57 protein-coding genes and 2 tRNA genes (1 of these 59 only partly in view) are annotated in these 54,891 nt (G+C 61.6%); 30 read left to right on the forward strand and 29 right to left on the reverse strand.

The annotated features are described in order from the left end of the window. The first annotated feature begins 431 nt into the window (after nt 1-431). The 8 genes from DOD19_RS04100 (at nt 432) to pcp (ending at nt 8,016) form a co-directional block, all read left to right on the forward strand. Nucleotides 432-1,646 (forward strand): multidrug effflux MFS transporter, encoded by a 1,215-nt coding sequence (locus tag DOD19_RS04100; RefSeq protein ID WP_204360027.1) that lies wholly within the window; start codon nt 432-434, stop codon nt 1,644-1,646. Between the two features lie 278 nt (nt 1,647-1,924). Next, a complete protein-coding gene (gene pxpB / locus DOD19_RS04105) occupies nt 1,925-2,572 on the forward strand; it encodes a 5-oxoprolinase subunit PxpB (protein ID WP_112184128.1) in 648 nt (215 codons plus the stop codon). Next, nucleotides 2,569-3,618, forward strand: a complete 1,050-nt coding sequence (locus DOD19_RS04110; RefSeq protein ID WP_112184130.1) for a biotin-dependent carboxyltransferase family protein — start codon at nt 2,569-2,571, stop codon at nt 3,616-3,618. The genes pxpB and DOD19_RS04110 overlap by 4 nt, the downstream gene beginning before the upstream one ends. A 19-nt stretch (nt 3,619-3,637) precedes the next feature. Next, entirely contained in the window at nt 3,638-4,381 is a 744-nt protein-coding gene (gene pxpA, locus DOD19_RS04115; RefSeq protein WP_024975214.1) for a 5-oxoprolinase subunit PxpA, read from the forward strand. Nucleotides 4,382-4,438: 57 nt separating this feature from the next. Continuing rightward, nucleotides 4,439-5,164, forward strand: coding sequence for a DUF969 domain-containing protein (locus DOD19_RS04120; protein ID WP_024975215.1), 726 nt, complete (start codon nt 4,439-4,441; stop codon nt 5,162-5,164). Between the two features lie 3 nt (nt 5,165-5,167). Then, entirely contained in the window at nt 5,168-6,124 is a 957-nt protein-coding gene (locus DOD19_RS04125) for a DUF979 domain-containing protein (protein WP_024975216.1), read from the forward strand. Between the two features lie 140 nt (nt 6,125-6,264). Then, entirely contained in the window at nt 6,265-7,290 is a 1,026-nt protein-coding gene (locus DOD19_RS04130) for a TRAP transporter substrate-binding protein (protein ID WP_112184132.1), read from the forward strand. Nucleotides 7,291-7,368: 78 nt separating this feature from the next. Then, complete coding sequence (pcp, locus tag DOD19_RS04135; protein WP_112184134.1) at nt 7,369-8,016, forward strand: pyroglutamyl-peptidase I; 648 nt, start codon at nt 7,369-7,371, stop codon at nt 8,014-8,016. A gap of 26 nt (nt 8,017-8,042) precedes the next feature. On the opposite strand, the gene DOD19_RS04140 is transcribed toward pcp, so the two are convergent. The 4 genes from DOD19_RS04140 to DOD19_RS04160 form a co-directional block, all read right to left on the reverse strand. Beyond that, the gene (locus DOD19_RS04140; RefSeq protein WP_239497957.1) at nt 8,043-8,780 is read right to left on the reverse strand and encodes a ribonuclease E; all 738 of its coding nucleotides are present in this window, start codon (nt 8,778-8,780) and stop codon (nt 8,043-8,045) included. Between the two features lie 190 nt (nt 8,781-8,970). Further along, nucleotides 8,971-9,603, reverse strand: a complete 633-nt coding sequence (locus DOD19_RS04145; protein WP_024975220.1) for a DUF2968 domain-containing protein — start codon at nt 9,601-9,603, stop codon at nt 8,971-8,973. Nucleotides 9,604-9,638: 35 nt separating this feature from the next. Continuing rightward, nucleotides 9,639-10,046, reverse strand: coding sequence for a hypothetical protein (locus DOD19_RS04150; RefSeq protein ID WP_024975221.1), 408 nt, complete (start codon nt 10,044-10,046; stop codon nt 9,639-9,641). Between the two features lie 362 nt (nt 10,047-10,408). Further along, nucleotides 10,409-11,212, reverse strand: a complete 804-nt coding sequence (locus DOD19_RS04160) for a PAS domain S-box protein (RefSeq protein ID WP_239497958.1) — start codon at nt 11,210-11,212, stop codon at nt 10,409-10,411. A 190-nt stretch (nt 11,213-11,402) separates the two neighbouring features. Here DOD19_RS04160 and DOD19_RS27475 point away from each other — a divergent pair, with 190 nt between their 5' ends. Together DOD19_RS27475 and DOD19_RS04165 are read left to right on the forward strand one after the other, a co-directional pair. Further along, nucleotides 11,403-11,807 (forward strand): hypothetical protein, encoded by a 405-nt coding sequence (locus DOD19_RS27475; RefSeq protein ID WP_162634338.1) that lies wholly within the window; start codon nt 11,403-11,405, stop codon nt 11,805-11,807. Nucleotides 11,808-11,832: 25 nt separating this feature from the next. Then, a complete protein-coding gene (locus tag DOD19_RS04165) occupies nt 11,833-12,150 on the forward strand; it encodes a hypothetical protein (RefSeq protein ID WP_112184138.1) in 318 nt (105 codons plus the stop codon). A 232-nt stretch (nt 12,151-12,382) separates the two neighbouring features. Here the strand turns inward: DOD19_RS04165 and DOD19_RS04170 are convergent, their stop codons facing one another. Further along, nucleotides 12,383-13,717 carry an acyltransferase gene (locus DOD19_RS04170; protein WP_112184140.1) on the reverse strand — a complete coding sequence of 445 codons (1,335 nt, stop codon included), beginning with the start codon at nt 13,715-13,717 and terminating at the stop codon, nt 12,383-12,385. Between the two features lie 896 nt (nt 13,718-14,613). On the opposite strand from DOD19_RS04170, the gene DOD19_RS04175 reads away from it, so the two are divergent. Then, nucleotides 14,614-15,591 (forward strand): hypothetical protein, encoded by a 978-nt coding sequence (locus DOD19_RS04175; RefSeq protein WP_162634340.1) that lies wholly within the window; start codon nt 14,614-14,616, stop codon nt 15,589-15,591. 117 nt (nt 15,592-15,708) lie between these two features. Then, complete coding sequence (locus tag DOD19_RS04180; protein WP_112184143.1) at nt 15,709-17,031, forward strand: hypothetical protein; 1,323 nt, start codon at nt 15,709-15,711, stop codon at nt 17,029-17,031. A gap of 246 nt (nt 17,032-17,277) precedes the next feature. On the opposite strand, the gene DOD19_RS04185 is transcribed toward DOD19_RS04180, so the two are convergent. The 3 genes from DOD19_RS04185 to DOD19_RS04195 are packed head-to-tail and all read right to left on the reverse strand — an operon-like array spanning nt 17,278 to nt 18,664. Then, on the reverse strand, nt 17,278-17,982 hold the full coding sequence (locus DOD19_RS04185) for an SOS response-associated peptidase family protein (RefSeq protein WP_112184145.1): 705 nt from the start codon (nt 17,980-17,982) through the stop codon (nt 17,278-17,280). A gap of 49 nt (nt 17,983-18,031) precedes the next feature. After that, nucleotides 18,032-18,319 carry a hypothetical protein gene (locus tag DOD19_RS04190; protein WP_112184147.1) on the reverse strand — a complete coding sequence of 96 codons (288 nt, stop codon included), beginning with the start codon at nt 18,317-18,319 and terminating at the stop codon, nt 18,032-18,034. Nucleotides 18,320-18,343: 24 nt separating this feature from the next. After that, on the reverse strand, nt 18,344-18,664 hold the full coding sequence (locus DOD19_RS04195; protein ID WP_112184149.1) for a hypothetical protein: 321 nt from the start codon (nt 18,662-18,664) through the stop codon (nt 18,344-18,346). Nucleotides 18,665-18,922: 258 nt separating this feature from the next. Here DOD19_RS04195 and DOD19_RS04200 point away from each other — a divergent pair, with 258 nt between their 5' ends. The 4 genes from DOD19_RS04200 (at nt 18,923) to DOD19_RS04220 (ending at nt 22,192) form a co-directional block, all read left to right on the forward strand. Then, a complete protein-coding gene (locus DOD19_RS04200) occupies nt 18,923-19,297 on the forward strand; it encodes a PHA-granule associated protein 4 (protein ID WP_112184339.1) in 375 nt (124 codons plus the stop codon). 282 nt (nt 19,298-19,579) lie between these two features. Next, nucleotides 19,580-20,668: a DUF262 domain-containing protein gene (locus tag DOD19_RS04205; protein ID WP_112184151.1), complete on the forward strand. Its 1,089-nt coding sequence runs from the start codon at nt 19,580-19,582 to the stop codon at nt 20,666-20,668. A gap of 5 nt (nt 20,669-20,673) precedes the next feature. Next, entirely contained in the window at nt 20,674-21,183 is a 510-nt protein-coding gene (locus tag DOD19_RS27835; protein ID WP_239497960.1) for a hypothetical protein, read from the forward strand. Between the two features lie 100 nt (nt 21,184-21,283). After that, nucleotides 21,284-22,192: a hypothetical protein gene (locus DOD19_RS04220; RefSeq protein ID WP_112184155.1), complete on the forward strand. Its 909-nt coding sequence runs from the start codon at nt 21,284-21,286 to the stop codon at nt 22,190-22,192. A 27-nt stretch (nt 22,193-22,219) separates the two neighbouring features. Here the strand turns inward: DOD19_RS04220 and DOD19_RS27480 are convergent, their stop codons facing one another. The 3 genes from DOD19_RS27480 to DOD19_RS04235 form a co-directional block, all read right to left on the reverse strand. Continuing rightward, a complete protein-coding gene (locus DOD19_RS27480) occupies nt 22,220-22,639 on the reverse strand; it encodes a hypothetical protein (RefSeq protein WP_162634341.1) in 420 nt (139 codons plus the stop codon). A 133-nt stretch (nt 22,640-22,772) separates the two neighbouring features. Next, nucleotides 22,773-23,183 (reverse strand): hypothetical protein, encoded by a 411-nt coding sequence (locus tag DOD19_RS04230; RefSeq protein WP_162634342.1) that lies wholly within the window; start codon nt 23,181-23,183, stop codon nt 22,773-22,775. A gap of 139 nt (nt 23,184-23,322) precedes the next feature. Further along, nucleotides 23,323-24,521 (reverse strand): IS3 family transposase gene (locus DOD19_RS04235; RefSeq protein ID WP_204360034.1). Its coding sequence is split into 2 segments (ribosomal slippage): nt 23,323-24,206 and nt 24,206-24,521, totalling 1,200 coding nucleotides; the frame shifts between segments, so codons are not numbered across the junction. A gap of 337 nt (nt 24,522-24,858) precedes the next feature. Here DOD19_RS04235 and mauJ point away from each other — a divergent pair. Next, the gene (mauJ, locus tag DOD19_RS04240) at nt 24,859-26,193 is read left to right on the forward strand and encodes a methylamine utilization protein MauJ (RefSeq protein WP_162634343.1); all 1,335 of its coding nucleotides are present in this window, start codon (nt 24,859-24,861) and stop codon (nt 26,191-26,193) included. A 164-nt stretch (nt 26,194-26,357) separates the two neighbouring features. On the opposite strand, the gene DOD19_RS04245 is transcribed toward mauJ, so the two are convergent. Next, nucleotides 26,358-27,260 carry a hypothetical protein gene (locus DOD19_RS04245; RefSeq protein WP_204360028.1) on the reverse strand — a complete coding sequence of 301 codons (903 nt, stop codon included), beginning with the start codon at nt 27,258-27,260 and terminating at the stop codon, nt 26,358-26,360. On the opposite strand from DOD19_RS04245, the gene DOD19_RS04250 reads away from it, so the two are divergent. Then, the gene (locus tag DOD19_RS04250) at nt 27,240-28,190 is read left to right on the forward strand and encodes a DUF4238 domain-containing protein (protein ID WP_112184167.1); all 951 of its coding nucleotides are present in this window, start codon (nt 27,240-27,242) and stop codon (nt 28,188-28,190) included. The two genes, DOD19_RS04245 and DOD19_RS04250, sit on opposite strands and share 21 nt — an antisense overlap. A 244-nt stretch (nt 28,191-28,434) precedes the next feature. Here DOD19_RS04250 and DOD19_RS04255 read toward each other — a convergent pair whose 3' ends face one another. From DOD19_RS04255 to DOD19_RS04280, 6 genes are all read right to left on the reverse strand, one after another. Then, complete coding sequence (locus DOD19_RS04255; protein WP_112184169.1) at nt 28,435-30,540, reverse strand: TonB-dependent receptor; 2,106 nt, start codon at nt 30,538-30,540, stop codon at nt 28,435-28,437. A gap of 96 nt (nt 30,541-30,636) precedes the next feature. Continuing rightward, nucleotides 30,637-31,080 carry a nickel-responsive transcriptional regulator NikR gene (gene nikR, locus DOD19_RS04260; RefSeq protein ID WP_112184171.1) on the reverse strand — a complete coding sequence of 148 codons (444 nt, stop codon included), beginning with the start codon at nt 31,078-31,080 and terminating at the stop codon, nt 30,637-30,639. Nucleotides 31,081-31,374: 294 nt separating this feature from the next. Further along, entirely contained in the window at nt 31,375-31,935 is a 561-nt protein-coding gene (locus tag DOD19_RS04265; protein ID WP_112184173.1) for a TlpA disulfide reductase family protein, read from the reverse strand. Then, nucleotides 31,925-32,968, reverse strand: a complete 1,044-nt coding sequence (locus DOD19_RS04270; protein ID WP_112184175.1) for a transporter — start codon at nt 32,966-32,968, stop codon at nt 31,925-31,927. Before DOD19_RS04270 ends, DOD19_RS04265 begins: the two co-directional genes overlap by 11 nt. 88 nt (nt 32,969-33,056) lie before the next feature. After that, the gene (locus DOD19_RS04275) at nt 33,057-33,434 is read right to left on the reverse strand and encodes a DUF2946 domain-containing protein (protein WP_112184177.1); all 378 of its coding nucleotides are present in this window, start codon (nt 33,432-33,434) and stop codon (nt 33,057-33,059) included. 259 nt (nt 33,435-33,693) lie between these two features. Further along, nucleotides 33,694-34,485, reverse strand: a complete 792-nt coding sequence (locus tag DOD19_RS04280; protein ID WP_112184179.1) for a replication-relaxation family protein — start codon at nt 34,483-34,485, stop codon at nt 33,694-33,696. Between the two features lie 1,040 nt (nt 34,486-35,525). Between DOD19_RS04280 and DOD19_RS04285 the strand changes: the two genes are divergently transcribed. Then, nucleotides 35,526-36,212 carry a YozE family protein gene (locus DOD19_RS04285; protein ID WP_112184181.1) on the forward strand — a complete coding sequence of 229 codons (687 nt, stop codon included), beginning with the start codon at nt 35,526-35,528 and terminating at the stop codon, nt 36,210-36,212. Between the two features lie 93 nt (nt 36,213-36,305). Here the strand turns inward: DOD19_RS04285 and DOD19_RS04290 are convergent, their stop codons facing one another. The 7 genes from DOD19_RS04290 to DOD19_RS04320 all read right to left on the reverse strand — a co-directional run bounded on the left by DOD19_RS04290 (nt 36,306) and on the right by DOD19_RS04320 (nt 43,126). Continuing rightward, the gene (locus DOD19_RS04290; RefSeq protein ID WP_112184183.1) at nt 36,306-38,099 is read right to left on the reverse strand and encodes a hypothetical protein; all 1,794 of its coding nucleotides are present in this window, start codon (nt 38,097-38,099) and stop codon (nt 36,306-36,308) included. 112 nt (nt 38,100-38,211) lie between these two features. Beyond that, nucleotides 38,212-38,301 (reverse strand) — tRNA-Ser (locus DOD19_RS04295). A 74-nt stretch (nt 38,302-38,375) separates the two neighbouring features. After that, entirely contained in the window at nt 38,376-39,644 is a 1,269-nt protein-coding gene (hemW, locus tag DOD19_RS04300) for a radical SAM family heme chaperone HemW (RefSeq protein ID WP_112184185.1), read from the reverse strand. Between the two features lie 7 nt (nt 39,645-39,651). Beyond that, nucleotides 39,652-40,257, reverse strand: a complete 606-nt coding sequence (gene rdgB / locus DOD19_RS04305) for an RdgB/HAM1 family non-canonical purine NTP pyrophosphatase (RefSeq protein WP_112184343.1) — start codon at nt 40,255-40,257, stop codon at nt 39,652-39,654. A gap of 11 nt (nt 40,258-40,268) precedes the next feature. After that, the gene (gene rph / locus DOD19_RS04310) at nt 40,269-40,985 is read right to left on the reverse strand and encodes a ribonuclease PH (protein ID WP_112184187.1); all 717 of its coding nucleotides are present in this window, start codon (nt 40,983-40,985) and stop codon (nt 40,269-40,271) included. Nucleotides 40,986-41,079: 94 nt separating this feature from the next. Continuing rightward, the gene (locus DOD19_RS04315; RefSeq protein WP_024975227.1) at nt 41,080-41,994 is read right to left on the reverse strand and encodes a PP2C family serine/threonine-protein phosphatase; all 915 of its coding nucleotides are present in this window, start codon (nt 41,992-41,994) and stop codon (nt 41,080-41,082) included. Between the two features lie 106 nt (nt 41,995-42,100). Beyond that, complete coding sequence (locus tag DOD19_RS04320) at nt 42,101-43,126, reverse strand: serine/threonine-protein kinase (protein WP_112184189.1); 1,026 nt, start codon at nt 43,124-43,126, stop codon at nt 42,101-42,103. A 151-nt stretch (nt 43,127-43,277) separates the two neighbouring features. Between DOD19_RS04320 and DOD19_RS04325 the strand changes: the two genes are divergently transcribed. The 3 genes from DOD19_RS04325 (at nt 43,278) to rpoZ (ending at nt 45,241) form a co-directional block, all read left to right on the forward strand. Further along, the gene (locus DOD19_RS04325; RefSeq protein ID WP_024975229.1) at nt 43,278-44,213 is read left to right on the forward strand and encodes a YicC/YloC family endoribonuclease; all 936 of its coding nucleotides are present in this window, start codon (nt 43,278-43,280) and stop codon (nt 44,211-44,213) included. A 22-nt stretch (nt 44,214-44,235) separates the two neighbouring features. Continuing rightward, nucleotides 44,236-44,901 (forward strand): guanylate kinase, encoded by a 666-nt coding sequence (gene gmk, locus DOD19_RS04330; protein WP_112184191.1) that lies wholly within the window; start codon nt 44,236-44,238, stop codon nt 44,899-44,901. A gap of 136 nt (nt 44,902-45,037) precedes the next feature. After that, nucleotides 45,038-45,241 carry a DNA-directed RNA polymerase subunit omega gene (gene rpoZ / locus DOD19_RS04335; RefSeq protein ID WP_004630929.1) on the forward strand — a complete coding sequence of 68 codons (204 nt, stop codon included), beginning with the start codon at nt 45,038-45,040 and terminating at the stop codon, nt 45,239-45,241. Between the two features lie 47 nt (nt 45,242-45,288). Here the strand turns inward: rpoZ and DOD19_RS04340 are convergent, their stop codons facing one another. Next, nucleotides 45,289-45,504 (reverse strand): hypothetical protein, encoded by a 216-nt coding sequence (locus tag DOD19_RS04340; protein WP_204360029.1) that lies wholly within the window; start codon nt 45,502-45,504, stop codon nt 45,289-45,291. Here DOD19_RS04340 and DOD19_RS04345 point away from each other — a divergent pair. After that, a complete protein-coding gene (locus DOD19_RS04345) occupies nt 45,503-47,923 on the forward strand; it encodes a bifunctional (p)ppGpp synthetase/guanosine-3',5'-bis(diphosphate) 3'-pyrophosphohydrolase (protein WP_024975232.1) in 2,421 nt (806 codons plus the stop codon). The two genes, DOD19_RS04340 and DOD19_RS04345, sit on opposite strands and share 2 nt — an antisense overlap. A 174-nt stretch (nt 47,924-48,097) precedes the next feature. On the opposite strand, the gene DOD19_RS04350 is transcribed toward DOD19_RS04345, so the two are convergent. Further along, nucleotides 48,098-48,174: transfer RNA gene (locus tag DOD19_RS04350), tRNA-Arg, on the reverse strand. A 115-nt stretch (nt 48,175-48,289) separates the two neighbouring features. Between DOD19_RS04350 and greB the strand changes: the two genes are divergently transcribed. Then, on the forward strand, nt 48,290-48,853 hold the full coding sequence (gene greB, locus DOD19_RS04355) for a transcription elongation factor GreB (protein WP_024975233.1): 564 nt from the start codon (nt 48,290-48,292) through the stop codon (nt 48,851-48,853). Nucleotides 48,854-48,862: 9 nt separating this feature from the next. On the opposite strand, the gene DOD19_RS04360 is transcribed toward greB, so the two are convergent. Beyond that, nucleotides 48,863-49,696 (reverse strand): DMT family transporter, encoded by an 834-nt coding sequence (locus tag DOD19_RS04360; protein WP_112184347.1) that lies wholly within the window; start codon nt 49,694-49,696, stop codon nt 48,863-48,865. Between the two features lie 148 nt (nt 49,697-49,844). Here DOD19_RS04360 and gcvA point away from each other — a divergent pair, with 148 nt between their 5' ends. From gcvA to DOD19_RS04375, 3 genes are all read left to right on the forward strand, one after another. After that, nucleotides 49,845-50,780: a transcriptional regulator GcvA gene (gene gcvA / locus DOD19_RS04365; protein WP_112184193.1), complete on the forward strand. Its 936-nt coding sequence runs from the start codon at nt 49,845-49,847 to the stop codon at nt 50,778-50,780. A 74-nt stretch (nt 50,781-50,854) separates the two neighbouring features. Then, on the forward strand, nt 50,855-51,265 hold the full coding sequence (locus DOD19_RS04370; RefSeq protein ID WP_024975236.1) for a YXWGXW repeat-containing protein: 411 nt from the start codon (nt 50,855-50,857) through the stop codon (nt 51,263-51,265). Nucleotides 51,266-51,371: 106 nt separating this feature from the next. Further along, nucleotides 51,372-51,677, forward strand: coding sequence for a hypothetical protein (locus DOD19_RS04375; protein ID WP_112184195.1), 306 nt, complete (start codon nt 51,372-51,374; stop codon nt 51,675-51,677). 6 nt (nt 51,678-51,683) lie between these two features. On the opposite strand, the gene DOD19_RS04380 is transcribed toward DOD19_RS04375, so the two are convergent. Next, on the reverse strand, nt 51,684-52,718 hold the full coding sequence (locus DOD19_RS04380; protein ID WP_112184197.1) for a PHB depolymerase family esterase: 1,035 nt from the start codon (nt 52,716-52,718) through the stop codon (nt 51,684-51,686). A 303-nt stretch (nt 52,719-53,021) separates the two neighbouring features. Between DOD19_RS04380 and lysM the strand changes: the two genes are divergently transcribed. The 3 genes from lysM to DOD19_RS04395 all read left to right on the forward strand — a co-directional run. After that, nucleotides 53,022-53,507, forward strand: a complete 486-nt coding sequence (gene lysM, locus DOD19_RS04385) for a peptidoglycan-binding protein LysM (protein WP_009241111.1) — start codon at nt 53,022-53,024, stop codon at nt 53,505-53,507. Nucleotides 53,508-53,813: 306 nt separating this feature from the next. Further along, nucleotides 53,814-54,824, forward strand: coding sequence for a thiamine pyrophosphate-dependent dehydrogenase E1 component subunit alpha (locus tag DOD19_RS04390; protein WP_112184199.1), 1,011 nt, complete (start codon nt 53,814-53,816; stop codon nt 54,822-54,824). Nucleotides 54,825-54,856: 32 nt separating this feature from the next. Continuing rightward, nucleotides 54,857-54,891: the start of an alpha-ketoacid dehydrogenase subunit beta gene (locus tag DOD19_RS04395; RefSeq protein WP_024975240.1), read on the forward strand. 1,039 nt of this gene lie beyond the right edge of the window; only the first 35 of its 1,074 coding nucleotides appear in the window; the start codon lies at nt 54,857-54,859; its stop codon lies off the right edge, out of view.

Raw genomic sequence — 54,891 nt, forward strand, 5'->3', positions numbered from 1 at the left:
TCCGTGCCGCTCACCGTGCAGGGTACGCAGCGGAGGCGGTCTCATTTTGGGTGTTGACGACACTTCACAGCAGGCAACGCCGATGCAGGTTCGCGCCGACGCATCGCAGCAATCATCATGGTTGTGTGATGCTTGCCATCAACAACAAATTATATCGTCCGGCACCGCACCGGACGGCGATTTCGGCCAGCTCGCGACTGCCTCGTACGAGGGGTGGCGGAGTGCAAATCCCGTGCCGGGTCCATCGGGGCCATTTGGAGGTTGCAGCTTGTCATGCCGACGTATGCAGGTTGCACGCTCAGCCCTCGGGTGGGGCGCGCAGGCCGCCTTGCACCTGGCCGGTGCGCGCCCGTGGTTCGCCACTTTGCGCTAAAGTTCTTGGTTTGCTCCGGCGCGGGCTGCACGTCTGCGCCGCGTCTCGTTCTCCCTTCATGACTGCTCCCGCTCCTGCACGATCCCGCATGCCCGGCCCGATTCCCGGCTGGCTCCTGTTGCTTGGCGCGCTCACGGCCATCGGCCCCCTGTCGGTCGACATGTACCTGCCGAGCCTGCCGACCATCGCGCGCGATCTGAATACGTCGTCGGCTGCGGCGGGGCTCACGCTGACCGTCTTCCTGATCAGCCTGGCGATCGGCCAGCTCATCTATGGCCCGGCTAGCGATCGGTTTGGCCGAAAGCCGCCGCTCTATATCGGTCTGGCGATGTACGTGGCGGCATCCATCGGTTGCGCGTTTGCCAAAGACGCCACGATGCTGGCCGTGCTGCGCGGCGTGCAGGGATTTGGCGGCTGCGCGGGCATGGTTATCGCACGCGCTGCCGTGCGTGATCGCATGGACCCGGGCGGCGCCGCGCAGGCGTATTCCACGCTGATGCTGGTGATGGGGGTGGCGCCGATCCTCGCACCGATGATTGGCGGCGCGGTGCTGCAATTCGCAACGTGGCGGGTCATCTTTGCTTTGCTGACGGCATTTGGCGTGCTGTCGCTGGTGGCCGTGCACTACCTGATGCGCGAGTCGCTGGCGCCCGAGCAGGCGCGCAAGCTGGCGGTCAGCCACGTGCTGCGCGACTACTGGGAACTCCTGCACGATCACCATTACGCCGCCTATATGTGGTGCGGCGCGGTGTTCCTGTCGGGCATGTTTGCGTACATCACCGTGTCGTCGTTCGTGCTGATCGACGGTTATGGGCTGACGCCCTCTCACTACGCGTGGGTGTTCGGCAGCAACGCGGCGGGGATGATCGCGGCCTCGCGCGTGAATGTGCGGCTGGTGCGTAAATATTCGCCGGCGCGCGTGCTGCGGCGGGCGCTGTGGGTGCCGGCCGTTACCAGCGTGCTGGCTGCTGCGGCCGCCGCTGCGGGTTTTACGCCGCTGCCGCTCGTGCTGGCGGCGCTGTTCTGCTACATCGCGTCGATCGGCTGCATCTCGCCCAACACCGGCGCCCTTGCAATGGCGGGGCAGGGCGCGCGTGCGGGTACGGGCTCGGCGCTCATGGGCGCCATGCAATTCGGCCTCGGCATGGTGACCGGTACGGTGGTTGCCGCCATCGGCCAGACCGCGCTGCCGCTGCTGGGCATGATGGCCGTGTGCGCCATCGCCGCCCTTGTTCTGGGCCTGCGCATCACGCGCGAAGAGCCCGGCGCCTGATCCTCGCGCTTCCGGCTATTCCTCTACGCCTCTTGTTCTAGAGGCGTCTTCCTCTTTTCATATGACTCGGGCATAACATGCCTGTCACGCTGACCGTGTCCGGCACCTATGATGAGTGCAGCCGGACCGCGTTCCGCCGCGACTTGGCCCTGAGCGACTAAGGGTTACTTCTTATACAGAATTTATCGACAATTTATTAACGTATCGCTTTCGTTTTCAATCGCGCATCGTTTTGCCGGGATCTTCCCGCCAACGGCGCACACGGGACGGGGGTTAAGTTGCAGTGCACGATTCACCGGCTGGGCGAACTGGCGTTGTTGTGCGAAGTGCCGCCACCGGCCACCCTGACTTGTCAGCAGCGCATCTGGGCGATGGCTTCGCGCGCGTCCAACTGGGCGGGCGTGGTCGACGTGGTGCCCGGCATGAACAACCTCACGCTCGTGTTTGGCCCGTTGGCTGATGCGCAACGATTGACCACTCAACTGCGCGAGGCCTGGGAAGAAAGCCAGGCGCTGGTGGCCGACGGCAAACTCGTCGATATCGAAGTCGCCTATGGCGGTGACGAAGGTCCCGATCTGCGCGAAGTGGCCAAGCACACCGGCCTGAGCACGGCCGAAGTCGTGCGTCGTCACACCGCGCCCGAATACATCGTCTATTTCCTGGGTTTCCAGCCGGGCTTTGCCTACATGGGCGGGCTCGACAAGTCGCTCGCCACGCCACGCCGCGCCGAGCCACGCATGGCCGTGCCGGCCGGCTCGGTGGGCATCGGCGGCGAGCAGACCGGCATCTACCCGGCCGCATCCCCCGGTGGCTGGCAATTGCTTGGTCGCACAGACGCGGCGCTCTTCATGCCGCAGCGCAATCCCCCCACGCTGCTCTCGCCTGGAGACCGCATCCGATTTGTTGCCTCGAAGGTGCGCGCATGAGTTCGAAACCCCAACCCATGATCGAGATCGTGCGGGCCGGCGTGCTGGCTTCCGTGCAAGACCTGGGCCGCACCGGCTATCGCCGCTTTGGCGTGTGCACATCCGGCGCGCTCGATCCGCTGTCGCTGTATGTGGGCAACCGCCTCGTCGGGAACCGCAGTGATGCGGCGGGCATCGAGTTCACGCTGGGCAACGCCACGCTGCGCTTCCACGCCAACGGCTTGATCGCGCTGACGGGCGCCGATTGCCGCGCCACGCTCGACGGCGCGCCGGTGCATGCATGGCGCGCCATCCCCGTGCAGCGTGGTCAGACGCTGACCTTGCGTGTGGCGCAGGGCGGTGTGCGAGCGTATCTCTGTGTGGCCGGCGGCATCGATGTGCCCGAGATGATGGGCTCGCGCAGCACCGATCTGAAAGCCGGCTTCGGCGGCCTCGAAGGGCGCCCGCTGAAGGACGGCGACAGGCTGCCGGTGTTGCCTGCAGACACGACGTACGCCCCCGACATCAGCGGCGATACCGTTGCCGTGAAGGCCGCACGCTGGACGTTCGACCGCGCGCAGAAGGACACACCCGTCATGCGCGTGCTGCCGGGTCCCGAATACGACGATTTCGTTGCCGACGCACAAGCCGCGTTCTGGGAATCGGACTGGACGCTCACGCCTAACAGCAACCGCATGGGCTTTCGCCTGCAAGGGCCGGAACTCAAGCGCAAGAAGCAGCGCAGCAGCGATCTGCTCTCGCATGGCGTGGTGCCGGGCGTGATCCAGGTGCCGCCGTCGGGCCAGCCCATTGTGCTGATGGCCGATGCGCAGACCACGGGCGGCTATCCGAAGATCGGCTCCGTCATCCTGGCCGACCAATGGCGCCTGGCGCAGATTCCGCTTGGCACGCGCGTGCGCTTTGAGCGCGTGACGCTGGAAGAGGCTGAAGCCGCCCGCGCCGACGTGGCACGGTATCTGCAGCAAATCGAAACCGCGCTGGATTGGCAGCGCCAGGGCATTTTGTCGAGCGCGCACCGCACCGCCAAGACGCGACTGAACGCCTGATGCACCGGAAGACAACACCATGACTGCAATTGATCTGAACGCCGACCTTGGCGAAGGCTGCGATACCGACGAGGCGCTCCTCACGCTGGTGAGTTCCGCCAACATCGCCTGCGGCTGGCACGCCGGCGACGTCAACACGATGCGCCAGACCGTCGGCTGGGCGCTGCGCCAGGGCGTGTCGATCGGCGCGCATCCGAGCTTTCCTGATCGCGAAAACTTCGGCCGCACCGAGATGCACCTCCCGCCCGATGAAATCTACGCGGGCGTGCTGTTCCAGATTGGCGGGCTCTCTGCCATCGTGCGTGCGCAGGGCGGCAAGCTGGCCCACGTGAAAGCGCACGGCGCGCTGTACAACCAGGCTTCGCGTGACCGGCCTCTGGCCGTCGCCATCGTGCGCGCGATCCGTGATTTCGATCCGTCGCTGGTGGTGTTCGGTCTGGCGGGCGGTGAGCTGGTCAAGGCAGCGCGCGAACTTGGTCTGCAGGCCAAGGAAGAGGTGTTTGCCGATCGCGGGTACAACGCCGACGGCTCGCTCGTCAAACGCGGCACGCCGGGTGCCTTGATCGACAGCGAAGATGCCGCGTTGGACCAGACGCTGACGATGGTGCGCGAGCAGCGCGTAAAGGCCATCGACGGCACGTGGGTTCCGATCCGCGCGGAAACGGTTTGTCTGCACGGCGACGGCGCGCATGCGCTGGCGTTCGCGCGACGCATTCGGGAACGGCTGGGCAGCGAGGGTATCGCTGTTCGCGCCGGCGCCTGAGCCACGGCCCCGTCCTTCCAACGGGGCTTTTTATTAACTTGGGGGGGGAAGCACCACATGGGTACGGCAGTGAATCTATGGCCGCTGATCGGGGTGGTCGTCATCATCGCGGGGTTCATCCTGCGATTCAATCCGATGCTGGTGGTGGCTGTGGCCGCCATCGCCACCGGCTTTGCGGCATCGATGTCCATCGGCCAGATCCTGACGGCGATCGGGACGGGCATCATCAAGACGCGGACGTTGCCGCTGATCATCCTGCTGCCGCTCGCGGTGGTGGGTTTGCTCGAGCGTCACGGCTTGCGTGAGCACGCGCAGAACTGGATCTCGCGCATCCAATCGGCCACGGTGGGTCGTCTGCTGATCGTCTACCTCGCCGTGCGCGAGCTGACGGCGGCGGCGGGCCTAACGAGCCTCGGCGGGCATCCGCAGATGGTGCGTCCGCTGCTGGCGCCAATGGCAGAAGGCGCCGCCGAAAACCGCTTCGGCAAGCTGCCGGCGCCGGTGCGCGAACGTCTGCTGGCCTTCTGCGCCGCCACGGACAACGTCGGCCTGTTCTTCGGTGAGGACATCTTCGTGGCCTTTGGCGCCATCGCGCTGATGCACACGTTCCTGCTCGGCTCGGGGATCGACGTGGAACCGCTGCACATCGCGGTGTGGGGCATCCCGACTGCGGTCTGCGCGTTCCTGATCCACTCGGTGCGCCTCAAGCGCCTGGACGGCTGGCTTGCCCGTGAAATGGGTGCCGCCGCTAACACCAACGCGGCCGCGGCCAAGCAGGGGTAAGCCATGATTCTGTCGATCAATTATCTGTACTGGCTGGCCGGGATCATCCTGACGATCACCGCGCTGATGACCTTTGCCGACAAGGGCCACCCGCGTCGCTGGACCACGGGCCTGTTCTGGGCGATCTTCGCCGTCATCTTTCTCGTTGGCGACAAGATTCCGCCGATTGCGGTGGGCGTCGGCGCCGTGGTGATGGCACTGCTGGCCGGCACGGGTGGTGTGACGCTGGGCAAGCACGGCGAACTGCCGGCAGAAGAGCGCCGCGCATCCGCCAAGCGCCTGGGCAACCGCCTGTTCATTCCGGCACTGACCATTCCGCTGGTCACTGTCATCGGCAGCGTGTTCCTCAAGGACATCAAGATTGGCGGCGATTTGCTGCTCGATCCGAAGAACCAGACCTTCGTCTCGCTGGGCCTGGGCTGCATCATCTCGCTCGCGCTGGCGTGCTGGTTGACGCGCGACACGCCGGTGCAAGCCATGCGTGAATCGCGCCGGCTGACGGAGTCGCTCGGCTGGGCGCTGGTGCTGCCGCAGATGCTGGCCATGCTGGGTCTCGTCTTCGCCGATGCCGGTGTGGGCAAGGCCGTGGCGCACCTGACCACCGCTTACATCAACATGGACTATCGCCTCGTCGCGGTCATCGTCTATTGCGTGGGCATGGCGCTGTTCACCGTCATCATGGGCAACGGCTTTGCGGCCTTCCCGGTCATGACGGGCGGCGTGGGCGTGCCGATCCTGGTGGGCGTGTTCCATGGCAACCCGGCGGTGATGGCGGCCGTCGGCATGTTCTCGGGCTACTGCGGCACGCTGATGACCCCGATGGCGGCCAACTTCAATGTCGTGCCGGCTGCGCTGCTGGAGCTTTCCGATAAGAACGCTGTGATCAAAGCGCAAGTCCCGACCGCGCTGCTGTTGCTTACAGCCAATATCGTGCTCTTGTACTTCCTGATGCTTCACTAATCGTGTTTAATGCGTCGCGTGCGGTGTGCGTCACGCGGGCGGCTCTTAGCCGGCCGACGCCACCAAGCGCGATCGCTGCCCGCGAGACAAGGGCATGCGGTCGTGTAGACCTCGCATCGTGCTCTTCTCCGGGGGGATTCATGAGCAGCCAGATGACGAGCGGCCGTTCCATGTCGGGACGCCGCTTTCTTTGTGTTCTTGCAGTCAGCGCCCTGTCGCTGATTTCCGCCGCGCAAGCCCGCGCGGAAACGCTCCGAGTGGCCACGCCGTATCCGGCCCTCAATTTCCATACGCAAAACCTGCAGGCCTTCGCCAGCGCCGTCAGTGCCGCCACCAACGGCGGGCTCAAGCTGGACGTCTATCCGAACGGGACATTGCTCAAGCCGGCCGCCATCTTTGATGGCGTCAAGGACGGCAAGGCCGAAGCGGGCGAGGTGATGCTTTCGACGCTGGCCCAGCGTGATCCGCTCTTCGGCGTGGATTCAATTCCCTTCGTGGTGTCGGGCTACAACGATGCGCGCCTGCTGTGGGATGCCTCGCGCAGCCACATCGAAGCGCTGATGAAGGCCAACGGATTGCGCCTGCTGTACGCCGTGCCCTGGCCGCCGCAGAACCTGTATTCCGAAACACCGATCGCCCGTTTGTCCGACCTGAAGGGACATCGTTTGCGCACCTATAACGCGGCGCAAAAGCGCATTGCCGAGCTGTACGGTGCGCAGGCCGTGCAGGTGGAGGCCGCCGACCTGACCGCCGCGATTGCCGGCGGCCGGATCGACACCATGGTCACCTCGCCGTCCACCGGTTTGGAAACGAAGGCTGGCCAGCGCATGACCTATTACTACAAGGTCAACGCGTGGATCCCGAAGAACGCCGTGTTCGTCAACGAGGCGCGCTTCGCCAAGCTACCGCCGGCGATGCAGCAGACCGTGCTCAAGCTCGCCAAGGAGTACGAGACGCGCGGGTGGGATTCGAGCCGCCAGACTTATGAGCGCGATGAAGCCGAACTCGCCAAGACCGGCGTGCGCGTGCTCAATCCGGACGTGACGCTGCAGGGCGATATGCGCCGCCTGGGCGAGCGTCTGACGCGCGAATGGCTGCAAACCGCGGGCACGGAGGAAGTCGACATCCTGTTGAACTTCGAGAACAAGCGCAGCAAGGCAAACTGACGCTGCAACGCGCTTGGGCATGATGTTCGACGGACGTTTATCATCGTTTTAGTCTTACGCTGCACGCAGGAGAACGTCATGCCTACCGTCCTCGTCACCGGTTTCGATCCGTTTGAGAACGAACCCATCAATCCGTCGTGGGAAGCCGTGCGCACCCTCGATGGCCAAGGAATCGCCGGTGCCGAGATTGTCGCGCGCCAGTTGCCGGCCATCTTTGGTGAATCCAACAAAGTGCTCGGCAAGTTGCTGCAGACGCTGCAGCCGGATGTGGTGATCGCCGTGGGGCAGGCTGGCGGCCGCGCCGAGATGGCCATCGAGCGCATCGCCATCAACGTCGACGACGCACGCATTGCTGACAACGCCGGTAAGCAACCCATCGATATCGCCATCGCAAGTGATGGGCCGGCCGCGTATTTTTCAACGTTACCGATCAAGGCTATCGTGCGCGAACTGCGTGCGGGCGGCGTTCCTGCATCGGTCTCGCAGACGGCGGGTACCTTTGTCTGTAACCACGTCTTCTATGGGCTGATGCATGCCATCGCCCGCCACAAGCTGCCGACGCGCGGCGGCTTTATCCACATCCCGTATCTGCCGTCGCAGGCAGCCAAGCACCCGGGGCAACCGAGTATGGCGCATGACACCATCGTCACGGGCCTGCGCATCGCCATCGAGACAACGCTGCGCACGCTGCACGACGTACGCGAAACGGGCGGCCAGCTGCACTGAGCCAGCGCAGCAGCTCGGCGCGCTGGTCAGTCCGTGAAGCGCGTATGCCGTTGCAGTTCAATGCGTGCCGACGCGCTTGGGGCCGCATAGCCAGAGGCGATTGGAGCGGTGTCGACCGGTGCCGGTTCAAGTTCGATGAACGCAGATTCGTCGTCGTGCGGTGTGGCCGGGTGTTCCAACTCGGGCAGCCTCGGCGCTGGCTCGGTAGCCCGCACAAGCTTGCGCAGCCGTATCGATTTCTCCGGCAATTGCGTCACGGCCGGCGATGCAGCAGCGATGACTGGCGCGGCAACTTCCACACCGTCCAACGCTATGTCTGGAGCCTGCGCGACGGCCGCTGCGGCTGCGGTAACGGCTTCGGATTCCTCGGGCTCGTGGGTCTCTATTAGTGCGACCTGCTCGGTAGCAAGGTTCTCGTGCGGAACGCCCGGTGTGGTTGGCTGGGCGATGACGGCCACGGTGGTCTGATCCGACACTTCGGCCTGCTGCCGATGTTGCCGATGCGGCCTGGTCTGCCAGCCAAGCAGCGCAGCGGCCAATGTGCAGGCCACGCCAATTGACAGCACGGTCATGCGTTGACGCCATTGCCCGCGGGTAGTTGCGCCGGCTTCACCGTAGGTTTTGGAGGCAGGATCGGCGGGCGTACTCACCTGTGTGCCGACGATGGCCAGCGCCTCGTCGAGTGGTGGCCCGAAAGGCGGCGGCATACGCACCAGACCCGGTAGGCGCAGGTGTCCGTCAATGATGAAGTGGGGCGATTCCAAGTCCGTCTCCGCTGATGGCCGCAGCGGACGTCAAAGCAAAGCCGGCTGCGCAAGCAGGCGCCATGCTAAGCGGTGGGTGGACGGTGGTCGATCAGATTGATCCTAAGTCGATGCGGGCCGCACCGAAGGCTGGGGAGGTCGCTGGCCTGTCGTTTCTGCGCCAAGCCAGGAATGTGAATATCGCAGACGTTTACGGTGCTGGCGACCAGTGCGGATCGTTGAGCTGCTTTTCCAGCAGGCGGATTTGCTGCTGCAGCGATTCAACCTGGGTCTGGTACGCGCGGCGCTCGATGTCCAGCGCCTTGGTCTCCTGCCGCATGGTCTGCTGCTCGGTCAGCATCTTCTGGCGCTGCGCCTGCATGATGCGCACTTCCTGGCTGAGCGATGCGGCACGCTGCTGAGCTGCCTGGGCTTCGCGCTCCAGTTGCGCCTTCTGGCCCGCCGTGACGGCGCGGCGCAGATCATCTTCGGCCCATGTCCGGGTCTGGCTCGCCAGTGTGTCGTATGCGCCTTCGGCCGGAGCGACCGACGCAAACTTGTACACACGCCACAGTTCTTTGCGATACGACAGGGCAACGTAGGCCGTGGTGTCTTCGTTGACGAGCAGCAGGCTGGTGCCGTAGTCGCCGTTGTAGGTCGTGCGCAGTTCGGTCAAGCGCTTCTGCGCCAGCAACTGCTGCAGCTCGGCAACGGTGCCGCCCGACGCAGCCGTGGACACTGCCGGCGCTTGTGGCGCGCTGGCTTGCGCGTGGACGAAACCGGCGCCTGCAACCGAGGCTGCGGCAACGAACGAGAGGGCGGTTCGGCGAAAAACGAGAGACATCGCAAGGTTCAGAAATCGGAGCCGACGCGACTATATCAGCTTTGCACTCCAGGCCCTGCGGCAAGCGGTCCGATTTGACGTTCCGCAGCTTTTGAATCATGGCGGCGTCGCGCCTCGGCGACGATGCACTGCCACTCGTTGCGGGAAACGCGCTCGCGAAACATCTCGATCAGGAAGTCGCCCAGGTTCTGACGTGGCCTGGCCATGCCAAGCGTGGCTTTCAAGCGTCTCAATTCGTTCTGCAGTCGCGTGACCCGTGCCCGCGCCTTGGCCTGTTTCAGCGAACCGGCAGGGAATGTTCTTACTGAGGCTTCGGCTGCTGCGAGCGCACGCACAAGATCGGCACGTTGCTGTTGAAGCGGCTCAGTCCCGTCGTTGCGATTACCGAGGGTATCTTGCAAAGGAGATTGCCTGTCCTCTAGGCGAGCAAGGGCGTGGCGCATTTCGATGCTCCTGTATCGGGTCTAGGTACCCGAACCCCGACGCCAATCGGGGTGGCCGGGCACAAGGCAAGGTTGGCGTACCGGCGATACAGGAAACCGGCGAGCGCGAGCGCTCCCTCACCAAGGCCCGGCCATAGGAGGCGCTTGATGAACGGGCGTAAAAAAACCGCCAGCCGGCGGTTACCCGCCTGTATCTGCTCTCGGACGCCAATCCGAGGTCACGTTGTGTGCGTGACGGGCGGCAGTATAGCGCAGGGGTTGCGCGCTATTTGTGCCAAGTCGTGAAGCTGAGATGCCCCGATGCCGACCGGGCGGCGCGTAAGCGCTCTCTCGCCAAGGCACGGCGAAGGAGAGGGCGGGTGTCAGCGGTTCTGCATCTCCTTGAGCCACAGGCTCATCAGCCCAGCGCGGCCACGCACGCCGAACTTGCGATAGACGTTTGTGATGTAGGAGTGCGTGGTTGAAACGGCAAGGCCGAGCTGTTCCGCAATCTGCTTTTCTGCGGCCTCGGTCAACAACAGTTGCAATACCCGGGACTCGTGAGGCGCCAGACGCGCCTGCAGTTGCGCCAAGGGGCTGCGCTCTGCCAGCGTCCTCGTTGCGGTGACGTTACGCGCCACGCCAATGCGCAGTTGGTGCTCGACGCTCCACTGTGCCGACCACGACAACTGGACATCGGTGCCAAGCTGGTGGCGATAGCGATTCTCGAATCCAGTGCACTTTGCACCTGCCTGAACGCGACCCGCTTCCCGTTGCGTTCTGTCGCGGTCGTCCGGCGCTACAAGCTCGAGCATGCATTGCTCGACCAGCTCGGATGGCCGATAACCAAGGATGTCCTGCCACGCCGCATTGGCGTGACGGATCCGCCCACGCTCGTCGACCAGAAAGACGCCATCCGGAAGACTATTGGCCAAAGCGATCGCGCTCACATCATTGAGGACTTCCATGGTCTGCCGCGTTTGGTTGCAATACAAAAGAGAACTGATGGCCAGGCGCCGATGTGCAATACCAAGCTGGGTCGCAATCCCAGGCAGCGACAAACAGTTGCACAAGGCTGTGATCATGACAGCGCTGCCAGCACTTGCCGCGCTCCCGGATATGTTGATCCGCGCCCGCTGCACCAAAAAAAAGCAGCCGGCACGAACGGCGTCTGCTGGCGGGTTCATGCCCTCTAATTAGCAGGGTGCCAGTCAGAATAGCGTCTGCTATCGTTCCCGACAATATACGGTGTCAGCATCATGCCAAATAAGAATGTTCAGCACCTGTGCGGTTCCATGGGACCGACGCGGGGCGGGCAACGGGGAAAACAGCAAGTCGTCTGGCCCTCGCAGGCCAAACCTGACTCGTAGACACGGGGTGAGCGGATTCTCCCCTTGTCTTTTCGAGTTGGCGATCCGGCGACATGGCTTCGGCGTTGATGCGCAAGCCCTTACCAAGAAGCTTATTGGTGAGGGAAAAATAAAAAGAGTTGTACCTTTTTTGAAGAACGGGGAAGAGTCTTCATTGCGCTCGACCAACCCCAAGCCCTGGGGGGGGCTTGGGGCGGCGCTTGCGTTCTTGGCTTTGGTTAACGGCGCGCAGCAGCCGCGGTCAGGTTATTCCATTAAGAAAAAGAATAATCAATACGTCCGTTTTGATTTAGCGCCCGACTACTATGGATTTGATTTGCAAGGTAAGGTTGTACCAAGATCGTGGACGCTATTTTGCGGTGTTGGTCGCACCGGACACGATGTGCTCCAGCACAGGGCGAAACGCAGCTGAAGCTCTAACAAATCTAGGCCGGTCTATGGCCGAGAATCCTGTCCCTCAACCGGTCGATTTCTCGACAGAGTCGAAGGAGCGCAAGAGCGCTAATCAGGTTGGCGGGGTCACGCCCGCTCCTCGCGAATTTCCCCGCGCCATGCCTACCGTAAAACGTCTTCTCAACGAGCGTTTCGGCAAGGCCACCTTGCGTGAACTTTCAGAAAAGCTGGGTTTGGACGACGTCACTCCGCAACTGCTGTCGTCTTCCATCGCGGGCAACGGGGCGAAGCGCGTTCGTCTGGCCATTGCCAAGGCGCTTGGAGAGGATCCCGATGCGCTTTGGCCGATGGCACGGCATTAGCAGGGACTCGCGTTCGAGCGCAGTGCACGCACTTTGTGGCCAAGCTTTTGCGCGAAGTTACGGACGCTCGCCAAGCTGTGAACCCGTGCACGTCGCGAATCTTGGGGGGCTACATGTTCCGACACACAAGCCCCTAGAGCGTCGCTTGTTCAGATGGTACCTTGCGCAGCTTGTCGGATCGGGGCTCTCTCGGGCCCGGACTTAGGTCGTCCGCTGGTAGACATGGGCGTGTTCAAGCTTGCGGTTTCGAGGTAGCCGCCGCTTGCGTTAGTTTGTGCTCCACCAGGTGAGCTGTGGTCTGTGACCTCTCGGCGTTGCGCCTCGTTTTGGAGGAAATGAGGCGCCGTGTCGGCTCTTCAATAAGGTGATAGCAGAGGGCTGAAAGTCCTGTTAGCGCCACGAACGTGATAGCCCATACCTGTAGTGGATTCGATGCGGCGCTCCACCTCGCGACCAGACTGTCGTGCCATGTTGCAAGAGAGAGTAGCAACAGCAACTGCATCGAGTAGAACGAATAGCTGATGTGGCCAAGATAGGTGAATGCCTTGCTGCTCATAAGTGCGAAGACGGGCCCGCGCCGTAGACTGCCCGCGTAATAGATGCTCGCAGCCAGAAGCGGCACGGTAATCCAGTGGTCCGCTATGTTCGGCTGGTTCGGGTTCGTGTAGCCGACGGCGAGCAGATACCCGAAGAGGGCGGCTGTGCACGCGAGAAGGCCAATCGATGCGCCCTTTGCGGGGCCTCTAGCGCAATAGATTGATCCGGCAGCGATGCCCAGTAAGAACTCCGGGAAGCGATAGGCTGGGATGGCGTAGTACACCGGAAAGGCTGACGTCATCATCCCCGAGTGGAAAACCAACGAGATTGTCGATGTGAGCAACCATGCGCCGACGCCCAGGAATGCTAAGCCCCGCAGTTTCAGCTTCGAGACATACGGGAAAATCAACGGGAAGAGGGCGTAGAAGAATGCTTCCGCTGAAATCGACCAACTGCCCCCAGCGTTCCAGATATTGAAAGTCTCGGGGAACCATGCCTGCAACAGCAGCATGTTGGTGACGACGTGAAACGCAACGTACGAGGTGGTTGGGCCGCCCTCGAAGCGCGCTGCGCTTGAGATAAGCCACGGAAGTGTGACAAGAGCTGCAAGCACATACACCGGGTAGATACGCGCGAAGCGCGTCAGGTAGTACCGTCCTGGCTGCGGTGGCTCCTTGTAATAGCGCATTGCCATTACGAAGCCAGATAAAACAAAGAAAACGCTCATTCCCAACGCGCCTCGCAGGACGATAGCTTTCGCTTGCCAGCTTTCCGCTATTGGCCAGCGGCCCAAGCTCATGTGATAGCAGAACACATAGAATGCCGCGACGAATCTGAGAGAGGTGAGTGGTCTATTTTCCATTTTGCGTGCCCGCCAATCGTGTCGGATTATAGGCGCGGCCATCATCAAGTCCGCGCTGTCTAAAGCGCGGCGGACGTCGTTATTTCGGCGAACGCTTGGTCGATTGCGAGCGCCTGCATGGGGAGGGCACTTTGCTTCAGACGGCCCTCGCGAATGCGGGGCGGCCATCCGTTGGTTTTCGTTGACGCGTCTATTGACCCAAACTCACCTAAAAATACAAGTGTGGGGTGTGTTGTAGGTAGTGCCTACACCGGGGAAAAGATTATTGCCGTGTGAGGCTTTGCGGGAAGTTTTGGCGGAAGCGGTGAGATTCGGCGTCTAAAACAAATAGTCGCTCCAACTCAAGGAGTTTTAGCGATGCTCGAAACGCGATGTGTACCAGCCAAATAGACCACGAACTGTACCATCTCTCCGACATGCGGTGGCGCATTGGTTTGCTGGTGGCTCAACCGAGCGCAGCCAGGCGAGGTGGAGGGACTCATCGCTCGTTGCCCCGATGAGCTTCGTAAGCACTTGTTGGCACTACTCAGGGACGTGCCAATGAACTTCCCGCGCGCGGTGTTTGGGATTTCCTGCCTAATGCAGCACCTTCGGCCAGCCGACGGGGGCTGGTCGTGGGCTAGCGACGAAGCCCGCCATGGCGTGCAGATTCAAAGGGCGTGGTAGCTGCGTCGCCCTCTGCTAGCGCCCTTGTCAGCTTCCTGGCTGCCCTAGGCTCCACAGGAACGGTGTCGAGCGAGTCAAGCTGGGTGACCGGACGAGACGACCGCCGTCGCCCACCGGCTTCTACTATAGCGTGAGGCCATCCAGCACCTGGGCATAGGGCTTGAGTGCGGGGTAGCCTTTGAGCAGATGCTTCGGGTCGAGCCCAATGCCATAGGTGCTGTTCAAGAGAATGCCAAACGCGATACAGCCTCGCGAACCCGAGCTACCAAATCGCCCGTCTCCTAAGCGCTTGGTATCCGGCGCGCGATGGCGCTACCATCCACGGATAAAGTGCGTGCTCGATAGCGCTTTCTGGGGGGATGGTGATGGCTCAAACTACACAGCAGCCCACGGCACGCATGCTCCGTATCGGGTGCGCAGCGGCGCTGGGGCTTCTCACCGTCTTGACTGGCTGTGGGCCGAAAAGCGTCTCCGGCGGATATCTCGGTAAAACGCCCGGCACCGTCGTCTGGCTCCAGCTGGTCGAGACGCCGGACAAGCACATCACTGGCCAGCTCAACACGTCGACCATCGACAAAGATGGCAAGCTGCTTTACATCACGGCGCCAGTCACCGGAGCTGTTGATGGGCAGTCCATCAGTCTGTCGGTCAAGCGTGATGTCCTCCTGGCGGCCACCGTGCAGCTCGGAGGCACGGTCAACGGTGACACCTTGAACCTGCGTGGAGGCCCGACCGGCGACGAGGTCATCCTTCATCGGGCGAAGGACGATGAGTTTGCGGCTGACAAGCAGGAGCTTGCTGAGCAATCGCAGCGCTTTCTCGCAGCCAAGGCGGAGGCCGAACAGCGTGCTGAAACCGCGCGCCGGGAGAAGCAGCAGCTTGATGAGGTCCGCAGCCTTACCCAGAGCGTGAACAGGATGAATGCTGACCTGCCGCGGCGAGTCGCGCAGCTGTTGACTGCGGAAAAGGCGTACGCGGACATCACCACAAAAATGCGCGGACTCGTTCGTCGCCAGCAGGAGCTGGCCGGCAATCCCGGCGCTTTCGTCGCCCGCACCCAGGTGGTGGTGAACCTGAATCAAAACCTGGTGAACTCAAACCAGGCGCACATTTCAGCCGGCTGGGCCGCTCAGTCCTTGCGTACCGACATCAAACCGGTGATAGACCGTCTGACTACCGCCGAGCAAACTTGCCATCGGGCCGGGGCTGCAGGCTCCTCGGCCAACGAGGCCTGTCAGGCGCTCTTGGCTGTCGCGCCAGCGGCTGACCTCAATGCGCAAGCAGCGAATAGCGCGATTGCGCGAGTGGAAGCGGCGTATGACCGCGAACGTAGCCAGCAGGAGGAGTTGTTTCGCACCGCGCAGGAGCTGCAGTAGGGCGCCCGTGTAGAAAGGAACGCCGCTTCTCGAGGATTACCGGGCGGTCGCGGTAGTCATGTCAGGTGTGCCCTGGCATGCTCCTGCCCGCAACCCGACTTACCTAAAGGACGTGCAATGGGCTTTTGGAGTTCACTATTCGGCGGCAACAACAAAGCCGTCGAGCCGGCACCGGTCGAGCACCAGTCTATTGAATCAATGTCGTTCGCTCAGATTATTGAATATCTGCACAACCTGAAAGGGGCAATGTCTCAGTCGGTGGCGCTAGGTTTGCATGAACGCCTGCATGAAATTGCGCTATTCGACCATGATGTTGACCAGCAAGTACGCGTATGGGCGATGCAGGTGGTAGATAGGCTGACCAAGGACATCCAGGCTGCCAATGCGAATAACCCTGACCTCCTGCGAAATCTGGACCAGGCCACCCAGCTCACGATGGAGCGGGCGCGGCTCGGCGGCGTAGGCTCACTTGCCTGGCTCCTGAAGGAGCATGACATTCCGAACGCGGAGGTTGTTTCGTTCGTGATGAAGCCAGAACACGGCCACCTGGTGTCCAGTTTTATTGCTGCCGTGGGGCCGCAGACAGTCGCAAAAGTGAAAGATGCCCTGGTCAAGAATCTGATACTGGCCCGACGCTACGGGAGTTGCACGAACGCCGTGCTGACTCTCCATGGATTGGCCGCCAAAGGTGACCACGCTACGGTAGCCTTGTTTGACAAAGACGAGTTTGCTGCCCTCGTGAATGTTCCTGACGATTATGCCGCTGGTCGCGAGCTGTTGGTCAACCTGGGGCTGCTTCCCGTCGAGAGCAGCGCCTTGCCGTTTGTGCCGGTCCATGACAAAAACCACCTCATCCAGCTCATGGTCGCGGTATACAAAGAGCGTGACGTCGCCGCCAAAGCAGACCCGCGGATGACATCTGCCTCCGGGGACAGGCGGGAGGTTCTGCAGACCGCGCTCGCCATCCAACGGCTGCATTTGATTCGGCGCATGGTGGCGCAGGTTCACGGCGAGGAGATGAGCAAGGCTTTGTTGGAAGCCCTCTCAGAGGGACTTGCTCGCGATACCGCCAAGCAGTTCGATGAGATTGTGGCAAAACTGGAAGTCACGGCGCCCGGCACGCCGATGGATTTCATGCTGCTCGACCAGTTCATGGCTCTGGGCGGAATTAGCCCCGCAACGCAGGACGATTTTGAGCGCGAACGCCCTTGGATGGAAATGTGCTCAGACTGGCTCAATAGCGAACGTGTTGAGGTGCTGGATTACACGCGATACCTCCTACGCTGGAACTCTGACCATACGCCGCCGCAATCGAGAACTGAGGCTGACCAATCCATATCCGCCTTCATCCACAAGACCTACCTGGAACAGGGCGCGAAAGCTGGTTTTGCGGAACAGACGGTTCCCTATTTGGAAGACTGGGTTGGCATAGCCGGTTGAAGCCGGCCGTGCAGGCCAGGCCGGCCGTTGATTCTTGCATTGTGGCCGGTAATAGGGGTATCCGCCTGAAAGTGCGGATATAGCGTCAGAGCCGAACTTGGCCTCTGAGTAGTGCGTCAGGGAGCTTGCGCATCCCATGTCCGTATTTGCGGTCTGTGGATTTGTGGCTAATTTGGCCGACCAGTTGATTGAGATGGGGCGGAGGCCTATGAAAGCGACCTTCTATGGCGCCCTGGTTCGCGCGGGTTAGAACAGGTCGCCGCTGCCTGGTGGCGCCTTTGGGGGCATCTTCTTGGCTGCCTTTCGCTCAATTGGAGCCGGCGCCGCCTCCATGAGTTCAGCTGGGAATAGCGACAAGAAGCTGCGCGCCACCTCGGGGTCCCGGCATGCAAGCCACTCATCCCATTTGTCTCTGGCCAGCATGACGACCCCGCGCTTCTCCTTAGGAGAGCCGTCCGGGTTCGTCGGCTTGTGCATGCGCTTGAAGATGGCGTGGTCGTCTGCGTTCAGTGTCAGCATTGCAAACGCGTACCGCACCGGCCCACCGCCAGGCGACTCCCAAGTGCGCCAGATGCCGGCGATGCCGAATTCGCTCTCGCCCTTAATCCAGATTTTGTGCCGGACGTTGTGGCCGGTTTCATAGCAAGGCTCATACACGGCATCGACCGGCACGATGCAAAGGTTGCATGCCCGCCAGAACTTCCCGAACATGCGATTGGTGCTGACCGTTTCCGCACGCGCATTCACGGGATTGGGCATGCCGGAGCGAGCGTACTCGGCAGGTGCGAATCCGAAGTTGGCCACGACGCAGTCTTGTCCGCCGTCCTTGTTGATGAGGATGAGCGGTGAGTCGTAGTCGGGGAATGTCTCGGGCGGGTACTCAAGCGGAGCGCCAAGGCCCAGGAGCACCCTCAAGCGTTCGACCTTAGCCGGCGCGTAGTTCGTACACATGACGCAGTTCCTCGTGTGCAAGGATGCGATGGACCATTGTAGGCACTGTTCACGGCGGCATCTTTCCGCATGTGTCCAGCTCGATTTCCCATTCCAGCAACCAGGACTCCGCGGCCAGCTCTCTGCGAAGGGAGCCAAGGATGATGCCTATGTCGGTTGTGCCTTCACCTGGTGGCATGGACTGCTCGAGCTGCCGTGCACGCATGACGACAACCTGAAGGCATCTGATTTCCCATAAGAGGCGGCGCACAACAGGGTCATGACCATACCGCTGCTGAATCTCCCGCAGGCGCTTGCGGGTGAGCGCCGGGAAGCGTTGCCGTAGTGGAAACGTCATTGTGGGACCCCAAGCTTGGCCGGGCTACCGGCGGCCGCGCGACAGGCGCTTCAGTGCCTGTACCTCTTCTGTCGACCAATCAAGTGGCCGCTCCCACAAACATGGTTCGGCGAACAACGCCGAGTCCAGCGCGTTCAATCTCGCCAAAAACGGCCTGTCGATACCCCACATACGAGCCAAAGTGGTAACGCCGTAGGCCTGCCGGGCAATGTCTTGCAGGCGGTAAATTTCCCACAGCAAGTCGCGCACATCTGGCGAGGGATTGCGCTGCCATATGGCCCGCAGCGCAGCTGCAGAAAGCTTCTTACGCTGGGCTGCCGGGGTTGGAAAGTCGCGCGCTGCCATGGTTTAATACTGTATATGCATACAGTATCGACGGCCGGCGGCGTCTGGTCAATGAGACGCTGAGAATGTGATGACTGCGCTTCCTGCCGCTGCCTGGCAAACACTTGTTCATCCCGCGTTCACGGGAGCCGGTCAGCCTCGGTCCAGTCAACTTCGTTTATCTAAGATGCGACCCCGAACGGGTTCGCCCTGGCCAAGATGATGCGAACAGAACAGGTGGCGCACATGCCTTCGCGAATCAACATGGTAAGCACCCCGCTGGCACCCGCGCGCGCTGGTACTAGGGAAGAAGCGCTGCGGCTGCTAAAGCAGGGCGAAGTCGCAGCCGTCGAACTGGACTATGAATCCGGCTGGCAGGACGCGATAGAACTTGGCCGGCTCGGCCGAGCGGTTGGTATTCGTGTGGAGTTCCGCGGATACGAGAGTGTCGCAGTTGCGTCGCCGGCGGCTTTGGTGGCTGGCTTGGCCCGCCCCAAAGTATCGTTCCGCCAGCGGAACCTCTACTGTCAATTCGACCTTGGACGCTTGCCGGCTGCCGAGTTGGCCATGTTGGAGGTAAAAGCCGAGAAGCTTGGGGATTACATTCTTGGTGGCCACTTGCTGCGTGAGATTGATGTGGTTTGGTCCGAGTAATTCCTCGTCCTCGCACAAAATGAGCAATCGCAGCCTGGACGCTCAGTTTCTCGGCTTGCCGTTGCCGACGAGCAACTGTGACCATGCGAAAACGCCAGCGCCCTCGTCTTCGCACTAACGGTCCGCGGAGAAGGGGGGGCTGCTTGCACTGGGGCTGAGCTTATTCGAGTAGCGATGCCGCAACTACTTGCATATTAACTGCAATTAATGTTCAATATTCTATTGTTTCAGCTGTAAATTACTGATTTCAACCTTGAGTTGTGTCCAGGGGGAGTGTTTGTGGTGAGCTTGAATTCCATAGAGGCCGCGGAGAAGGCGAGTTATGAGGAAGAGGATTTCCAGGATGTGCCTCCCGCTGACATTGTTGCCTACAACGAGTTGCGGTCATGCGCTGATTTGTTTCGGATGTATGAGGATGAGGCCCTTGACGTAAGTCCCGATTTTCAACGCGAGGTTGCTTGGAAGGGGCCTGCACAGACTAGATTCATTGACTCGTTGATAAAGCAGCTCCCCATTCCGAGCCTCTGCTTTTCTTATGACTATAAAAACGAGGAATGGCAGGTTATCGATGGGCTTCAACGAATTTCAAGCGTGATTCGTTTTTTGGACGAAAACTCGGATTGGGTGCTTGCCTCGCTTGACGATATTGACCCTAGAATTGCAAACAAAAGCGTTAAGGATTTTCGGAAGAAAGGAACGGAGCTAAACAAGCTTCGACGCCGGGTGGAGAATGCGACGCTCCCTATTACGGTCTTGCGTTGTGACCCATCGCTTGAATCTCACAGTAACTATCTGTTTACGATTTTTCACAGGCTTAATACTGGTGGGTTAAAGCTAAATAACCAGGAGATTCGGAATTGCATTTATTCCGGCAAATTTAATGAGCTTCTGCGTGAGCTCGACCATAACAAGGACTGGCTTTCTATCAATGGTTTGAAAGAGGTTGAAAACGACAGATTCAAGCGTCAGGAGGTAATATTGAGATTTTTTGCCTTTTTAGAGAGTTATGAGATATATAAAGAGGGTTTGGCGAAATTTCTCAATAACTACATGCGGAAGAATCGGAATTTGAGTGGCGCAGAGATTGATGCCAAGAGAAACATTTTCGAGCGGGTGGTTAAGGTTATCCGCGAGAAAATGGGGGTGGGTGAAAACCAGGCGAGAATTAATCTTTCTCTTTTTGAGGCCTTAATGGTTGGTGTGGCTCGAAATATTGAGGCGGTCGAGCAGTTGTCGGCAGAGAATGCCGCCACGAAGTTTGAAGCACTCAAGAAGCATGAGGAGTTCACCGAAGCAAGGTTGGTGGAGGGGCTATCCAAGACGGCTCGTGTTACAGGGCGCCTGAATGCCGCCGTCCAGATTTTTGGTTAGACTCCATGATTTCGGTCACGTATATTGAGCGGAATGCAAAATCTCTGACCACTTGTTTTAACAAATCCACGCAACCACTGATGACCTTTTTGTATGCAAAATTGGTCATTATTGAGGTTGGTGGTTGGGTGGAGATGTCGATGGATGATTTGGTAAAGAGGGCGGGTAGAGGTTTAAAGGATTCAGATAATATCAAGCATCTTGATAATGAGATTATCAAGAAAAATTATGGATTTGACTACGACAGAAATTTTCGCCCAATGCTGACCAAGGCGATTGGTCTGGTTCGCCTGGAAAAATTGGAGGGGCGCCTAGATGTTGCCAAGCAGACGAAAATGAAGGCGGCGCTGGAGTTGCTTAAGAAAGCCAGAAATGCTGTCGCGCATACCTATGTAAAGAACCCTGCCGGGGGGACGACGATAGCGGCTCCATCTGTATCGATGTCGTATTTCCGGGATATTTGTGATGGTCTCAAGGACATAGAGGCCAATATGAAGAAGCTGAAAATAATTTGAGCGCAATCTCGTTTGAAGTGCTCATGTGGAAGTAATCAGGCCGTTCGGAGTTGTGGGTTGTTTTTCCCTAAATGAAACCTATGTACGTTCGCTAGTCCACATGAGCAATTACTTCAGCGACAGAGAGCTCGGGCCGCGGCCGCGTGTAGAGCAGGTAATCAACCCGGTGGCGTGGGCGGGCATCGTTGCGCTCGTGGACTCACTTGCGGACCGCGGCGCTTTCGGAGCTAGCTTCCCGGAAAGATGTCCTGACGGACCGTCAGTCTGCGGCAACGACGTCGACCGGCTCAAGAACGCGCTTGAGGCGGAAATTCAGGGCGTCACGTGGCCGCTGCAGACTCAGGAGGCGGTCCACGAAGGGTACCTGCAGACAATGGCACCCTGGGCGCCGCCGACAATGGCTGCGCTAGATTTCATAGAGTTCGTTTGGCGAAATGTGGCCCAGCCAATCGCGGGCAAGTATCACGACTTCTTCCAGCATCACCATCTGACTTTTGATGTGGATGTGGGGCGCGAAGCCTTCAGGGAGGGCGTGAACCGCATCTTCGCGCGCAACGGCCTTGCCTATGAACTAGCTCAGAACGGGCAGGTTCACCGAGTGCTACCTGCAGTGCTTGGAGAGGCGTTGACACGCACCTATTTCCAGACAGGTGACCGTACCCTCGACGTCATGCTTGAGGAGAGCCGAATCAAGTTCTCTGACCCGGCGCCGCTCATACGTCGGGAAGCGCTTGAAAGGCTCTTCGACTGCTGGGAACGCATCAAATCTGAGGCGGATACCAATAAGGCGAAATCGATAAAGGCGATTCTCGACACGGCAGCCTCGGAGCCTGCATTCAGGGAGGTCCTGGAGAAAGATGCTCGGGAATTGACTGGAATTGGCAACGGGCATTTGTTGCGGCACCACGAAATCAACCAGACACCAGTGGTCGATTCTGACCACGTGGACTATCTCTACCATCGGCTCTTCGCCATGGTTGAGTTACTCATCCGGAAGAACGCGCCGTAACGAGCGGTGGGCACCCACCTGGCTCCGCTACAGTGTGAGACCTTCCAGCACCTGGACATAGGGCTTGAGTACCGGGTAGACCTTGAGCAGCGTCTTCGGGTCGATGACGATGCCGTACGCTGCCACGTCGAGTTCTTGCTCCGGAAACGTCACTTGCGCATGGATGCCGATGCTCTTGAGTGCGTGGCGGATTTCTCCGCTTCGACGGATGGCCTGGCCGACCGATTCATAGTCGCCGTCGAGAAGCCGGCATTGCTCAGCAATGAGCGCCTCCACTGACTTTCCATCGAGCCCGGCTTTCAAGCCGCAAACAATGGCTCGGGCTTGGCGTTCCAGCGTCTTGGAGTCGACCTCTGGTTTGGCGGCCTGCTTCCTGGCCGGAGCCCTTGTCTTTTTCGGCGCGGGGCCCGTCACATCCGTTCCTGCTACCAGGCGTAAGTGCGACATTGAATTCCTTATTTGATTCAAGCTTGATTGGTCAGGTCGCTGCCCGCTGGTCATGACGTCCCTGCGGTGCTTCAGAACAACACGCCGCCAGTCTCCCGACGACGAGCAGTCCGCCGGCAGCGACCGAGTCCCGCTACAGCGTGAGTCCTTCCAGCACCTGGGCGTAGGGCTTGAGTGCCGGACAGGCTTTGAGCAGCTTCGTGGGGTCGATGACGATGCCGTACGCTGCCACGTCGACCTCTTCGTCCGGGAGCGCCGCGTGCGGATGGATGCCAATGGCGCGCAGCGTGAAGCCGATGCGCGAGCATCGTTGGACGGCCTTAATCTCAAAATCCCCGTCCAGGATTCGGCATTTCTCGGCAATGAGCGCCTCGACCGATTTTCCTTCGAGCCCCGGTTTCAAGCCGCAAATGATGACGCGGGCTTGTGCTTCCAGTGTTTTGGTGTCGACTTCCGGCTTGGCGACTCGCTTGGGCCGAGCCCTTGCTCTGTTCCGAGCCGGCCCTGTCACATCCGTTCCTGCGACCAGTCTCAAGTGCGACATCGATTTCCTCCGTGATTCAAGCTTGATTGGACAGCTCGCCGCTTGCGGGTCTAGGAGCGAGGAAACAGTGTTACGTGTGGCCCTGCTCTATAGCTGCGCAACTGGAGTTGCCCCTGTAACTCAGGACACGCGAACACCGTTAGGTTGATGACGCCGCAGCACGCCTGAACTCGCGAGGCGAGCGGTATTTCAGGGCTTTGTGCGGGTGACGCTCGTTGTAATGCTCAAACGCAACAGCCAGACGCGAGAGCGCCGTTGGCGCATCGGGCTTGTCCATATAGGCGACGTAATTGTGCTTCATGGTCTTCACGAATGATTCGGCCATGCCATTGCTCTGCGGCGAACGCACGGGCGTGGTCAGCGGCTCCAGGCCCAGCTCGCGCGCAAAGCGGCGCGTGCGGTGGTCGATGTAGGCTGAGCCATTGTCCGTCAGCCATTCGATGGGCTGCGCAGCCTGTGTGGTGCCGAAGCGCTGTTCGACCGCAGCCAGCATCACGTCACGCACTACGTCGCCGCTATGTCCGCCAGTGGTTGCCGCCCAGCTAATCGCTTCTCGGTCGCAGCAGTCCAACGCGAACGTTACGCGCAGCGGCGTGCCATCGTCGCACCGGAATTCGAAGCCATCCGAGCACCAACGAGCATTGCTCCGGTCCACGGCCACCCGGCCGTCGTGCCGCCGCTTGTCTCGACGCACGCCAGGACGGCGCAGCAGCAACTGATGCTCGCGCATTACGCGGTAGACGCGCTTGTGGTTGATGCACGGCGCGCCGACTATCTCTCGACTGCGTCGCAGCAGTGCCCAGATGCGCCGGTAGCCGTAGGTCGGCAAGTGCGCCACATGGGCCAGGATTTCCTCGACCAGTTCCGTGTCGTCGGTCAGCTTGGCACGGCGACCATCTTGCCAACCGGACGAGCGAACCTGTTTCACCGCCACGCCAGAGCGCGCCACGCCGAGAACTTCGCAGACCGTTTTCAATGGTCGTCCCCCGGCAACAAGGGCGAGCGCGCAATCAGGTTTTTTGACCGACCCCACTCGACGGCTTCTTTCAGGATTTCGACTTCCATCGTTTTCTTCCCGAGTAGCCGTTGCAGTTCCTTGATTTCCTTGATGGCTGCGGCCAGCTCCGATGCAGGCACAACGGTTTCGCCCGCTTGCACTGCCGCCAGACTGCCTTCCTGGTATTGCTTGCGCCAGCCGAACACCTGGTTCGGGTTCACGCCGTGCCGCCGCGCCACGGCAGACACCGATGCGCCCGGTGCTAGCGTTTCCTGCACGATGGCGATTTTTTCCTGTGCCGTGCGCCGACGACGGCGCTCCGGCTCGGTCAGAATTTCGATGGGTTCCACGTAATGACTAGGCTTACTGATAGGCACAAGACTATCCCTTATTTTAAGAGTGTCCTTGTGTCCTCAGATACGTGGGGCCGCTCCAGCAACTGACAACAAGCTCTATCGAGAGCTTGCGCAAGAGTCTGATGCCATCCTCTATCTCGGGCCGCCTTACCAACAGAACGCATACGCCTATGGCCTCAGCGTCCATGTGGGGCCCGTTACTGCCTGGCAGCCACCCCTCGCCCCCAATCGTAAGAGGAAGTCCTTTCTGCTCAATTTCGGCACCAGGTGGGTGCATGCCCTACGTTGGTTGCGGTCGGTCTGACTGGCGTTATAGCGAGGTATGAAGACACCATACGTTCCTCATCTCTTTGGAGCCGATGCACTGGCCAAGGTGGCAGGCCGTTTGGGCTGGGTCACGGTCGGCGTCGCGTCGTCCATCGCCTGGCCAAAAGACGACGTTTGGGTCGAGTACGACGGCGTCGAGTACCTGCTCCACGGAGCCAGGCAGCAAGGCGAGCATCACATTGCTCCGTGCATCAGCACACCGGCAGACCGGGACCATGTCGATGAGGCGTTGTCTCGTCTGTATCGCTTCACCTCCGTGCTTGGCTTTTACAAGCAAGGCTACGTTGATGTCACGGGCCAGTGTTGGGGCACCGGCATGATTCGCTATTCCAATCCTCGAGATACCTTCACGACGACGTTGCAAGGGGGGGAGAGGACCTTCAACTGCAATCACATGCCAGTCATCGAGGACGACCAGGTACGCCAGGCGCTCGCATTCCTGCGCGAGGGGCGTCGGTTAGAGCGTGTGCATGAACCGTATTCGTTCCTGTCGTTCTTTAAGGTCATTGAGAGCCAGTTTCAGCCAAAGGACCGGGTTGCGTGGGTCGAACAAAACTTGGCCCTCATCACGGATGAGCAGGCGGTAACTCGCATCAATGCACTTCGCGGTCAAGGTATCGACGTCAACCAGCACCTGTTCGCCTCGGGACGCTGCGCGGTGGCACACGCGAGTGTGGGCGGCAACATCGTTGACCCGGACATCCCTGCCGACCGTAAGCGCATTGCCGCCGACCTGGACATCATTGCTGCGCTGGCAAACCGCTACATCAAGTTCGATGCCGGCGTGCCAGACGAAATGGACGTCTACAAGACCCGGGACCGGGTAGAGCCCTGGCACGCGTTGATGCCTTCTGCGGCGGTAGCTGCGTTGAAGGCGGGCGGCCATCTGAAGAACCCTGAGGACCTAGGCAAGCTTAACGGTGCAACGGTCTCAGTGCGGTTGTGGCCCGACACGCCTGCGAAGCAGTTCGAGGCGATGACGTTACTGCCGACAGAATGCGGCGATGGCGTCGTGAAATTTATCGCTCTGAGCGCGCGCGGCACCATCGTGCTGGCGTTCGCGATGGATGTTGCAAATGGGCGCATGCATACGTTGCTGAATGAGGGTGGTATGCGCTCCGGGGTTACGATTTCCGAAGAGGACGTCGAGGACTACACGCGCTACTTCCATAGCGTTGTTGGCAATCGCATCGTGGAACTGAACGTCGAAGGAGCTGAGCCGGTTGATTGTGAGGTGGTGATACCGGTCAACATCATTCCGCGGGCGCCAGAAGAGGCGGTGGCTCAGGCTCTCGACCAATTTAGGCAATCCAAGCAGCTGGGGGGCTAGAACAAGCCAATTTCGATGGTGCCACGGGGTCGCGGGGTCGTGGGGGCGTGATGGAGTCCGAGTCACAGCACGCGTACCGACCGTCGAGGTTCGTTGTGGGCAACCTCTGCCACCACCTGGAGGCGCACTCTACCGCTCGCCGCTTGGGCTTCTGTGTACTTGGGCTATTGCCGGTCCTTGAGCCTGCGAAGGAATGTTCGCGCCGTCACCAGGGCCAATTGCAGACGAAAAGTGCTCCTGTCCTCGTCCGAAAGCCCTGGATGAGACCCCTCCGTATGCAGCATCTTGAATAAGCCGTTAATGTAGTTCTTGCCGTCGGCGGTCCATTCGTTGCGTTGAGCGGACAGGAATTCGAGCTTCGCCAGCATCGCTCGCCTATTCTCCGAACTACCCGCCGCCGCAGCCTGAGCAGGGTCGATGTTTTCGGCTATCCCGTCGAATAGGCTTTCCATGAACGTGCGAATCTGGCTGTTCGCTGCAGCCCAGTCGCCCCGTGTGTGCGCCTCTATGGCCTGGTCTAGGTGGCCCAGACTGACTGTGAAGCCGAAGTGCTTCAGGAGCTGATGGACCTCGTCGTCGGTCTTGGAAAGGTGCACCTCGCCGGGTAGTGCAGCTCGAAGTAGCGGGGGCTCTCCCATGCCAGGGTCTTCATTCCACTGTATAACGAACCCATCCAGGGCCAGAGCGCGCTCTAAGCGTTCTTGCTGTTCCCGCCGTGAGTACGGACTCATCGAGGTGAGGGCGACCGCTTCCCGGACTACTGCTTCCTCCAAAGTCACCTGGCCGTCCACTGTCGGAATAATTCGGTCGCCATTCTTCGCTACCTCGCGAGCAAGCAGTGCTGCCTTCTTCGAGGTGCTCTGGCTGGTGTCGAAAGGTATGCTGTCCTCAAGACTGAGTCTGAAAAGCATCTGGTCGAAATGCGCCTGCGTGAGTGCGGCGCCGAGCAGGGCAGTTGCCGCAGCTATAGTGGGGCGGGTGAAGTGGTTAACTCGCATGTCGTGCCCGGAAAGCAGTGCATTTGTCCACAATACCTGTTCTTTCGTATGACTACCAAGAAGCGTCATCACTACGTGCCGAAGGCATATCTGAAGGCCTTCACCGATGCCCAAGGTCGTGTCCTCGTCTACCGCAAGGACGAACCGGCCAAGGCGCTGCATGTTTCCCCGGACGGCACCGGCTTCGAGCGGTACTACTACTCTCAGCCAACACCGGACGGCGGTGTCGACCATAACCGGTTAGAAGACCTGTTTTCGCAGACTGAAGGGCTGTGGCCAGCGGTCGTTGAGCGACTCAGCCGGGGCGAGGACGTCAACGACACGTTGCTGCTCATCTTCGAGTTCATGCTTCTGCAGCGGGTTAGGGTGCCGGCCAGTCGTGATGCAACAGAGGCGAAGCTGGCAGCTCAAGTCCATCAAACGATGCTCGACCTGGTTGCCAGCGGGATGCTTCCTCCGCCTCCTCCCGCGCTGGTAGGTCGCCTCGACGAGGTCATCGTTTCCATCGACCCTCACAAGTCCATTCACGGCATGGTCGACGATGTGTTCGCGTCTCGCAGCGTGTTCGAGAGCATTGGCCTTTGCGCGATTCAAAACCGGACGGACACGCCGTTCCTGACCAGCGATAACCCTGTTATATGGTTCGACCCGACGGTTCCAACGGGCGAGGTGCAGCCGTACGCAGTCTCGGCCGGCGGTCCAGTGATGCTTCTGTTCCCGGTGAGCCCGACCACAATCCTGGTCGGCGCAAGTGACCAGAAGGCTGGCTTCAAGGAGCACGGCCTGATGTATGGCGAGACCACGGACGACGATTGGGTCTTCCGGGTCAATGTCCACGTTTGCCGATTTGCCTACAAGGCGGTCTACGCCAACAAGCCGGGCCTTGAAGGGATGGTCGCGGCATACGCAGATGAGTCGCCCGTGCGGCAGCGGGAGGGCGGGGCAGGCAGATTGGTGTTTGGACGGCGCGAGGCAAAGCCGAAGTGGGCGCCAGAATAGGGCTTTGCACTGGCCGCTCTTGGCCGGAAGCGGACGGCGGTTGTCTCTGGCCCTGGTAAGCAAAGGCGGTATAGACACAGACATTGTGAGCGCCAATTCACTATCGCGATGCGCGCCGGGAGCACACCGAGATAGCGCGCTGCCTACTTGAGACTCGTATCGGGGCGGCCGAATAATTCGCTGAGTGGATAGACTGGGGAATTCAGCCCAGCGGCACGAGCATCGTTGCGCCTCTCCACCGGCATCAAAAATTCCACACAATGCCGGCCCGAAGCGTGCGCGGCTCTGCTGGATGAATATGGTGGTCACTGATGCCTGTCGCCACTCCGTTGGCATCCAGTGGCGACGTCTCCCCCTTGAGCAGTGAAGCGTAGTAGTAGTCGATGTCGTTCACCTTCTTGTTGAAAGCGTTCAACACCTCGACGAACACGCGCACATTCTTCTGAAGCCGATAGCCCAGCTTGAGGTTGACCAAAAACGACGACGCGGAGCGCACGCTGTTGTCTTCAATCAGCGGGCGCGGACCGAAGTAGCGCAGGCGCGCACCCAACATCCAGCGGTCTCGAGTCCAAGAGACACCGGCCGATGCCGTGGTCTGGATGGCTTCAGGGATATGGTCGCCCACGGGGTCGCTGTCGCGAAAGCGCGCGCGCGAGAACGCCGCGTCCGCGTCCAGAATCAATTCAGGCAGCGGTGTGTAGTACGCCGCCAGCTCCAGGCCGGTACGCCGGCTTGGTCGGCTGGGCTCTGTGGTACCGCTGTCGCCCGAAAAGACGAGTTCGGAGCCGATGTCCAGGCGCCACAGCGATGCGGAGAGCTGTAGGTTCGGCGCCAGTTCGCGCGTGCGTACGCCGACCTCGTAGCCGGTGGCGGGTACCAACACCGATACTTTCTGCACTGGGTTTCCACTCACGGGGTCGACAGTGGTGGTGGCGCCGCGCACGTCGTTGCTGTGGTAGCCCCGGCCCCAGTTCATGAACACGTCGGTGCGCGCGGTGGGCGAGAGCACCACGCTCAGCTTGGGGCTAACGATGTGGTCTGAGCCATTACCTGAGTTGAGTGGGTTGCTGCTAGCCACGCTGTACCAAAACTGGTCTGCTCGCAGGCCCGCAATGGTGCGCAACCACGGCGACCATTGCGTGCTGTTGCGCACGTAGAGCGCAGTGCTGGTTTCGCTTACTGTGTCGCTGCGCACCAGGGCGTAGGGCTGACGCGCCTCTGTGTTGTAAAGCCTGATGGGGTCGAGACGGTCGAAGCGCGTCTGAGACCCAAATTCCGTTTCGCTCTCACGCCCCGCAAGCGACCCCAGCCACGTTCGCGAGGCGTTGATGCCGGTGGTGACTCGGTTCTCGAATTGCTCGAACTGGTCGCCTCGCTCCGGGTTGTTGAGCGCATAGGTGAAGTTGGAGAACAGCTGCAGTCGGCTTTTGATGACGTATGCATTGGCCTTGAACTGCCCGTCCCTCAGTGGACGGACCCAGTCGGCCGCCAGGCTGTAGCGTGACGCCTCGCCACCATCGGTTGGGTCAATGGCGCCGAAGCGCGAGATTACCCCGTCATTGATTGCACGTTGCGGTACCTGGTCGGTCGACTGCCACGCGTTCTTGTACGCCATGCCAGTCACGCTGATGTGCTCCCCACCGCCCAGCGGCACGGTGTAGCGCAGCACGCCATTGAGCTTGTGCACGCCCTCGGGCACGGTCCATGGGCCGTTCTCGCCTAGCCATTCGAGGCCATAGAGCAATGTGCCGGGGCCGATGGCGCTGGAGTTGGCCAGCAGCCCGCGCCGGTAATTGTGCTCGCCCAGCTCCAACTGCGCGATGCCTTGCGGCAAATGGTCCACGTAATCAATGCGCACCGCACCGGCAGCCGAGAAGTCACCCTCTTCGGCAAAATAGGTGCCCTTCTTGTACGCGATGCCGCTAACCAGTTCGGGGATAACGAAGTTGAGGTCGGTGTAGCCCTGGCCGTGCGCGTGCGTGCGCATGTTGACCGGCATGCCGGCGACGGTGGTAGCGAGGTCCGTTCCGTGGTCAAGGTTGAAGCCGCGCAGGAAGTACTGATTCGCTTTGCCGTCGCCGCTGTGCTGCGTAACGATGAGTCCCGGTACGGTTTCGAGCAGTTCGCCTGGCCGCAGCAGAGGACGATTCTCCAATTGGGCGCGAGGCACGTAGCCCTGGTTGGCCGATTCACCGGTAGCCGCCGCAGCGGTGGTGGAACCACTAACCGTGGCGGCCTGCAATTCAACCTCTGGCTGCTGCACGCCGCCCGCATGGACCATGTTCGAATGTCCCAGGGCGTAACCCAGACTGCAGAACGCCCCTATTGACCACGCCCGTCGCGCACGCATACCCCAACTCCCTGCCGTTGATATTTTGTATGAACTTTTACGCAAACTTCATACCACGGGGCAGGGACTATATCTCGCTGCGCCCCGGGACCGGAATCAGTGCGGGTGGTGGTGGGCGTGGTGAGACTCGTCCGATGTACCGGAGGTCATGATGAGATTGAGTTGGCCTTGCTTGACGCCGCGCTCGCTGCTGATGGCGTCAGCTAGGCGTCGGACCGCGCTGGCAGGGCCGCGCAAGATGACCGTCTCGATGCAATGTTCGTCGTCCAGATGCGCGTGCATGGTTGACACCGTCAGGCCGTGGTGTGCGTGCTGGATGCGCGTCAGCCGCTCGGCCAGTTCGCGCTCGTGGTGGTTATAGATGTACGACAGGTTAGCCACGCACGGCCCATCTTCATTGCGCGATTCGCGCCAACGGTCCAGGTGGACGCGTAAGACGTCACGGACCGCTTCGGAGCGGTTGGCGTAGCCGTGTTCAGCCATCAGGCGGTCGAACTCGGCAGCCAGGTCATCGTCCAGGGAGATTGTGAAGCGTTCCATATTGGGGCGTCGTGGCACTGTTCCCGTGCGCGGCATTGGCCTCTGCAAAGCCTACGTAACACGTCGAGCGATTGTACTGGCGCGCACGGCCGATGGCGTTCAGAGAGCGTCAGACCACGGGGACAGGCCACTTCCCCTGCGGGAGCGGACGGCTGAGGTTCCATTGGCCGACGCCAACTGGCCCAAAGCGGCCTCTTGCTCCTTGGCGTCGAATGCTCGTTACCCAATCCACGGCGCGGCGCTACCCAGTGATGGCGCGCAGTTCAGCCACGCTATCCAACCGCTTGCCAGCCGTTAGCGCAACAAAGGGGTGACCACCCGCTCCAGGCGCTCGGTTGTCCAAGCGGGCTCGCGCGAGTCCCAACCGTTGTCGGCCAGCAGGCCCTTGCGGTCGACCGTGAAGTTCACGGGCAGGCGCCAGATACGGCCATAGCCGCCCGCATAAGCGCTGCCGAGCAGGCCCACCGGAAAGCTCAGCTTGGCCGCTACTTCGCGCACGGCCGGCAGCTCGGCTGGCTCGTCCAAGCTGAAGCCCAGTACGCGCAAGCCCTTGTCGGCATGGCGCGCGGCGTAGGCTGATAGCAGCGGAAGCTCCGTGCGGCAAGGACCGCACCACGTCGCCCAGAACGTCAGGATTACCACCTGACCGCGCAGGTCATCGGTCGCAATGCTGCGCCCGTCCAGAGTGTGCAGGACGAGTGGTGGTGCCGGGCGTCCCACCTCAAGACTGGACGCATGCGCCGCCGCCTGTCGCCCGCCGAGCCCGGCGCCCAAGGCCAGCGCGCCCGCCGCACGCAGCCACGCGCGCCTCAGCCCGGGCTCTTGTACTGGGCTCATATCCGAATCAGAACGCATAGCTTGCTCCGACTGTGCCCGACCAGCGCGGGAAGAGTTGATAGCCCTGCAGGTTGCTGTACAGCGCCTTCTGCAGGAAGGCATAGACCTGCAGGTTGTGCGCCACGCTCACCGTCACGCCCGGCGAGAGATAGACCACCGTGCCGGCCGTATTGGTGGTGTCAGCCAGCGCTCCCTGGTCGGCCCCCTTGCGCGTCACGTTGAACTGCAACTGGGGCACGATGTGCGGATTGGCCTCGTAGCGCAGGCCGAAGCTCATCGTGGCGGCGTTGCCCGGTCGGAAGTCGGCACCGACATCACGCAGCCTGTGCGTTACGGCCGCCTGGAATTGGCCATTGATGAAGGCATCGAAATCCTGGCTGACGGGCTGGTAGTAGTAGGCGCCCAAAATTATGTCGGTGCTGCCGGTTCCCGGCTGCAGACTGGTGTCGAGCGCCTGCCCACCTGCTGCATTGGGGCCACTGTTGAAGAACACCGGATTGCGCCCGACCGTGGCACCGGTATTCACGTCCTGGCCACCGTAGCGTCCAGTCGGGAGCTTCACGCCCAGTTGCACGCCCAGGTTGTGCGTCGGCAGGAAGCCCTGGTAGCTGGCGATGAGCTTGATGTCGCCCAGGCCGCTGGCCGTGGCGCCACTCACGTTGTCCGGGGTGAGTTGGTCGGGCGTCGCTGCGCCGTACGTCGTGTGGCTGCGGTCGATGTACGGCACGATGGCGCCGAAGCTCCAACTGCTGTTCGGGCTGTAGTAGATGCCAAGGTTGGTGTAGCGGTTGATGGTCTGGCGCTCCACCTCCTGGTTGCCGCCCGCGTCGTTGATGGCCGCTGCTTGCGCCGGGGTGACAGAGTGGGTGCCGCTGCGCAACTGGTTCTGCGGGATGTACGTGTAATCGAGGCTGATACGCCAGCCAGGGATGGCGGAGTAGCCCATGGCGGCATCGGTGCTCAGCGAACAGCCGCAGGTGGCGCAAGCAAAGGCGAACGCGGGGGACAACAAGGCTGCGCCGGTGGCTCCGGCGCGAAGAATCGGATTCATGGCAGTCCTGGCAAGGCAAAGGCGGAGTCTCCGCCGTTAGCGAAATGGTGCGCAGGCAGCGCGCCATTGGTCATCTTGACGACGTGCGCTACGCCACCGGAGGTGCACGAGCGGGCGCCAGGAACCTGCGAGGATGTCGGTAGAAGCCAGACGGAGGAAGCGGTGGGACGGCAAAATGCAAGCCCTGTTCCGCAACGAAAACCCACGCGGCCGGGGGAGCCGCTTGGTTGGAGACCAGGTCCGCGCAAACCAGGCAGCACAGCATGTCGCCGTGGCCGGCGCCGGAGTCGTCTTGATTGCCGGAAGACTGCGTGGTCATCCCCTCGCTGTGCATGCCACTCGCACTGCAAATGGTCTGGCTGGCCAGCCATTCCACCTGCTGCCCATGCGGCATCGTCGGCAATGGCGCATGTAGCGCCATACCGAGGAGCGCAAGCCATACGAAAAGGCGACGGGCGAAGGACATGGAGAGGTGGACTACGAGGGTAGCCGATTATAGCGGCGCAACGTTCTGCAAAAAAAATGGGGAATCCCCAGCTTAACCGGAGCGGGAAAACACCGCTCCGCTTGGGGCGGAAATGTCCGGTGAATGTCGCCTTCTGGCCGAGAACAGACCTCCCGCGCTGGCCATCGCTCGAGCGTACGCGACGCCCTTCAAACGGAAGGCTTCGTGCCTCTCGTGGCCGGCCTTGAGACAAGGCCTTGGTGCCAATCATGGAAGGACGCTAGAACCCGACCCGCACGAGCTCGAGCCGTTCATGGTCGAGAGTCGAGACGATGATGTGCTGAGCCAGAATGCGGGCGTCCAGTTCGCGAATCTGACGTGCGGGGCTGAAACCGGGCCCGTGGGTCAGCTTGCGTCGAAGACGCTGTCCGATGGTCTTCGCGCTCGGCACCGTCACGACGAAATGCACCCGCGCCAGGTTGGCGGTGGGTTGGTAGAACATGGCCTGCATGCTGGCGACCATCTTGTCCAGGTCTCGTTCGCGGCGCCACGAGTTTTCAACCTCGACCCATTCGAGTCCGCTAGGCGTCGCCACCAGGAGGTCCGGCACCTTACCCACCACCTGGCCGTCGAAGTGATACTTGATGGAATCTAGGGGCGCCATCTGGGCGCGCACCTCAAGTTCCGACCAAGGCGCCAGTTCTGGCGACTGCGCCGTCAACGCAACGAACACGCTGTTGCACGCCGTCCGGTGGCTGTGTGCATGGCGCAACCAGTCCCGCGCGTGGGTCTTTTCACGAGGAAGCGCTTTGCCGTGCTCGAACAACCATGCCGCGCCCTTGGCGTTCACCGCGAGGAGCAACTCGCCAAGCACGCTGTCGCCGTCGCGCTTGGCGACCACAAGGCCTTCTTCACGGAGCCTGCGAAGCGTCCTGCCGGTCATCTTCACCGCGCTCTCGGTGCAGCTCCCGTGGAGGAGCTTGGCGAGTTGCCTTGTGGTCGCGTAGCCGAGGCGCGCCAGCCAGAACAGCGCCGCGCGCCGGTAGTGTTGCCCCTGTTGCCGCTTGTCCATCGCATTTCCGGAGGTGTGTTGTTCCTCCGTATAGCTGCTAACTGCGGACAGGCGAATATCGCAACCTCCCCGGGCTCACCGATGCTGCTACAACGAGAGATAGGCTTGCGCTAGCGGCTGATTTCTTCGCTGCATGCCTTAGGGGTGCAGCGCTCACCGACGTCACGCCGGCATATGTGCCTTCACTTGTTCCTTGCGTGGGAACATCAATTCGGGCTAGGGGTGGACCTCTGTCCGACCTGAGCGCGCCGGTTGGCTTGCCACCTGACTTGCTCCGGTCGGAGGCGTACGCACGCCGTTGACAAAATCGGGGCGCTCTGAAAACTGCCAAGGATGGCTACGCTTCTTCGCGCCTGTGGCGCTGCGCGGGCAGCGTTGCCGCCCTTGCGGGAGAGCGTACCGGGCTTCACGGGCTGGACGCCCTACCCGGCACTCGGACCTAGGGGTCCGTCTCCCTGCGGCCCCTCGCTGCGCTCGGGCAACCGGCCTGCCGCGGCGCTCTCACTGCGTTCGAGCGGCCCCCTATCGGGGGCTTCCCTTGCAGCCCGGTTGCCCGACCGCAGTCGGGGCCGGGGGACTATCGTCCCCCCAAGAGCGGGTCGGCGCTGGGGCGCCTTACACCTGCCGGTGTACCCCGCTCATGGCTCCCCCCCAAAGAGCACAGTCCGGCGTGGGCGCCGGCCTGCGACTCCGGCCGTGGGCCTGCGTCGCCCTGCGGGTGCAGACCGTCCTGGCGGACGGTCATCGGTGGCCTGGACGGCCCCCTCAATCAACGCTCCCGCGAAGTGTTTCTGGACGTGTTGCGCTCGTCAAATATGCCTGGCTGCCTCTCTTGCGCCGGGCCTTGCGTTGTTCTGGACTGCGAGCTCACCACACTGCTAGACTGGATATATGAGTCGACTACGCCGGCTCGCCCGCCCACAGAGGCGAAGCTGGTTTCGGCAGCGTATATCTCGATGACTGCATGGCCTATCCCTTAGCGCCACTGCGAGTTCCTTGTGTGGGCGCATTGGAAGTCGAGTGGCCGAGAGAGATTCGCCATGACCCATGCCGTTTCCACAGCTCAACTTGAGCAACTCCGCCGTGACGCCAAGCGCCTCGCGCGCGAAAAGTCCATCGCCCTACATGAAGCTCAGGACCGCGTCGCGGCTGAGCGCGGGTTCAAGAACTGGTCGCTGCTCGCTAGAAGTGTTGCGGCTCCGGTAAGAGGTACGCCTCGCGGCTCCGCTCCGCCTTTCGTCGACCCTAGCAGGCGTTACTACCTGCACGGCGACCAGGCCGAATCTGACCCCTCAAATTATTACTGCGCGATGTGCGACGTCTTTTGGCCGGCTGCACACTTCGAGAGCGGGCACGACAAAATGAAGAGCGTTGAGCGCTACCTCCAGGGTATGCGCACCTGGGCGTCCCGTTCTGCGGCTGACCCGCGCAAATGGCACCGGCCCACAGGCGCCGTCAATTTATTGGACACCGCTTTGAAAGACTACAACGCTGCTCAGGCCGCGAGGGAGGCTTCACGCTCTGCGTTTCATCGCTGGATAGTGACGCAGACGGAGCGTGACGACTGGATAGGCGACCTGGCGCAGGACATCAAATTCGACAAGGATTTCCCTGTCGCGGAAACGTCGCTTAGCGCGCTCATCAGGTACATGGCGGACGAGGGCGCCGTTGAGTCGGCCCTGGCTGCTATGCGTGACGCTTACGCGGAGTTTTCCGCGGCTCAATAGCATGCTCATTCGCGCCCGGCGCGGGTTTCTCGCGTAGCGATGCTCGGCTGGCCGCCGCAATGCAGCCGCTAACCGAGCAGGTATTGCTGGCGCTCAACTCTTCCACCGCTGCGCGAGCGTCAGCAGCCGTTTGCTGACAACGTCTCTATTTCCAAGCCATGTCTTGAACGGCGGAGGAAGCGTGATATCCGGATAAGTGATTTTTTGGATGTAGCGCAAGATGGCGCTTGGCGTATAGCCGTCGCCATAGTATTGCTCGCTACCTTCCTCACGGGTCACCGACTTGTCCTGGGCGCGAGTTGTGGCTCGGCCCGTGTAGGCCCGCGCTAGCCCTTCAGGCCACGGCTGTTCTACGTTGGCGGCCCGAATTCTGTCTTCCAGCGCGTGCCGGAAGCTATGGTTCCCGTACCCATGTCCGAATTGCAGGGTATCGCGTGTAAACCGCAGGAACGGCTGTTCATACGCACGTCCCCATTTGGGGGACGCCCCATCCAGCTCCGGCAGCGCCGCCGGGAACAGCGGCCCATTCGTGTAGTGGCGCAAGACGGAGTGTGCGAAGTCCAGGAATCCAAGTTCAATCAAGACCGGGTGAATAGGTATCTCTCGCGTGGTCGCCGAGTTTTTTATGGAGCGACCGGGCCCGACCTCATCCTCGTCTTCAGCGACCTGAATCTTGATTAACGCCCTTTCCAGATTCACATCGTGGGTCTGCAACTGAGTCGCCTCGCCCACGCGGAATCCATGCCACATACACAGCAAAGGAATCCAGTATCGAGCGCCCAGGTCATCTTTCATCTTGCCGCGCCAGTTTTCGGAGTCCGGGTTGTACCACTCCGACGAGAACAGCGCGTTCAGGTGATGCGCTTTGTACGGCAGCCGAGGCTTGCGGCGGCTTTCCTCCTCTTTGGCGCTGATTTTGGGGACAATTTCCAATTCGGCGACCGGGTTTTTGTCGACGAGGTTCAGCGTTTTCGCCAGCGCAAAAGCTTCGAAAATGGCTCTCTTGGCGCGGCCGGTTGCATAGCCGTGGCTCCAAGGCTTGTCAGCGGCATGCAGGCGGCTACGAATGAAGTTGAAGATGTCCGCCGACGTTACGGCAGACAGCAGCTTGTTGTTGGTGTACTCGACGAACCGGTTCCAGATGGAAAGGTTTGTGCTTCGGGTCTTATCGCCGGCCGACGCCAGGTGCTGTGCGTACAGTTGCGCGACATCAGCAACGCGGGTTGCTTGTTTTGCCGAGGCAGGTTTCCGAGACTCCCATACTGCGGGCAGCGGCTGGGGCAAGGCCGACAGGTCGGGTGGCGCGAGTTGCTCTCCTTGCTGTCGGGCTGCCAGAATCTTGTAGCCGGTTTGAACATGCCGAAGTACCCCATAGGTTAGCGCCTGCCACTCGGCGTCGGTTGCGCTAAGGTCATAGCCCCGGAGCGCTAGCAACTCTGCGATGGCACTGTGGAATTTGCCAACCTGACCGGATGCCAAGGCGCGATTGATAAGGGGCAGCATCACCGCCACATTTGCATCTAACGATTCAAATTCGTCGTCTTCGAGTCCATCCGCGCGGGCCTTGGCGTCGGCGTCTAGCCCGAGCCACCAGAGTGCGGCCACCTGGTCGGAGAGTTCAGGGGTGACCGAGATGGTCTTGAACCGTGTTCGGGCGTCCTGGTTCTGGAACGTGTCCTGCGCGTCCTCGTTGGCTTGCAGAGCTCGGGCTTCGGCTAGCTGCCGGTCGGTCTCTACGGTGAATTCGGCACAGGCGGTTTTGGCTTTCCGATAGTCCCGGCCCAATCTCTTGATGAAATTGGCCTGGCCAAGTTGGCCACGCAGGCCTTTGGGGATAGGGCGGACGAACTTGTAGCCGTGGGCGTCCTTGCGCATATAGAGGGGCATGTCAGCTTCCTGTGCTGACCGAACCTTGCGCTGCCGTTGTGTACCAGTCATGTGTACCAATTGAGGGCAAAAACTCCCCTCTATATCGGCAAATCAATGACTTGGCTTGAATTGGCGGAAGCGGTGAGATTCGAACTCACGGATGGGTCACCCCATCGGCAGTTTTCAAGACTGCTGCCTTAAACCACTCGGCCACGCTTCCTTCGTGCTGCGCTGCTCGTTGCGAGCAAGGGCGCCATTGTAACGGCACCTGGCGCAACTTGGCACCGGTTACCGTCAGTTTTCGTCGTCAGCCAAGAACAATTCCTGCAAATCATTGAGGAATCGCTGGCCCAGCTCGGTCGGGCGGATGGCGACATGGTCGCGTTTCAGCAGGCCGCGCTGCTCGGCGGTATCGAGTTCACGCTCGATCGAGCGCAGCGGCAGGCCCGTGCGTTCCTGGAACAGCGTGACCGGGAAACCGTCCGTCAGTCGCAGCGCGTTGAGCATGAATTCGAACGGCAGGTCAGCGGCGTCGACTTCGCGCTGCTCCTGCATCACCGCCGCGCCGCCGGCCGTCTCGGCCTGACGCAGATACGTGTCCGGATGCTTGTGTCGCATCTCGCGGATGACCCGGTGCGGAAAGCTCAGCTTGCCGTGCGCGCCTGGGCCGATGCCGAGGTAATCGCCGAATTGCCAGTAGTTCAGGTTGTGCTTGCAGCGCTTGCCCGCCTTGGCATACGCCGATACCTCGTAATGCTCGTAGCCCGCCGCAGCCAGCCGCGCGTGAATCCAGTCCTGCATCGCAAACGCCGTGTCGTCATCCGGCAGCGCGGGCGGGTACTTGGCGAAGTACGTGTTGGGCTCCAGCGTCAGGTGGTACAGCGACACGTGGTTCGTATCGAACGACAGCGCGGCCTCCACATCGGCCTCGCATTCGGCGAGTGTCTGACCCGGCAGGGCGAACATCAAGTCCAGGTTGATGTTGTCGAAATGCGCGCGGGCGATGTCGATTGCGGTGCGCGCTTCTGCGGCACTGTGGATGCGGCCAAGCGCCTGCAGGTGTGCGTCGTTGAAGCTCTGGACGCCGATCGACAGGCGGTTCACGCCGCTGGCGCGGTAGCTGCGGAAGCGTTCTGCCTCAAACGTGCCCGGGTTGGCTTCCATCGTGATTTCGGCGTCGGCGTCGACCGGCAGCAGCATGCGGATGTCCGACAGCAGACGGTCCAGCCCTTGCGCCGACAACAAGCTGGGCGTGCCGCCACCGATGAAGATCGTGTGCACATGCCGGCCCCACACCATCGGCAGCGCGGCCTCCAAATCCTGCCGCACGGCAGCCAGAAAGCGCTCTTCCGGGATGCCCCGTTCCGGCTCTGCATGCGAGTTGAAATCGCAGTACGGGCACTTGCGTACGCACCACGGCACGTGCACGTACAAGGACAGCGGCGGCGAAGCCGGCAGGCTGATCTTGCCCGGCTGCAGGAAGACGGAGGTGACCTTGTCACCGGTCTCAGCGGCAGTTGCGGAGGGCGCCTTGGCTGCGCCGGCGGGGTGAATCGGGATCATCGGAACGTCAGGCGTTTTCAAAGGTGCGCAGCCGTTCGACAAGCTGCGCGAGGGCTTGTGCGCGATGGCTCACGCTGTTCTTCTCGGCCTTGGTCAGCTCGGCGGCGGTCTTGCCGAGATCCGGCAGCAGGAAATACGGGTCGTAGCCGAAGCCGCTGTCGCCGCGCGGTGTGTCGATCACCTCGCCAAACCAGTTACCTTCGGCAATGATCGGCTGCGGGTCATCTGCATGGCGCACGTAGACGAGCACACAAACATAGTGTGCGCCGCGATTGGCCTTGCCGGCCAGTTCGCGGACGAGGCGGGCGTTGTTGGCGGCATCCGATTTCGGCCCACCCACCAATTGCGCATAGCGCGCGGAATACACGCCCGGCGCGCCGCCCAGCGCATGCACGCAGATGCCGGAGTCGTCTGCCAGCGCAGGCAGGCCGGACGCGCGGCTCGCGTGGCGCGCCTTGGTGAGCGCGTTTTCAACGAACGTCGCATAGGGTTCTTCCGCCTCGGCAATGCCGAGCGCGCCTTGCGGCGTCACGTCGAACCCGAGGGTGCCTAGCAGCGCGTTGAATTCGACCAGCTTGCCCGCGTTGTTCGATGCGAGAACGATTTTGCGCATGGCAGTGCCGGTCACAAACCCAGCGCCTGCTTCTGCAGGCCGATCAGCGTGCGGATGCCTTGGTCGGCCAGGTTCAGTAGTGCATCCATTTCGGAGCGCGAGAACGGCGTGCCTTCCGCAGTGCCTTGCACTTCCACAAAGCCACCGCTGCCGGTCATGACGACGTTCATGTCGGTATCGCAGGCGGAGTCTTCAGGGTAGTCCAGGTCGAGCACAGGTACGCCATCGACCACGCCCACCGATACGGCGGCGACGAAGTCGCGAACAGGGTTGCCCACCAGCAGGCCCTTTTTGCGCATGACAGAGACGGCGTCATATGCCGCGACGAACGCGCCGGTAATGCTGGCCGTGCGCGTGCCGCCATCAGCCTGCAGCACGTCGCAGTCGAGATGCAGTGTGTGCTCGCCCAGCGCGCGCAGATCGAACACCGAGCGCATCGCGCGGCCGATCAGGCGCTGGATCTCCTGCGTACGGCCGGTCTGCTTGCCGCGTGCGGCCTCGCGGTCGGAGCGCGTGTGGGTCGAGCGCGGCAGCATGCCGTATTCGGCAGTCACCCAGCCCTCGCCGCTGCCTTTCTTGTGGGGCGGCACCTTGGGCAGCACGCTGGCCGTGCAGAGCACTTGCGTGTCGCCAAAGCAGACCAGCACCGAGCCTTCGGCGTGGCGCGTGAAGTTGCGGGTGAGGGTGACGTGACGGAGTTGATCGGGCTGGCGGCCGCTGGGTCGCATGTGGGGTCTCGCTGAAGAAAACGGATAGCCCGACATGATACCGGCCCGCGCTGCGCTCGGCAGGGCGGGCCGGATAAGGACTGCGCGACGGCGTTTAGCGCGTCAGATTGCTGGTCTTGTCGATGGCGGCGCGGATTTCCGCGATGGAGCGCTCGATTTCCTCTTCCGACATCAGCCCTGATTCGCCTTGCGGCGCGTCCAGGATGGACGTGGTGAAGGCGTTCAGCGGGAGGGTATCGGTCTGCACCGAATCCTGCGAGGTGGTCACGGCGTCCAGCTCCCACATCATGGAGATGGCGGTGGTGTTGTCTGCGGTGTCGCCGGCATTGCGCAGCGCCCGGGCAATCAGCTCGGGAATCGCCTGCGTGACCGAGAAGCTGGTGCAGGTATCGACCAGTTCGTCTTCCTCCACGCTGCCCCACAGACCGTCAGAGCACAGCATGGCAACGTCGCCCGGCTCCAGGTTGACCGGCCCGCCGATGTCGATCAGCGGCAGATTGGGCGAGCCCAGGCAGTTGTAGATCTTGTTGCGCTCGGGGTGGTGCGCCACCTGCATTGGCAGCACACGGTCTTGTTGCAGCAGGTTTTCGATCTTGGAGTGATCGCGCGTGCGCGTCACCAGTTCGCCCTTGCGCATCAGATACATGCGCGAATCGCCAGCGTGCGCCCAGTGAAGCGAGCCGCGCTGGGCGAGCGCGCAGACGATGGTCGTGCGTGGCGCATCGGGCAGGCCGTTCGTCTCTGCATAGCGGTGAATGTCGCGGTGCGCGAGCATGATGCTCTCGTGCAGGAAATCACGCGGATTGCGGATCGACGGACGTGCGTGGCGCTGGAACTGGCGCGCCATGGTCTGCAGCGCCTGCTGGGCTGCAACTTCGCCCAGGGAATGCCCGCCCAGGCCATCGCACAACACCATCAGCATGGCATCACGCGTGAAGCAGTAGCCCATGCGGTCCTGGTTGACGCGTCGCGCGCCTTTTTTGCTTTCCTGATAAACCGAGAATCGCATTGCGGCTAGATGAGTATTCGGTGATGGGATGCGGTGCAGCGGCGAGTCCCGCCTGGTGCTGCACCATTTTGAAATCATACTCCGCCTATCGGCGGCGACCCGGCTGTCAACTGTCCCGGCGGCGCAACAGGCGGCTCATGAAACGTGTTGTCAACGCCTCTTTTTCTTCTGGTACCGGGCCACCTTGGGTGACGGCGGTCAGCGCCTGCAACTCGGTCAGCGCGTTGCTTTCTTCACGCAGTACCTTTTGCAGGCGGAACACGCTTTGCGGGCGCTCTTCCGGCTTCATCTTCAGGCACCAGCCAACCAGATCGATCAGGCTGGCCGTATAGACCTTGCGCAAGCGCTCCAGGCTCTCTTCCAGCTTGTCGTCTTTCTCACGCTGCGTGGCTTCCTGAGGCGGCGTGCCGGCCATGCAGGCATAGATGGTGGCGCCGATGCTGTAGATGTCCGTCCACGGTCCCAGCTCGTTGTGCTTGCGGTACAGCTCAGGCGCGGCAAAGCCCGGCGTGTACATCGGCTGGAAGCGCGAGGCCTCTGCGGTGAGCGTCTGCCGCGCCGCGCCAAAATCAAGCAGGATCGGCGAAAAGTCTTCGCGCAGGTAAATGTTGCCGGGCTTGATGTCGAGGTGCAGCAGCTTGTGGATGTGGACTTCACGCAGCCCACTCATCAGGTCATGGAAGACCTGGCGAATGAAGCGCTCGCGCAGCATCTTCAGCTTGCCTTGCTGACGCGCGGTGAGGATGTGCTCCTGCAGCGTTTTACCCTGCTCATACGTCATCACCATGTAGACGGTGCCGTTTTCCCGGAAGAAATTGAGCACGCGCACGATGGCAGGGTGGGAAATCTTGGCCAGCGACCGGCCTTCTTCAAAGAAGTATTTGAGCCCGAGGCGGAATGCGCTCCCGCTTTCTTCTGGCACTACAGGAATCAATTCGCCCGGCGCACGACGCGCCAGCGAAGACGGCAAATATTCCTTCACGGCCACCGGCGTGCCATGTTCGTCGGTCGCAAGATAGACGAAGCTGAACCCCCCGCTGGCCAACTTCTTTACAATACGATAATTGGACAGCAAGGTACCAACCGGCAACGGGGCACTGCGTGGCTGTCCTGAGCCTTTTGACTCTGTCATGGGTTTGTGTGGCGAAATGGCTGTCGGATTCTCCCTGACCAGTCCACACGTTGTAAAGCGACAAAAGGTGGGGGATTCCCCGCCAATTCCGGGCGTTAAATAACCGCCGCCGGATTTCCTGATTCGACCAAGCACAACACACCACGATTCCATGATCTACAGCATGACCGGCTACGGCGTTGCCACACGCCAGGCAGCCTTTACCGATGCCCATGGCGCACCCAGCGGGAGCGTCGCTACTGTTTCGGTCGAGTTCCGCACCGTCAACTCGCGCTTTCTCGATCTGCTGTTCCGGGCGCCGGAAGAGTGCCGCGCCTTCGAGCCGGCCCTGCGCGAAATGCTGATGAGCGCACTGTCGCGCGGCAAGCTGGAATGCCGAATCAACCTGCAGCGGCAGGAAGCCGCCAGTGATGTCGCGGCGCTCAATGTGGACCTGCTGCAACAACTTGCCAAGCTGGAGCAGGCGGTCACGCGCCACCTGCCGGCATCGGGTTCGCTGCGCATGGGCGAAATCCTGCGCTGGCCTGGCGTCCTGGCCGAGCCCCAACTGACGCAAGACGCGCTGCGCGATGCCGTGATCGAGGCTGCCAAAGAGGCGCTCAAGCAACTTCTGGAATCGCGCCGTCGCGAAGGCGATGCGCTCAAGGCCGTGCTGCTCGACCGTGCTGACGCGATGCTGGCCATCGTCGACAAACTCACGCCGATGGTGCCGGTCCTGATCCAGCAGCATCAGGACAAGCTGACCGAACGGCTGCGCGAGGCGTTTGGCCTGGCCGCACCGGAAGGCACGCCGGCGCTGACGCGCGATGAGCTGACAGAGCGCATCCGCCAGGAAGCCACCGTCTACGGCATCCGCATCGACATCGCCGAAGAACTCTCGCGCCTGCAAGCGCACCTGCGTGAGACGCGCCACATCCTGGAGAAGGGCGGCCAGATCGGCAAGCGCCTGGACTTCATGATGCAAGAGCTGAACCGCGAGGCAAACACACTTGGCTCGAAGGCCGCCGCGAAGGAGCTGGCCGATGCATCGATGGAACTCAAGCTGCTCATCGAGCAGATGCGCGAGCAGGTCCAGAACCTCGAATAACTCGAAACAATAGAACTAGAACATGCCATCCTCTCAAGCGCACTCTGCCGTCGATACGCCCATCGAGAATCATTTTCCGGGCAGCCTGTTCATGGTCGTGGCGCCGTCGGGCGCCGGTAAGTCGACGCTGGTGAATGCGCTGCTGGCGCAGGATTCGTCGATCCGCCTGTCGGTCTCGGCCACGACGCGCAAGCCGCGTCCGGGCGAGCAGCACGGCCGCGAATACAACTTCATGACCGTCGAGGAGTTCAAGGCTTGCCGTGATCGCGGCGAATTTCTCGAGTGGGCCGAGGTGCACGGTAACTACTACGCCACTTCACGCGTGTGGATCGAAGAACAGATGCGTGCTGGCACCGACGTACTGCTCGAGATCGACTGGCAGGGCGCCCAACAGGTGCACCAGCGCTTTTCCAATGCTGTCGAAATCTTCATCCTGCCGCCATCGCTCACGGCGCTGGAAGAACGTTTGAAGAAGCGCGGTCAGGACGAGCCCAATGTGATCGTGCGCCGCCTGCTGGCCGCCGGCTCCGAGATGGCGCACGCACCCGAAGCCGACTACGTGATCATCAACGAAGTGTTCGATGCCGCATTGGCTGAACTGCGCACCGTGGTGCAGGCCACGCGTCTGCGCTTCGGTGCTCAGAAGGCGCGCCACGGTGAGCTGTTCGTCGAGCTGGGCATTCACTGAGCAAGCAGCGCAATCGCGTTTTTCGGCGTGATTGCGAAAGTGTGGTAGCGCCCCCGCCCCCGTGCTGTCCGAGGGAAGTGCTGCGCTGCTGCTAAAATATCGAGATCAACAAGATTTGCCACCAGGTGGAGTTTTCATGGCGCGTATTACCGTCGAAGATTGCTTGAAACAGATTCCGAATCGCTTCGAACTGGCATTGGCCGCAACGTACCGCGCCCGTCAGTTGGTGCAGGGCCACACGCCCAAGGTCGATGCCAAGGACAAGCCGACCGTGACCGCATTGCGCGAAATCGCATCCGGCCAGGTTGGTATCGAGATGCTCAAGAAGGTTCCGTCCTGAGCTGACACGCATTACCTGGCATTACCTGGCGTGGTACGCTGCCTCGGTCACTGATCGTTCTCGCGATCTTTCATGGATGTGAAAGCCGCGAACGCACTAGACCCCGGCATGCCTACCTCGCCCGCTTCTTCGCCCAGGACCCAACATTCCGCCACGCACGAACACAACGTGCCGTCGGTGGAATCGTCCGCAAGGTCGTCCAGTCCTGCGCCGGGCGTCTCCACGGTTCCTTCCGGGTCTTCCACCGCTTCCATCGTTTCCATGCCGTCCTCCGCTTCCGGCTCCGGCCCTGCGTCGCCTCGCACGGGCGCGCCGAACTTGCCTGATCCGCGTGGTGCCGACCTGGTAGGGGAGCGGGCAGCCCTGCCGCCAAAATCGCACAAGGTCACAAGTGCCGAGGCACCTGAGCAGGCGGCCAAGCCCGAGGGCGCCGACACCCTTTTCATCGACGCGGTGCTGGAGCAGACCTATCGGCATCTGTTCGGCCCGACTTCGCAGCCCGCGGCACCGCCTCGCCAGCAGGTCGTCTCCATTTCGGGGCTGGCCGAGAAACTGTCGTATCTGAAGCCGGCTGATCTCAAGCTGGTGAAGGAAGCGTTCCACTTCTCCGATGAGGCGCACCTCGGGCAGTACCGCCAGAGCGGCGAGCCGTACATCACGCATCCCGTGGCCGTGGCAGAGATCTGCGCAGGCTGGAAGCTGGATGTGCAGTCGATCATGGCGGCGCTGCTGCATGACGTGATCGAAGACCAGGGCGTGACCAAGAGCGAACTGGCCGAGAAGTTCGGCCCCAAGGTCGCAGAACTGGTCGACGGCCTGACCAAGCTGGACAAGCTCGAATTCCAGAGCCGCGAGCAGGCGCAGGCGGAGAGCTTCCGCAAGATGCTGCTCGCGATGGCGCGCGATGTGCGCGTGATTCTCGTCAAGCTCGCCGACCGCACGCACAACATGCGCACGCTCGACCACGTGCCGCCGGAGAAGCGCCGCCGCATTGCCGGCGAGACGATGGAGATTTACGCGCCGATCGCGCACCGCCTGGGCCTCAACACGACATATCGTGAGCTGCAGGAACTGAGCTTCCGCATCGGCTCGCCGTTCCGGTACGCCACGCTCGAGAAGGCGGTGAAGGCCGCGCGCGGCAATCGACGCGAAGTCGTGAGCCGCATTCTTGAAACGGCCCAGCGTGCGCTGACAGACGCGGGCATCCCGGCTGAAATGACCGGCCGCGAAAAAACGCTGTACAGCATCTACCGCAAGATGCACGACAAGCAGTTGTCGTTCTCGCAGGTGCTGGACGTGTATGGCTTCCGTGTGGTGGTCGACACGCAGATGCAGTGCTACATGACGATGGGCGCGCTGCACAGCCTGTACAAGCCGATGCCCGGCAAGTTCAAAGATTACATCGCCATCCCCAAGATCAACGGTTATCAGTCGCTGCACACGACGCTGGTGGGCCCGTTCGGTACGCCGGTCGAGTTCCAGATCCGCACGCGCGAGATGAACCAGATTGCGGAAGCCGGCGTGGCCGCGCACTGGATGTACAAGCAGCACCACGACGAGCCCGACCGCGCGCAGCAACAAGCACATCAGTGGCTGCAATCGCTGCTCGACATTCAAAGCCAGACGGGGGATTCGCAGGAGTTTCTGGAGCACGTCAAGATCGACCTGTTCCCGGATGCGGTCTACGTGTTCACGCCCAAGGGCGAGATCCGAGCACTGCCGCGCGGCGCCACGGCGCTGGACTTTGCCTATGCGGTGCACAGTGATCTCGGTAACCAGTGCGTTGCGGTCAAGATCAACAACGAGCTGCTGCCGCTGCGTACGGAACTGAAGAACGGCGACATCGTCGAGGTGGTGACGGCGCCGTACTCGAAGCCGAACCCGGCGTGGCTCACGTTCGTGCGCACCGGCAAGGCGCGTGCGGCAATCCGGCACTTCCTCAAGACGGCCAAGCTGGACGAGGCGATTCAACTTGGCGAGCGTTTGCTCGAACAGGCGCTACGTCAGCTCGGCATCGACATGAAGGCCGTGTCCGCCCAGGTGTGGGAGCGCATCGTGCAATGGACGGGTAACAAGGCGCGTGAAGACGTCTTTGCGGATCTGGCGCTCGGCCGACGGGTGGCCGCCGTGGTTGCGCGTCGCCTCGAAATCCTTCTGCAAGAAGGTGGTCACGACGGCGATGAGGCGTTGATGGCGGCCGTACACACCTTTGCTGGCGAAGAGGCCCCCGCCGTCACCGTCAGCGGCGACGAAGGCATGGCGATGGTGTTCTCGTCATGCTGCCGTCCGATTCCCGGCGACCCGATCGTCGGCTACATCGGCAAGGGGGAGGGGTTGCAGATCCACGTGCAGGAATGCCGCGTGGCCAAGCGTCTGCATGGCAAGGATCCGGAGCACTGGATCGACGTCATGTGGGCCGAGCACACGACGCGTGCGTTCGACGTGTCGATCAAGGTGCTGGTGCGCAATACGAAGGGTATTCTTGCGCGCGTAGCGGCGGACTTGACCTCGGCCGACGCCAACGTGGCACACGTATCGATGGAGCAGGAGGGGCATCAGGAGGCGACGTATATGACGTTCCTGATTCAAGTGCACGACCGCGTGCATTTGGCCGACGTGATGCGCGCGCTGCGGCGCAACCCGGATGTGATTCGTATTGCGCGAGATCGCGGGGGAGATTGACGCTTCGCGCGAAGAACAAAAAAGGCGAGGCTATAAGGCTTCGCCTTTTTTTTGTTTGTGGGCCGCTCGTCGCACGTACGCGAGCGATGTTGACATCGCGCTGCACGCGAAGCCGAAGCGAGCAAAAGAAAAGGGCTTCCATTTCTGGAAGCCCTTTTCGTTCTCGTATTAGGTTGGTGCGGCTGGCAGGATTCGAACCCACGACCCCTTGGTTCGTAGCCAAGTACTCTATCCAACTGAGCTACAGCCGCAACCGAGAAATGAGATTATACAGAGATTTTCGGTCTTGTGAACCCCCTTCTTCACTTTTTCTTCGAGAGGGGCCAGCTTTCTATAATGGAGCCTTGATCCACCGTGGCTTCCATCATGAACAAGGCTTTCGTCCGGGAAGATTCCGGCGATGACGAAGACGATCTGCCCGAGGGTGCTGCGCCCTTGCCCCCGGGTTCCAAGAACTACATCACGCCGGCGGGCTACGAGCGCTTGCGCACCGAGCTGATGCACCTGATCGACACGGAGCGGCCCGAAGTGGTTGGCATCGTGTCGTGGGCTGCATCCAATGGTGATCGCTCTGAGAATGGCGACTACCTGTACGGCAAGAAGCGCCTGCGCGAGATCGATCGTCGCATCCGTTTTCTCACGCGCCGTATCGAGAAGGCCGAGGTCGTCGACGCCAGCTTGCAGGGCGACAACGATCAGATCTTCTTTGGTGCGACGGTCACCTACGTCAATCAGCGTGGTGATGAGACTACCGTCACCATCGTCGGCATGGACGAGGTTGATCTGGATATTGGGCACGTGAGCTGGATCTCGCCGATTGCGCGTGCGCTCATCAAAGCGCGCGAGGGCGATACGGTGCCGCTGCGCACCCCAACGGGCGTCGAGCAGATCGACATCCTCGAGGTCAAATATCCGCCGCGCGCCGCTTGAGTGCTGTACTCAGGCCGGATGCCCCAGGCAGTAGGCGCCGAAGGCGATCACCGAGCAGGCTGACAGACGCCGCGCTGTGAGCGACTCCTTCAGGAACAGTCGGCCGAGCAGCGCGGCAAACACCACTGACGTTTCGCGCAAGGCCGACACGGGGCCCATCGGCGCGAGCGTCACGGCCCAGATGACGATGCCGTATGCGACGAGTGAGACCACGCCGCCGCCAAACGTCTTGAGTGTGGTGGCGTCGCGCAGATCGATGTTCAACGGGCCTTTCCACACGCGATAGAGCAGCACCATTGGCAGACTGTCGAGCATGAACAGCCATGCCGAGTACGCGTTTGCATTGCCCGCTGCCCGCGCGCCGATACCATCGCACACCGTGTAGCACGCGATGAATACGCCCGTGGTGAGTGCCGCCAGCGTCGAGCCAAGGTCGGCCTTGCGGCCGCGCGCCAAACTGAGAATGCCGCCGCTCACCAGCACCACGCCCGCCAGCGCAATCACACCCGGCATTTCGCCCGCAAACAGCGCGGCGCCCATCGTTACCAGCAGTGGCGATGATCCGCGCGCAATCGGATACACCTGCCCGAACTCGCCAAACCGATACGCGCGCGCAAGAAACACGTTGTAGCCGACGTGCAGTACCGCGGACAGCGCCACATACGGCCACGCGGCCGGCGAGGGCAATGGCAATGCAATCGCCATCGGTATTGCCGCCACGCCTGAGGCCAGCGTCATCAGCGTGATGGCGCGCAGGCGGTCGGAGCCGCTTTTCAGCAACGCATTCCATGAGGCATGGAGCAGGGCGGCGCAGAGAACCAGGGCGATAACGGCGGGGGTCACGATGACGATGGGCGTGAAGTGAGAATCGGGTCGATTTTTCTCACTCGATGCAGTGTTAGCGAGAGCAAGAAGGTGCCAGCGTAGCGCCATAAAGTGTGGTCAACAATCGATATATACTGACTCGATCTGTGCAAAAAACTCACGTGATATGCGGACGCTGCCCCCACTGAATGCAGTGCGCGCCTTTGAAGCGGCGGCGCGCCATCTGAGTTTTACGCGTGCGGGCGAAGAACTGAACGTCACGCATGGCGCCGTTAGCCGTCAGATTCAGGCACTGGAGGCGTGGCTCGGTGTATCGCTGTTTCGCAGGCTGAATCGGCGGGTGGAACTGACCGATGCAGGGCAACGCTACTTGGCGGAGATTGGCGTGGCGCTTGACCGCATCAGCACGGCCAGCCAAGCGCTGCGTGACCGCGACGCGGTGCGCATCCTCCGCGTGAACAGCATCCCGACGTTCACGATGCGCTGGCTGATTCCTCGGCTCTCGACGTTTCAGATGCGCTTTCCGCGCGTGGAGGTTCGGCTGACCACGTCCATCGAAGAGATCGAAGACTTGCCCGATCATTTCGACGTGATTATTCGCGGCGGGCCGGAGGTTCATGCGGGCTTTCAGTCAGGACGCTTTCTAGACGAGAGTCGCTTTCCGGTGTGCAGCCCGGTGTTGCTGGAGCGCTTGCCGTTGTCGGCCCCGTCCGACTTGCGACATCACACGCTGCTGCATTCGGACACGCTGCCTTCGGTGTGGCCAAGCTGGCTGGTGCTGGCAGGCGTGCCGAATCTGCGGCCCGCGCATGCGCTTACGTTTGAGCATTTCTATCTGTCGATTCAAGCCGCCATCGATGGGTTGGGTGTCGCGATGGGACCATCGGCGCTCATCACGGATGATCTGGAGGAGGGGCGTCTTGTGGCTCCGTTCCCGAATCTCGCGCTGGTCGCACGCAGTTACTACTGGTACAGCCCTGCGCGCAATCTTGGTGACGAAGTGGTGCAGGCGTTTTGTGCGTGGCTGGGCGAGGAACGACCGCAACGTCACGCAAACGTGAACACATTTCCGCCCTCCGGTAACGGAGGTAACGCCGCGTAACACCCTACAGGCGACGGCGGAACCCGATGCTACGATCCATTCAAGTTCGATTGGTTTGAGAAGGAGGTCCTCACATGAAGAAAAACGCATGGATTCTCGCTGCATGCCTGGCGGCTGCCGGTGTGGCCGGGTCGATCGCTTTGCCTGCACAGGCACAGGTGTCGATCGGTGTGCAGATCGGCCCGACCTACGCGCCACCGGCGCCGCAGTACGAGCCTGTGCCGGTCTTGCAGCCGGGCTACGTATGGGTGCCGGGTTACTGGCAATGGCGCGATGGCCGCTATGTATGGCGTCGCGGCTATCGTGAACATGGCAGACCGGGTTACCACTGGCGCGAGCCGCGTTGGGAGCAGGGTCCGCACGGCTGGCAAATGCGTGACGGTGGTTGGGACCGCGGCGACGACGGCCGCTGGCGTGGCCGTGACCGCGATCGCGACGACCGCTACCACTGCCCCCCGGGCCACGCGCGCAAGGGTGAATGCTGATGATGCAACGACAGGCCGGTCATGTACCGGCCTGTTTTTTTTGCAGGCAGGTTTGTCGACGCCGCAACCGCCCAGTGAGCGGCCGCGGCGCCTTCCGGGAGGCAACATGACAATGGAATCGAACTGGCGCACCGAGCTGTACAAAGACTTCGACGTCTACGTATTGGCCATTCCCCGTGCCGAGCGCAAATCCGACAAAGGGGGGCAAGGACCCATGCAGTGGGATTTTGTCGTGCGCATCTGCGAGTCCGGCGCAGACCCGACGGCCGTCGAAACGCTCGTCGCCCACTCGCATGACGACCGCCCGCTGCCCACGCGTGAAGCCGCCGAAGATGCCGGGCTCACGCGCGGCTATGGCTTGATCGATGAATTGCTGGGACGCAACTCGGTCCAGCAGTCGATCGATCTCTGACGTGGGTTACGCCGCCAGCGCTGTGTCGCGAACGTGCCTGCGCGCAAATTGCCACCACAGCCACGTCGAGTCGGGCCCCGGTGCGTGGAATGCGTAGCGCGGGTCGCCGCCGCTCCAGGCGTGGCCCGCGGCGGTGAGCTGGCACAGGCTGACGATGCATTCGCCGTCGCGCATGTCGTTGCGCAGGACGTAACCCTCGCCGCGCGTGGTTTCGCGTGAGACGTTGCCTTCGTCGCCCAGATGATTCAGTGCGCGGAATTGCGCGGCCAACTGCGCCTGGTTGGCGGGGTTGACGGCCTCATCGCGCAGGCCGTGCAGAAGCATCGTCGGCATGCCGGGGTAGGTGGCCACGTTCACCACGCTTGAGAGCGCATCGACGGCGTCGACGCGTGCCCCGCGGCGCATCAGGTTCAATGCAGACGCCGGCGAGCGTGCCACGCCCAAGGCCGGGCCGGAATGCAGTGCCAACGCGGCGAGCAGTTTCGGATGACGCAATGCCAGCAGGCCGGCCAATCCCGCGCCGGCTGACAAGCCTGCCAGATACACGCGCGAAGGGTCCGCTCCAGTTTGTGCCAAGGTTTGTTGGATCAATTGGGCAATGCCATCGGCCTCGCGCGCACCGGCGTGCTCTGGGTCATACCAGTGCCAGCAACATTGCGGATGCGCGCGGCGCGGCTGCTCCGGATACAGCACGATAAAGCCCTCGCGGTCTGCCAGTGCGTTCATGCGTGTGCCATGCGCCAGCACTTCTGCCGATTGCTTGCAGCCATGCAGCATCACCATCAGGGCGGGGGGCTTGCTGCCGCGTAGGGGCGGTGTGTACAGCCAGTATTCCGGCCGGCGTGCCACCACGGCAGGGGACTCGGGTTCGTAGATGAACTGTTCGCGCACGAAGGTGCCCTGGGTGGGCGTGGGACGTACGCGGCGCGGATTATCGCGGCGTGCGGTTGGCTTGAGCGGCTTGACCGGTTTGGGCGGCCATGACTGGCGCCCAAAACCTGGGGTGGTCAGGGCGTCGACTAGCCGGGTGATGGATTTCATCCAAGTACGGTGCATGGCGGCGGAAATGAGCGCGGATGAGGACGATGGTGCCCGTGCTCTCCGAGGGGTCGCAAGTGGTTTTGATATTGGTAAGACAGTGTGCCAGTGATTTTGTTGCAATGCAGCATGCAAAGTGGGTGAAGCGCCTCATGGACGCCTAAGCGGGGCGCAAAGTTTGCAATTGCGCGCGAGACTGTCATGGAGACACCGTAGGTGAGCGGCTACACTGCCGCGACGGGCGAGCCCGACTGGGGCACGCCCTTCTGCTTTCCCGTTCCCCGTTGTGTACTTATGGAGGTCGTTATGGGTTTTTTTGACTTCATCAAAGAGGCTGGCGAGAAGCTCTTCCACGGCAGCGCTGCCGCCGCGCCGGCCGATGCGTCGGCGGATGCCGATGCCGCCAAGGCAGCCGACGATGCCAAGGGCCAGGCCATCCAGGACTACATCGCGCAGCAGGGCCTGAGCGCCACGGCGCTGTCAGTGCAGGTTGAAGGCGATGCTGCCAAGGTGTTTGGCGTAGCGCCCGACCAAGCCACGCGCGAGAAGATCATTCTGTGCTGCGGCAACGTCGAGGGCATCAAGTCGGTGGATGACCAGATGTCGGTCAACACCGAGTCGGAAGAATCGCAATGGCACACCGTGGAGCGCGGCGACACGCTCTCGGCCATCGCCAAGAAGTTCTACGGCGATGCCAACAAGTACCCGGCCATCTTCGAAGCCAACAAGCCGATGCTGTCGAATCCGGACAAGATCTATCCCGGGCAGAAGCTGCGCATTCCGGCGGCGTGACCTGTCTGGCGGTTGCATCAAGACAAAGGGCCTTCGGGCCCTTTTCTTTTGCTCACGCATGACGGTTGAGTGAGACACCTGTCGCATTCACTGCGACGTCTGTCTCGTTCGGCAGCGCTTTGCCGAGACGTCTTCAGGTGCCTTGCCATCTCCGGTTGCATCGTCGCAATTCCTTGCACTGAAAGGCTTTGCGGGTAATTCCCATGCACGCGTCCCGTTTCCGCATGCAGCTGGCACCCCTCTTGCAATTCCCGGTCAGCCGGCACAGCAGCCGGACACCGATACGAAAGCAAGAGGAGACTTTGCATGGACCCGACACCGCAACATCTTCTGTGGATGTACGAGAAGATGATCGAGATTCGCCAGTACGAAGAGGCCATGGCGAAGGTCTATCTGGAAGGCAAGCTGCCGCCGAAAATCCAGAAGGGCCTGGCCTTTGATATTGGCGCCGGCCCTGTGCCTGGCGAGATGCACCTGTCGGCAGGGCAGGAACCGGTGGCGGTGGGCGTGTGTGCGCATCTGCGGCCCGAAGACACCGTGGTCGGCCCGCACCGTGCCCACCATTTCGCCATCTCCAAGGGCGTGCCCCTGGATGAAATGACCGCCGAGATCTTCGGCAAGGCAACGGGCCTTGGACGCGGCAAGGGCGGCCATATGCACCTGTTTCACCCGGAGACCAAGTTCTCGTGCAGCGGCATCGTTGGCGCGAGCATGCCGCAGGCCTGCGGCGCTGCACTGGCTGCGCGCAAGCTGAACAAGGACTGGGTGGCCGTTGCGGTGTTTGGCGAGGGCGCGGCCAATCAGGGTGCGTTCCATGAATCGCTGAATCTGGCGGCGCTATGGAAGCTGCCTGTCGTCTTCATCTGCGAAGACAACAAGTACGGCATCTCTGTCGAGAAAGCCGATTCGACCTCCGTGCCTTCCAACGATGTACGTGCTGCCGGCTACGGCATGCCTGGCGTGCTGGTGGACCGCAACGACGCCGTGGCCGTGTATCACGCGGCCGGCGAGGCCATCGCCCGCGCGCGCCGCGGTGAAGGGCCGACGCTCATCGAGGTCAAGACCGACCGCTACCTCGGGCACTTCCAGGGGGATCCGGAAACCTACCGCCCGAAGGACGAAGCGAAGCATCTGCGCGAGTCCGACCCCATCGACCTGCTCGGCAGCAGTCTACGTGCTTCGGGCCTGCTTGATGACGACACGGACACCTCACTGCGGGCCGCCATCGCGGCGCGCATTGATGCGGCTTACGACTTCGGCCGCAACAGCCCATACCCCGATCCGAGCGACGCGCTGAATCACGTTTTCGTTCACTAAGCAGCCCCTGCGGCCATCACAGGAGACTCACCATGCAAGCCTCACAAGGCGCGGCGCAGGGCGCGCG

Source organism: Ralstonia sp. GX3-BWBA (assembly GCF_003290055.1).
In the GTDB taxonomy this organism is placed as follows: Bacteria; Pseudomonadota; Gammaproteobacteria; order Burkholderiales; family Burkholderiaceae; genus Ralstonia; species Ralstonia holmesii.

Bases quoted from the DNA above. Each gene is read 5' to 3' on its own strand.
- DOD19_RS04100 (WP_204360027.1), top strand. From the start codon at position 432: ATGACTGCTCCCGCTCCTGCACGATCCCGCATGCCCGGCCCGATTCCC.
- DOD19_RS04110 (WP_112184130.1), top strand. From the start codon at position 2,569: ATGAGTTCGAAACCCCAACCCATGATCGAGATCGTGCGGGCCGGCGTG.
- pxpA (WP_024975214.1), top strand. From the start codon at position 3,638: ATGACTGCAATTGATCTGAACGCCGACCTTGGCGAAGGCTGCGATACC.
- DOD19_RS04120 (WP_024975215.1), top strand. From the start codon at position 4,439: ATGGGTACGGCAGTGAATCTATGGCCGCTGATCGGGGTGGTCGTCATC.
- DOD19_RS04125 (WP_024975216.1), top strand. From the start codon at position 5,168: ATGATTCTGTCGATCAATTATCTGTACTGGCTGGCCGGGATCATCCTG.
- DOD19_RS04130 (WP_112184132.1), top strand. From the start codon at position 6,265: ATGAGCAGCCAGATGACGAGCGGCCGTTCCATGTCGGGACGCCGCTTT.
- pcp (WP_112184134.1), top strand. From the start codon at position 7,369: ATGCCTACCGTCCTCGTCACCGGTTTCGATCCGTTTGAGAACGAACCC.
- DOD19_RS04145 (WP_024975220.1), bottom strand. From the start codon at position 9,603: ATGTCTCTCGTTTTTCGCCGAACCGCCCTCTCGTTCGTTGCCGCAGCC.
- DOD19_RS04150 (WP_024975221.1), bottom strand. From the start codon at position 10,046: ATGCGCCACGCCCTTGCTCGCCTAGAGGACAGGCAATCTCCTTTGCAA.
- DOD19_RS04160 (WP_239497958.1), bottom strand. From the start codon at position 11,212: ATGAACCCGCCAGCAGACGCCGTTCGTGCCGGCTGCTTTTTTTTGGTG.
- DOD19_RS04165 (WP_112184138.1), top strand. From the start codon at position 11,833: ATGGCCGAGAATCCTGTCCCTCAACCGGTCGATTTCTCGACAGAGTCG.
- DOD19_RS04170 (WP_112184140.1), bottom strand. From the start codon at position 13,717: ATGGCCGCCCCGCATTCGCGAGGGCCGTCTGAAGCAAAGTGCCCTCCC.
- DOD19_RS04175 (WP_162634340.1), top strand. From the start codon at position 14,614: ATGCTCCGTATCGGGTGCGCAGCGGCGCTGGGGCTTCTCACCGTCTTG.
- DOD19_RS04180 (WP_112184143.1), top strand. From the start codon at position 15,709: ATGGGCTTTTGGAGTTCACTATTCGGCGGCAACAACAAAGCCGTCGAG.
- DOD19_RS04185 (WP_112184145.1), bottom strand. From the start codon at position 17,982: ATGTGTACGAACTACGCGCCGGCTAAGGTCGAACGCTTGAGGGTGCTC.
- DOD19_RS04190 (WP_112184147.1), bottom strand. From the start codon at position 18,319: ATGACGTTTCCACTACGGCAACGCTTCCCGGCGCTCACCCGCAAGCGC.
- DOD19_RS04195 (WP_112184149.1), bottom strand. From the start codon at position 18,664: ATGGCAGCGCGCGACTTTCCAACCCCGGCAGCCCAGCGTAAGAAGCTT.
- DOD19_RS27835 (WP_239497960.1), top strand. From the start codon at position 20,674: ATGATTTCGGTCACGTATATTGAGCGGAATGCAAAATCTCTGACCACT.
- DOD19_RS04220 (WP_112184155.1), top strand. From the start codon at position 21,284: ATGAGCAATTACTTCAGCGACAGAGAGCTCGGGCCGCGGCCGCGTGTA.
- DOD19_RS27480 (WP_162634341.1), bottom strand. From the start codon at position 22,639: ATGTCGCACTTACGCCTGGTAGCAGGAACGGATGTGACGGGCCCCGCG.
- DOD19_RS04230 (WP_162634342.1), bottom strand. From the start codon at position 23,183: ATGTCGCACTTGAGACTGGTCGCAGGAACGGATGTGACAGGGCCGGCT.
- mauJ (WP_162634343.1), top strand. From the start codon at position 24,859: ATGAAGACACCATACGTTCCTCATCTCTTTGGAGCCGATGCACTGGCC.
- DOD19_RS04250 (WP_112184167.1), top strand. From the start codon at position 27,240: ATGACTACCAAGAAGCGTCATCACTACGTGCCGAAGGCATATCTGAAG.
- DOD19_RS04245 (WP_204360028.1), bottom strand. From the start codon at position 27,260: ATGACGCTTCTTGGTAGTCATACGAAAGAACAGGTATTGTGGACAAAT.
- DOD19_RS04255 (WP_112184169.1), bottom strand. From the start codon at position 30,540: ATGCGTGCGCGACGGGCGTGGTCAATAGGGGCGTTCTGCAGTCTGGGT.
- nikR (WP_112184171.1), bottom strand. From the start codon at position 31,080: ATGGAACGCTTCACAATCTCCCTGGACGATGACCTGGCTGCCGAGTTC.
- DOD19_RS04265 (WP_112184173.1), bottom strand. From the start codon at position 31,935: ATGCGTTCTGATTCGGATATGAGCCCAGTACAAGAGCCCGGGCTGAGG.
- DOD19_RS04270 (WP_112184175.1), bottom strand. From the start codon at position 32,968: ATGAATCCGATTCTTCGCGCCGGAGCCACCGGCGCAGCCTTGTTGTCC.
- DOD19_RS04275 (WP_112184177.1), bottom strand. From the start codon at position 33,434: ATGTCCTTCGCCCGTCGCCTTTTCGTATGGCTTGCGCTCCTCGGTATG.
- DOD19_RS04280 (WP_112184179.1), bottom strand. From the start codon at position 34,485: ATGGACAAGCGGCAACAGGGGCAACACTACCGGCGCGCGGCGCTGTTC.
- DOD19_RS04285 (WP_112184181.1), top strand. From the start codon at position 35,526: ATGACCCATGCCGTTTCCACAGCTCAACTTGAGCAACTCCGCCGTGAC.
- DOD19_RS04290 (WP_112184183.1), bottom strand. From the start codon at position 38,099: ATGCCCCTCTATATGCGCAAGGACGCCCACGGCTACAAGTTCGTCCGC.
- hemW (WP_112184185.1), bottom strand. From the start codon at position 39,644: ATGATCCCGATTCACCCCGCCGGCGCAGCCAAGGCGCCCTCCGCAACT.
- rdgB (WP_112184343.1), bottom strand. From the start codon at position 40,257: ATGCGCAAAATCGTTCTCGCATCGAACAACGCGGGCAAGCTGGTCGAA.
- rph (WP_112184187.1), bottom strand. From the start codon at position 40,985: ATGCGACCCAGCGGCCGCCAGCCCGATCAACTCCGTCACGTCACCCTC.
- DOD19_RS04315 (WP_024975227.1), bottom strand. From the start codon at position 41,994: ATGCGATTCTCGGTTTATCAGGAAAGCAAAAAAGGCGCGCGACGCGTC.
- DOD19_RS04320 (WP_112184189.1), bottom strand. From the start codon at position 43,126: ATGACAGAGTCAAAAGGCTCAGGACAGCCACGCAGTGCCCCGTTGCCG.
- DOD19_RS04325 (WP_024975229.1), top strand. From the start codon at position 43,278: ATGATCTACAGCATGACCGGCTACGGCGTTGCCACACGCCAGGCAGCC.
- gmk (WP_112184191.1), top strand. From the start codon at position 44,236: ATGCCATCCTCTCAAGCGCACTCTGCCGTCGATACGCCCATCGAGAAT.
- rpoZ (WP_004630929.1), top strand. From the start codon at position 45,038: ATGGCGCGTATTACCGTCGAAGATTGCTTGAAACAGATTCCGAATCGC.
- DOD19_RS04345 (WP_024975232.1), top strand. From the start codon at position 45,503: ATGCCGTCCTCCGCTTCCGGCTCCGGCCCTGCGTCGCCTCGCACGGGC.
- DOD19_RS04340 (WP_204360029.1), bottom strand. From the start codon at position 45,504: ATGGAAACGATGGAAGCGGTGGAAGACCCGGAAGGAACCGTGGAGACG.
- greB (WP_024975233.1), top strand. From the start codon at position 48,290: ATGAACAAGGCTTTCGTCCGGGAAGATTCCGGCGATGACGAAGACGAT.
- gcvA (WP_112184193.1), top strand. From the start codon at position 49,845: ATGCGGACGCTGCCCCCACTGAATGCAGTGCGCGCCTTTGAAGCGGCG.
- DOD19_RS04370 (WP_024975236.1), top strand. From the start codon at position 50,855: ATGAAGAAAAACGCATGGATTCTCGCTGCATGCCTGGCGGCTGCCGGT.
- DOD19_RS04375 (WP_112184195.1), top strand. From the start codon at position 51,372: ATGACAATGGAATCGAACTGGCGCACCGAGCTGTACAAAGACTTCGAC.
- DOD19_RS04380 (WP_112184197.1), bottom strand. From the start codon at position 52,718: ATGAAATCCATCACCCGGCTAGTCGACGCCCTGACCACCCCAGGTTTT.
- lysM (WP_009241111.1), top strand. From the start codon at position 53,022: ATGGGTTTTTTTGACTTCATCAAAGAGGCTGGCGAGAAGCTCTTCCAC.
- DOD19_RS04390 (WP_112184199.1), top strand. From the start codon at position 53,814: ATGGACCCGACACCGCAACATCTTCTGTGGATGTACGAGAAGATGATC.